This window comes from Actinoplanes subtropicus (assembly GCF_000721705.1).
GTDB classification, from domain to species: Bacteria; Actinomycetota; Actinomycetes; order Mycobacteriales; family Micromonosporaceae; genus Actinoplanes; species Actinoplanes subtropicus.
Genome location: NZ_JOJL01000065.1, coordinates 1 through 43,251 on the forward strand (window position 1 = coordinate 1; position 43,251 = coordinate 43,251).

General features: G+C 71.8%; 41 protein-coding genes and 2 pseudogenes. 27 read left to right on the forward strand and 16 right to left on the reverse strand.

What is annotated here, in order from left to right; genetic code table 11:
* Positions 1–173: 173 nt before the first annotated feature.
* The 5 genes and pseudogenes from IH26_RS0150175 to IH26_RS0150195 all read left to right on the forward strand — a co-directional run bounded on the left by IH26_RS0150175 (position 174) and on the right by IH26_RS0150195 (position 3,862).
* Entirely contained in the window at positions 174–392 is a 219-nt protein-coding gene (locus tag IH26_RS0150175) for a hypothetical protein (RefSeq protein WP_030443413.1), read from the forward strand.
* A gap of 22 nt (positions 393–414) precedes the next feature.
* Positions 415–1,671, forward strand: coding sequence for a M48 family metallopeptidase (locus IH26_RS0150180; protein ID WP_030443414.1), 1,257 nt, complete (start codon positions 415–417; stop codon positions 1,669–1,671).
* 76 nt (positions 1,672–1,747) lie between these two features.
* Positions 1,748–2,875: a glycosyltransferase family 4 protein gene (locus IH26_RS0150185; protein WP_030443415.1), complete on the forward strand. Its 1,128-nt coding sequence runs from the start codon at positions 1,748–1,750 to the stop codon at positions 2,873–2,875.
* A gap of 373 nt (positions 2,876–3,248) precedes the next feature.
* Positions 3,249–3,509 (forward strand): annotated as a pseudogene (locus IH26_RS59135) (ABC transporter ATP-binding protein); the annotation flags it as partial.
* A 41-nt stretch (positions 3,510–3,550) separates the two neighbouring features.
* A complete protein-coding gene (locus IH26_RS0150195; RefSeq protein WP_030443417.1) occupies positions 3,551–3,862 on the forward strand; it encodes a hypothetical protein in 312 nt (103 codons plus the stop codon).
* Positions 3,863–4,010: 148 nt separating this feature from the next.
* On the opposite strand, the gene IH26_RS0150200 is transcribed toward IH26_RS0150195, so the two are convergent.
* Positions 4,011–5,240 carry an MFS transporter gene (locus IH26_RS0150200; RefSeq protein WP_030443418.1) on the reverse strand — a complete coding sequence of 410 codons (1,230 nt, stop codon included), beginning with the start codon at positions 5,238–5,240 and terminating at the stop codon, positions 4,011–4,013.
* Between the two features lie 66 nt (positions 5,241–5,306).
* Here IH26_RS0150200 and IH26_RS0150205 point away from each other — a divergent pair, with 66 nt between their 5' ends.
* Entirely contained in the window at positions 5,307–5,816 is a 510-nt protein-coding gene (locus IH26_RS0150205) for a MarR family winged helix-turn-helix transcriptional regulator (RefSeq protein ID WP_030443419.1), read from the forward strand.
* Positions 5,817–5,818: 2 nt separating this feature from the next.
* On the opposite strand, the gene IH26_RS0150210 is transcribed toward IH26_RS0150205, so the two are convergent.
* Entirely contained in the window at positions 5,819–6,487 is a 669-nt protein-coding gene (locus IH26_RS0150210; protein ID WP_020512124.1) for a response regulator transcription factor, read from the reverse strand.
* Between the two features lie 7 nt (positions 6,488–6,494).
* Positions 6,495–8,183: a sensor histidine kinase gene (locus tag IH26_RS0150215; protein ID WP_051809991.1), complete on the reverse strand. Its 1,689-nt coding sequence runs from the start codon at positions 8,181–8,183 to the stop codon at positions 6,495–6,497.
* An 81-nt stretch (positions 8,184–8,264) separates the two neighbouring features.
* On the opposite strand from IH26_RS0150215, the gene IH26_RS0150220 reads away from it, so the two are divergent.
* The 6 genes from IH26_RS0150220 to IH26_RS0150245 all read left to right on the forward strand — a co-directional run bounded on the left by IH26_RS0150220 (position 8,265) and on the right by IH26_RS0150245 (position 14,366).
* Positions 8,265–8,717 (forward strand): SRPBCC family protein, encoded by a 453-nt coding sequence (locus IH26_RS0150220; protein ID WP_030443421.1) that lies wholly within the window; start codon positions 8,265–8,267, stop codon positions 8,715–8,717.
* A gap of 14 nt (positions 8,718–8,731) precedes the next feature.
* Positions 8,732–10,489: a hypothetical protein gene (locus tag IH26_RS56875; RefSeq protein WP_030443422.1), complete on the forward strand. Its 1,758-nt coding sequence runs from the start codon at positions 8,732–8,734 to the stop codon at positions 10,487–10,489.
* 28 nt (positions 10,490–10,517) lie between these two features.
* Positions 10,518–11,468, forward strand: a complete 951-nt coding sequence (locus tag IH26_RS0150230; protein ID WP_030443423.1) for an ROK family glucokinase — start codon at positions 10,518–10,520, stop codon at positions 11,466–11,468.
* A gap of 51 nt (positions 11,469–11,519) precedes the next feature.
* Complete coding sequence (locus tag IH26_RS0150235; RefSeq protein ID WP_030443424.1) at positions 11,520–12,167, forward strand: endonuclease/exonuclease/phosphatase family protein; 648 nt, start codon at positions 11,520–11,522, stop codon at positions 12,165–12,167.
* A gap of 85 nt (positions 12,168–12,252) precedes the next feature.
* On the forward strand, positions 12,253–13,608 hold the full coding sequence (locus IH26_RS0150240; RefSeq protein WP_030443425.1) for a flavin-containing monooxygenase: 1,356 nt from the start codon (positions 12,253–12,255) through the stop codon (positions 13,606–13,608).
* The gene (locus IH26_RS0150245) at positions 13,605–14,366 is read left to right on the forward strand and encodes an alpha/beta hydrolase (RefSeq protein WP_030443426.1); all 762 of its coding nucleotides are present in this window, start codon (positions 13,605–13,607) and stop codon (positions 14,364–14,366) included. Before IH26_RS0150240 ends, IH26_RS0150245 begins: the two co-directional genes overlap by 4 nt.
* Positions 14,367–14,373: 7 nt before the next feature.
* Here IH26_RS0150245 and IH26_RS0150250 read toward each other — a convergent pair whose 3' ends face one another.
* Positions 14,374–15,819 carry an alpha,alpha-trehalose-phosphate synthase (UDP-forming) gene (locus tag IH26_RS0150250; protein WP_051809993.1) on the reverse strand — a complete coding sequence of 482 codons (1,446 nt, stop codon included), beginning with the start codon at positions 15,817–15,819 and terminating at the stop codon, positions 14,374–14,376.
* A gap of 76 nt (positions 15,820–15,895) precedes the next feature.
* Positions 15,896–16,678 carry a hypothetical protein gene (locus tag IH26_RS0150255; RefSeq protein ID WP_030443428.1) on the reverse strand — a complete coding sequence of 261 codons (783 nt, stop codon included), beginning with the start codon at positions 16,676–16,678 and terminating at the stop codon, positions 15,896–15,898.
* 119 nt (positions 16,679–16,797) lie between these two features.
* Here IH26_RS0150255 and IH26_RS0150260 point away from each other — a divergent pair, with 119 nt between their 5' ends.
* Positions 16,798–17,517 carry a lysophospholipid acyltransferase family protein gene (locus tag IH26_RS0150260; RefSeq protein ID WP_030443429.1) on the forward strand — a complete coding sequence of 240 codons (720 nt, stop codon included), beginning with the start codon at positions 16,798–16,800 and terminating at the stop codon, positions 17,515–17,517.
* Positions 17,518–17,618: 101 nt separating this feature from the next.
* On the opposite strand, the pseudogene IH26_RS59140 reads toward IH26_RS0150260, so the two are convergent.
* Together IH26_RS59140 and IH26_RS0150270 are read right to left on the reverse strand one after the other, a co-directional pair.
* Positions 17,619–18,114 (reverse strand): annotated as a pseudogene (locus IH26_RS59140) (3'-5' exoribonuclease domain-containing protein).
* A gap of 24 nt (positions 18,115–18,138) precedes the next feature.
* A complete protein-coding gene (locus IH26_RS0150270; protein ID WP_030443430.1) occupies positions 18,139–18,993 on the reverse strand; it encodes a phosphotransferase enzyme family protein in 855 nt (284 codons plus the stop codon).
* Positions 18,994–19,248: 255 nt separating this feature from the next.
* Here IH26_RS0150270 and IH26_RS0150275 point away from each other — a divergent pair, with 255 nt between their 5' ends.
* From IH26_RS0150275 to proC, 3 genes are all read left to right on the forward strand, one after another.
* A complete protein-coding gene (locus tag IH26_RS0150275) occupies positions 19,249–19,929 on the forward strand; it encodes a Crp/Fnr family transcriptional regulator (protein ID WP_425394476.1) in 681 nt (226 codons plus the stop codon).
* A 412-nt stretch (positions 19,930–20,341) separates the two neighbouring features.
* The gene (locus IH26_RS0150280) at positions 20,342–21,370 is read left to right on the forward strand and encodes a 6-phosphofructokinase (RefSeq protein ID WP_030443432.1); all 1,029 of its coding nucleotides are present in this window, start codon (positions 20,342–20,344) and stop codon (positions 21,368–21,370) included.
* A 160-nt stretch (positions 21,371–21,530) separates the two neighbouring features.
* Complete coding sequence (gene proC / locus IH26_RS0150285) at positions 21,531–22,352, forward strand: pyrroline-5-carboxylate reductase (RefSeq protein ID WP_030443433.1); 822 nt, start codon at positions 21,531–21,533, stop codon at positions 22,350–22,352.
* A gap of 10 nt (positions 22,353–22,362) precedes the next feature.
* Here proC and IH26_RS0150290 read toward each other — a convergent pair whose 3' ends face one another.
* Positions 22,363–23,097, reverse strand: coding sequence for an AraC family transcriptional regulator (locus IH26_RS0150290; RefSeq protein WP_030443434.1), 735 nt, complete (start codon positions 23,095–23,097; stop codon positions 22,363–22,365).
* Between the two features lie 54 nt (positions 23,098–23,151).
* Between IH26_RS0150290 and IH26_RS0150295 the strand changes: the two genes are divergently transcribed.
* Complete coding sequence (locus IH26_RS0150295; protein WP_030443435.1) at positions 23,152–24,108, forward strand: zinc-binding dehydrogenase; 957 nt, start codon at positions 23,152–23,154, stop codon at positions 24,106–24,108.
* Here IH26_RS0150295 and IH26_RS0150300 read toward each other — a convergent pair.
* The gene (locus IH26_RS0150300; RefSeq protein ID WP_030443436.1) at positions 24,095–24,772 is read right to left on the reverse strand and encodes a DUF429 domain-containing protein; all 678 of its coding nucleotides are present in this window, start codon (positions 24,770–24,772) and stop codon (positions 24,095–24,097) included. The genes IH26_RS0150295 and IH26_RS0150300 overlap by 14 nt on opposite strands.
* Before the next feature lie 180 nt (positions 24,773–24,952).
* On the opposite strand from IH26_RS0150300, the gene IH26_RS0150305 reads away from it, so the two are divergent.
* The 3 genes from IH26_RS0150305 to IH26_RS0150315 all read left to right on the forward strand — a co-directional run bounded on the left by IH26_RS0150305 (position 24,953) and on the right by IH26_RS0150315 (position 28,951).
* Positions 24,953–26,416 (forward strand): glycosyl hydrolase family 18 protein, encoded by a 1,464-nt coding sequence (locus IH26_RS0150305; protein ID WP_030443437.1) that lies wholly within the window; start codon positions 24,953–24,955, stop codon positions 26,414–26,416.
* A gap of 80 nt (positions 26,417–26,496) precedes the next feature.
* Positions 26,497–27,903 (forward strand): class II 3-deoxy-7-phosphoheptulonate synthase, encoded by a 1,407-nt coding sequence (locus IH26_RS0150310; RefSeq protein WP_030443438.1) that lies wholly within the window; start codon positions 26,497–26,499, stop codon positions 27,901–27,903.
* Positions 27,896–28,951 carry a threonine aldolase family protein gene (locus IH26_RS0150315; RefSeq protein WP_084599836.1) on the forward strand — a complete coding sequence of 352 codons (1,056 nt, stop codon included), beginning with the start codon at positions 27,896–27,898 and terminating at the stop codon, positions 28,949–28,951. The genes IH26_RS0150310 and IH26_RS0150315 overlap by 8 nt, the downstream gene beginning before the upstream one ends.
* On the opposite strand, the gene IH26_RS0150320 is transcribed toward IH26_RS0150315, so the two are convergent.
* Positions 28,939–30,519 (reverse strand): methyl-accepting chemotaxis protein, encoded by a 1,581-nt coding sequence (locus IH26_RS0150320; RefSeq protein WP_030443440.1) that lies wholly within the window; start codon positions 30,517–30,519, stop codon positions 28,939–28,941. The two genes, IH26_RS0150315 and IH26_RS0150320, sit on opposite strands and share 13 nt — an antisense overlap.
* Before the next feature lie 131 nt (positions 30,520–30,650).
* Between IH26_RS0150320 and IH26_RS0150325 the strand changes: the two genes are divergently transcribed.
* Positions 30,651–31,649, forward strand: a complete 999-nt coding sequence (locus tag IH26_RS0150325; protein WP_030443441.1) for a sialidase family protein — start codon at positions 30,651–30,653, stop codon at positions 31,647–31,649.
* Positions 31,650–31,666: 17 nt separating this feature from the next.
* Here IH26_RS0150325 and IH26_RS0150330 read toward each other — a convergent pair whose 3' ends face one another.
* Positions 31,667–33,496 (reverse strand): ATP-binding protein, encoded by a 1,830-nt coding sequence (locus tag IH26_RS0150330; protein WP_245666049.1) that lies wholly within the window; start codon positions 33,494–33,496, stop codon positions 31,667–31,669.
* Between the two features lie 23 nt (positions 33,497–33,519).
* Positions 33,520–34,224 carry a CTP synthase C-terminal region-related (seleno)protein gene (locus tag IH26_RS0150335; RefSeq protein WP_030443443.1) on the reverse strand — a complete coding sequence of 235 codons (705 nt, stop codon included), beginning with the start codon at positions 34,222–34,224 and terminating at the stop codon, positions 33,520–33,522.
* 72 nt (positions 34,225–34,296) lie between these two features.
* Here IH26_RS0150335 and IH26_RS0150340 point away from each other — a divergent pair, with 72 nt between their 5' ends.
* Positions 34,297–35,178 (forward strand): LysR family transcriptional regulator, encoded by an 882-nt coding sequence (locus IH26_RS0150340; protein ID WP_030443444.1) that lies wholly within the window; start codon positions 34,297–34,299, stop codon positions 35,176–35,178.
* Positions 35,179–35,289: 111 nt separating this feature from the next.
* On the opposite strand, the gene IH26_RS0150345 is transcribed toward IH26_RS0150340, so the two are convergent.
* From IH26_RS0150345 to IH26_RS60840, 3 genes are all read right to left on the reverse strand, one after another.
* Positions 35,290–36,147, reverse strand: a complete 858-nt coding sequence (locus tag IH26_RS0150345) for a deoxyribonuclease IV (RefSeq protein ID WP_030443445.1) — start codon at positions 36,145–36,147, stop codon at positions 35,290–35,292.
* Positions 36,138–38,066, reverse strand: a complete 1,929-nt coding sequence (gene pknB / locus IH26_RS0150350) for a Stk1 family PASTA domain-containing Ser/Thr kinase (RefSeq protein ID WP_030443446.1) — start codon at positions 38,064–38,066, stop codon at positions 36,138–36,140. The genes IH26_RS0150345 and pknB overlap by 10 nt, the downstream gene beginning before the upstream one ends.
* Before the next feature lie 113 nt (positions 38,067–38,179).
* Entirely contained in the window at positions 38,180–38,827 is a 648-nt protein-coding gene (locus tag IH26_RS60840) for a hypothetical protein (protein ID WP_157437840.1), read from the reverse strand.
* Between the two features lie 84 nt (positions 38,828–38,911).
* On the opposite strand from IH26_RS60840, the gene IH26_RS0150360 reads away from it, so the two are divergent.
* The 3 genes from IH26_RS0150360 to IH26_RS0150370 are packed head-to-tail and all read left to right on the forward strand — an operon-like array spanning position 38,912 to position 39,901.
* The gene (locus tag IH26_RS0150360) at positions 38,912–39,262 is read left to right on the forward strand and encodes an Rv2175c family DNA-binding protein (RefSeq protein WP_030443448.1); all 351 of its coding nucleotides are present in this window, start codon (positions 38,912–38,914) and stop codon (positions 39,260–39,262) included.
* Positions 39,262–39,588: a lycopene cyclase domain-containing protein gene (locus IH26_RS0150365; protein WP_030443449.1), complete on the forward strand. Its 327-nt coding sequence runs from the start codon at positions 39,262–39,264 to the stop codon at positions 39,586–39,588. Before IH26_RS0150360 ends, IH26_RS0150365 begins: the two co-directional genes overlap by 1 nt.
* Positions 39,589–39,601: 13 nt before the next feature.
* On the forward strand, positions 39,602–39,901 hold the full coding sequence (locus IH26_RS0150370) for a lycopene cyclase domain-containing protein (RefSeq protein WP_030443450.1): 300 nt from the start codon (positions 39,602–39,604) through the stop codon (positions 39,899–39,901).
* 65 nt (positions 39,902–39,966) lie between these two features.
* Here IH26_RS0150370 and IH26_RS0150375 read toward each other — a convergent pair whose 3' ends face one another.
* Entirely contained in the window at positions 39,967–41,025 is a 1,059-nt protein-coding gene (locus IH26_RS0150375; protein WP_030443451.1) for a polyprenyl synthetase family protein, read from the reverse strand.
* Positions 41,026–41,141: 116 nt separating this feature from the next.
* On the opposite strand from IH26_RS0150375, the gene metF reads away from it, so the two are divergent.
* Positions 41,142–42,065, forward strand: coding sequence for a methylenetetrahydrofolate reductase [NAD(P)H] (gene metF, locus IH26_RS0150380; RefSeq protein ID WP_030443452.1), 924 nt, complete (start codon positions 41,142–41,144; stop codon positions 42,063–42,065).
* Positions 42,066–42,074: 9 nt separating this feature from the next.
* Positions 42,075–42,761: a CDP-alcohol phosphatidyltransferase family protein gene (locus IH26_RS0150385; protein WP_030443453.1), complete on the forward strand. Its 687-nt coding sequence runs from the start codon at positions 42,075–42,077 to the stop codon at positions 42,759–42,761.
* Positions 42,762–43,251: the final 490 nt, after the last annotated feature.

The window sequence follows — 43,251 nt, forward strand, 5'->3', positions numbered from 1 at the left end:
ATGCCATCATCGCTCTGGCCATGCTCAGCCTCGGCGGTCACCGACCCGAACTACCCGACCGATGACCGACAACCCACCCACACATCGATCACAAGAGCCGTTTTTGTCGTACCCCTCGCCTAGCGTGACGGTCACCGATGGTGGTCGGAGGGCCACCCGGGTGAGGAGGAGTGATGATCGTCGACTGCGGTCGCTGCGCCGGGCAGTCCGACGCGTGCCGGGGTTGCCTGGTCAGCGCGCTGCTGGACACCCCCGACGGGATAGCCGACCTGACCCCCGGGGAGCTGCGGGCCATCGAGACGTTCGAGCTGGCGGGCTTCGACGTGGAGATTCTGGAGACGCCCGAGCCGCCGGTCGTGGTGCCCATGTTCCCGCGCCGTCACGTGGCGTGATCTCTCTAAAATGTGGTGGATGATGACGTCGCGGGCCTGGGCCGTCGGCACCCTCGTTGTGTTGGTCGTGGTGCTCGCCGTCTTCGCCGCCCTGGCTATTCCGTGGCATCGCCCGCCCGCGCCCCGGGCCGACCAGGTGGCCGCGCTCGGCTCGCTGCCGGCCGACAAGGTCGCCCGCGCCCGGCAGTTCCACGCGGCGCTGCGCCCGGGGTCGTATGGGTCGATGGCGATCGGCCTGGTCGTCGCCCTGCTGCTCGGGCTCACCCCGCTCGGCGCCTGGATCGTCACCCAGGCCGGCCGCCCGTTCGGCGGCAACTGGGGCGCCCAGGCGCTGCTCGGCGGCCTCGCCGTGGTGCTGGTGGCCGAGGTGATCACGCTGCCGTTCGCCGCCTGGCGGCACGTCATCGTGGTCCGCTACGGCATCTCCACCCAGTCCTGGGGCGCCTGGACGGTCGACCTGCTCAAGTCGTGGGCGGTCGGCGCGGTGATCGGCGGGGTGGCGCTGCTCGGCTTCTACGCGATCACCCACTTCGCGCCGCGGTGGTGGTGGGCGTTCGGGGCGGTCGGCGCGGCCGGGCTCGTGGTGCTGCTCTCGTTCGTGCTGCCGGTGCTGGTCGAGCCGGTGTTCAACAAGTTCACCCCGATGCCGGCGGGTCCGCTGCGCAGCGAGCTGATCGCGCTCGCCGACCGGGACGGGGTGCCCGTGCGCGACGTGCTGGTGGCCGACGCGTCCCGGCGGACCAGGGCGGTCAACGCGTACGTGTCCGGGCTGGGCCCGACCCGGCGCATCGTCGTCTACGACACCATGCTCACCGAGGCCACGCCGGATGAGGTCGTCTCGGTGGTGGCGCACGAGTTGGGCCACGCCAAGGACAACGACGTGCTGATCGGCACGGTGCTCGGCGCGCTCGGCACGGCGCTCGCGGTGATCGGGCTGTTCCTGCTCGGCTCCTGGTCGAGCCTGCTGAGGCTGGCGAATGTCGAGTCCATCGGCTCGCCGCGGGCCATCGGCCTGATGCTGGCCGTGGTCACGCTGGTCGGGCTGGTGGCGGGGCCGGCCCAGGCGTATGTGTCCCGTCGCATCGAGGCGCGGGCCGATGCGCACGCGCTGAGGCTGACCGGCGACCCGGCCACCTTCGAGGCGATGCAGCGCCGCCTCGGCACGGTCAACCTGTCCGACCCCGACCCGCCGGCCTGGGAGTACGCGATCTCCGCCTCGCACCCGTCCACGGTGGAGCGGATGGCCGCCGCCCGCGCCTACGCCCGGGGCGAGCGCTGATGCGCCGCGCCGGTGCCGCCGTCTCGGGGCGAGCGCTGGTGCGCCGCGCCCGCGTCCACGCCGGGGGTGCGCGCTGATGCGGCGCACGCTGCTGGTCACCAACGACTTTCCGCCGCGGCCGGGCGGCATCCAGCAGTTCGTGCACAACCTCGCCGTGCGGCAGCCGGCCGGGTCGCTCGTGGTCTACGCGTCGACCTGGAAGGGCGCCGGGAAGTTCGACGCCGAGCAGCCGTTCGAGGTGGTGCGCGAGCCGACCGGGGTGCTGCTGCCCACGCCCGCGGTGGCCCGGCGGGCCGCGGCGCTGGCCCGGGAGCACGGCTGCGACCGGGTCTGGTTCGGCGCGGCCGCCCCGCTCGGGCTGCTCGCCGACGGGCTGCGGCGCAACGCCGGGGTGACCCGCGCGGTCGCCCTCACCCACGGGCACGAGATCGGCTGGGCCGCCCTGCCCGGCGCCCGGCAGCTGCTGCGGCGCATCGCCCGGGGCAACGACGTGGTGACGTACCTGGGGGAGTACCAGCGCACCCGGCTCGACCGCGCGCTGCACGGGCTCACCGACCTGGAACGGCTCGCGCCCGGCGTCGACGTGGAGGCGTTCCACCCCGGCGTGGACGGCTCGGCGGTCCGCGCGAAGTACGGCCTCACCGACCGGCCGGTGGTCGTCTGCGTGTCCCGGCTGGTGCCGCGCAAGGGGCAGGACATGCTGATCCGGGCGCTGCCCGCGGTCCGGCGCCGGGTGCCCGACGCCGCGTTGCTGCTGGTGAGCGGCGGGCCGTACCGGCCGAAGCTGGAACGCCTGGCCCGCGAGCAGGGCGTCGAGTCCGATGTGGTCTTCACCGGGTCGGTGCCGTGGGCCGAGCTGCCGGCGCACTATGCGGCCGGCGACGTCTATGCGATGCCGTGCCGCACCCGGGCGGCCGGGCTCGACGTGGAGGGGCTGGGCATCGTCTACCTGGAGGCGTCGGCCATCGGGCTGCCGGTCGTCGGCGGCGACTCGGGCGGCGCGCCCGACGCGGTGCGCGAGGGCGAGACCGGCTTCGTGGTCGGCGGCCGCGACGTCGAGGCGCTGGCCGCCCGGCTGACCGAGCTGCTCGCCGACCCGGCCAAGGCGAAAGCGATGGGCGCCGCCGGCCGGGCCTGGGTCGAACGGGAGTGGCGCTGGGAGAAACAGTCGGCCCGGTTGAGCCGCCTGCTCGGGGACGAGTGACGGAACCTGACTGACGCGCTCGGCGGGGCGGCGTAGGAAGGGCGGAGAGACCCCCGAAACGGAGCCTCCGATGCCGGAGCGTCCCCAGCCCCCGAGGAAGCCGGTCCCCAAGAAGCCCGTCCCCAAGAAGATGGCCAGCAAGACTTCGAAGAGGGCGAGCTGGGCGTGGCGGAGATCCGGTACGGGCCGGACGGCCCTCCCGTACTGGTTGACCAGCACCGAGGAAGCGGCCAACACCTCGTTCGGGACGATGGTGCGCCGGCTGCCCAAACTGCTCGGCGAGGCGTGGCTGCTCGCCTGGCGGGCCGACCCGTTCACCACCGCGAGCGTCGCCGTGCTGCAGATCGCCGGGGGCGCCGCGAGCGCGCTCGGCCTGCTGATCTGCGACGAACCGACGGCGAACCTCGACGCCCGGGCCGAGCACGACGTCTACCAGCGGCTGCGGGAACTGGTGGCCGGCCGTACGGTCGTACTGATCACCCATCGGATGGCGAGCGTGCGCGACGCCGACCGGATCTACGTGCTGGACCACGGCGCGATCGTCGAGGAGGGCGACCACGCGTCGCTGATGGCGGCCGGCGGGATCTATGCCCAGCTGTTCACCCTGCAGGCCAGCGCATATCAATCGGCGTGAGTCCGGCCGGCCCGGCAACTTTCCCGTGGCAGAGTCGCCTCATGGACCCGCTGGGTGTGGCCGTCATCGTCGCCGTTCTGCTCGTCGCCACGACGATCGGGTTGTGGCGGCACCGCACGGACGGCATCACCCACGACGAGTGCGTCGCCCGCCGCTGCGTCGCCCGCCGCTGCGTCGCCCGCCGCTGCGTCGCCCGCCGCTGCGTCGCCCGCCGCTGCGTCGCCCGCCGCTGCGCCGCCCGCCGCTGCGCCGCCCGCCGCTGCGCCGCCCGCCCCTGCGCCCGCCGCCGACTCCGGCGCTGCGCCGCCCGCCGTGCCTGCAGCCGCCGCCGACTCCGGTCCCGCGCTGCCTGAGGGCAGCGGCTTGGCTGGGGGCCTCACCCTGGCCGCTGGCCCCGCGCTCGACGCCGGCTCCCCGCCGGCTGCGGGCCTTTCACCGGATAAATCGGATATGTCGTCTGGCGGGGCGGGTGAAGGTGAGGAGCCGGCCGGGCCGTTCCCGTCAGACGGCCGCGGACTCGAGTAGCTCCGGCGGGGTGTGCGCCGGAGCAGTGGCCGCCGCCCGGGTCAGGTTGCGTACGCTCGGGATCAGCAACTGCGACAAGGCCGACGCCAGCAGGATCGCGGCGCACACGGTCAGGACCGGGCTCACCCCGAACCGGCCGGACAGCGGGCCGGCCAGCGCGTTGCCGATCGGCATGGCGATGAACGAGGTCAGCGTGTCCCAGGAGGCGACCCGGCCGAGGGCGGCCCGCGGCACCCGATCCTGGATGGCCGTCTCCCACGCGACGTCGAAGAAGATCAGCCCGGCCCAGCCGACGACCGCGCCCGCCAGCACCGCTATGAGGGTGGCCGGCCACACGTACGCCAAAGCCCAGATCGGCATCAGCATCAGCGTGAGCCAACCCGCCCGCAGCAACCGGCGGGGTTTGTAGCGCAACGCGACCGCCGCGCCGATCACCCCGCCCAGGCCCTCGGCGGCGGCGATGAAGCCGGCCGCGGAGGCGCCACCCAGCCGCCGCACGGCGATGACCTGCACCAGCACCAGGATCACGCCGTTCGCGATGTGGTAGACGGCGGCGCCGAACAGGCCGCCGACCAGCCAGTCGCGGCTGCTGATCTCGCGCCAGCCGGCCCGCAGTTCGTGCCACATCGGCGAGCGCGGGCCGCGGCTGGCCTCGGCGCGCAGCAGCAGGCAGGCGGCCATCGAGGCGAGGAAGCTGGCCGCGTTCACCGCGAAGCCGGCCGGGGCGCCGAACGCGGCGACCGCCAGGCCGCCGAGCGCGGGGCCGGCCACCGAACTGCCGGTCTGCAGCATGCTCAGCGCGGCGTTCGCCGACTGCAGGCGGTCGGCGGGCACCAGCAGCGGGCGCAGCGCGGTCATCGCCGGGTTGAAGAAGCTGCCGGCCCCGGAGGAGATCGCGGCCAGCGCGCAGAGCAGCGGCAGGTGGTAGCCGCCGCCGGCGAACATCACCGCCATCCCGGCCGCGGCGAGCAGGCGGACCAGGTCGGAGACGGCCATGACGCGCCGCGGCTGGAGGCGGTCGGCCCAGACGCCGCCGAACAGCGAGCAGACGAGCAGCGCCGCGACCGAGCAGGCCATCACGATGCCGAGGTCGCCGGCGCCGCCGCCGGCCCGGACGACCGCGACGGCAAGGGCGACGTTCTGGAAGCCGTTGCCGATCCAGGACAGCGTCTGGCCGCCGGCGAGCAGGCGGAAGTCGGAGATCATGCGACGTAGAATAGTTAGAGGTCGAACTATTAGCAACCTGAATATCGGGCGTGGAACAATGGCGGCATGACGGAGGAGCGGGACGCGGTGGACACGCACGTGGCGCGGTGGGCGGCGTTCTGGAAGGACGACCCGCGGTTCGCGCCGGAGATCGAGGGCGCGCTGGTCCGGATGTACGACATCCAGAAGTGGGCACGCCGGGCCGACGCGGCCGCCTTCGCCGGCAACGAGGACTTCACCTTGGAGGACTACAAGACGCTGCACGCGCTGATGGTGCAGCCGTACCCGACCGAGGCGACCCCGGCTCAGCTCGCCGACGCCGCCCACGTGACCCGGGCGGCGATGACCAGCCGCCTCGACCGGCTGGTCGCGGCCGGCCTGGTGACCCGCGAGGTCGACCCGACCGACCGGCGGCGGGTGCTGGTGCGGCCCACGGCCAAGGGTCGGGAGGCCTGGGACAAGCACATCTTCGAGGGCATGGAGCGCGACCGGCAGCTGCTGAGCGCCCTCACCCACGACGAGTTGGTGCAGCTCAATGGACTGCTACGAAAGGTCGTACGCTCCCTGGAAAGCTAGGGCTAGAACTTGGGGGCGTCCGGCGCCTCGAGCAGGCCCAGTCGCAGGGCGGTCATCAGCGCCTGCGCCCGGTTGGCCGCGCCCAGCTTCTCGTACAGCTTCGAGATGTGGGTCTTGGCGGTGGACTCCGAGACGAACAGCTGCTTGGCGATCCCGGCGACGCTCATGCCGTCGGCCAGCAGGCGCAGCACCTGGCCCTCGCGCGGGGAGAGCTGCGGGCCCGAGGGGGCGAGCCGGCGCTTCATCGCCTCGGCGAGGTCGGCCGCGGTGAACGCGCTGGGCGCCGAGGCGGCGTGCCGGGCGGCGGCGACGACCTCGTCGGCGGGCGCGGTCTTGGGCACGAAGGCGCTCGCCCCGGCCTCGAGGGCGCCGAACAGCTGGTCGTCGCCCGCGTACATGGTGAGGACCACGATGCCCATGTTGGCGTTGTTCTTCCGCAGCGCCTTGGTGGCCTCGAGGCCGCTGCCGTCGGGCAGCCGCAGATCCATGATCACAACGTCGGGCTGGAGGGCGCCCGCCTGGCGCACCGCCTCGGCCGCCGTGGCCGCCTCACCGACGACCTCGAACTGCCGGTCGCGCTCGAATGCGTGTCGCAGCCCCTTACGAATCAGGTCGTGATCGTCGACAAGGAGAACCTTGGTGCGCGTGGTCGGCGCAGGACTGGTCGACATGCCTGGGTTACTCCCCTTCTGGAGCGGAAACGCTATCCCGCACGCTATCGCGCTTCCCCGGCGATCCGAGCACTACGGCTACGGTTGTCCCGCTGGGGTGTCGCGGCGTGATTTTCAGTCGGCCCCGGATCCGTTCCGCACGCTCGGCCATGATGGTCAAGCCGTAACGACCGTCCGGGCGGTCGTCGGCGAAGCCCTTGCCGTCGTCGGAGACCTCGATCTCCGCGTACGGCGGGTCCACGGTGCAGGTAACCCACAGATTAGAGGCTCCGGCGTGCTTGCGCGCGTTCGTGATCGCCTCCTGCGCGATGCGCAGAAGTTCGGCCTCGGTGGCGGCGGGCAGCCGGGCGGTGGACTCGTCGAAGGTGAAGTGCACCCGCAGGCCCGCCGAGGTGCCCAGGGTGCGCGCGTACTCGGCGATCGCGGCGGCCAGGCCGCCGTTGCGGTCCACCTCGGAGCGCAGCTCGAACAGGCTCAGCCGCAGCTCGGTGATGACCCGGGTGACCTCGTTGCGCAGGGTGCGCAGCTCCTCGGCCGTCTCCTCGGCGCCCTCGGGCAGGGTGGCCTGCGCGTTGTCGATGCCGTAGCCGACCATCACCAGCTCCTGCGCGACGCCGTCGTGGATCTCGCGGGCCAGGCGCTGACGCTCCTCATTGGTGGCCAGCGAGCGCACGTCGTCGAAGAGCAGGGCGGCCTCGAGCCGGATGGCGGCCGGCTCGGTCACCCCGGTGACATCGAAAACCACAGATGAAGGGTACGCGTTGGCCACATCCGCCTCGAGGATCACGAGCCCGATCGTCCGTACGCCCGCGACCAGCGGTACGACCAGCGACGAGACCTCGCCCCGGCGGCTCGACCGGCCCTGCGAGCGGTTGGCCACCTGCGGTTGCTGGGTGGCCCAGGCGTCGGCGATCGCCGAGTCGGAGTCGAGCGTCGTCTCCCAGTCGACCCGGTCGGCGCCGGTCTGGGCGAGCACCACCAGCCGCCCGCCGCCGCTGGTCGACAGCACGGCGGCGCGATCGGCGACGGCGACGATGCGCAGCTCCTCGAGCAGGTGCTCGGAGATGCCGCCCGGGTCCAGAGTGGCCCCCGGCAGCGAACGGGCGACGCTGCGCAGCTGGGTGAGCAGGCGGGTGGCCTCCGCGTACGGCTGCGGGGTGGGCTCGGGCGGCTGCATGAGCTGGCGCATGGCGTCGGCCGCGAAGGTGACGATCGCGCCGAGCACCAGCCACTGGCCGCAGGCGGCCAGGAAGCCGGGCTGGGTGATCGGGCTGACCTCGCCGATCAGCACGCCGCCGGCCACCATCGCGACGGCGGCGATGCCGAGCAGCGCGGCACCCTCGGTCGAGCGCCGGCGCAGCGCGGCCGACAGGAGCGGCACCACCAGATAGGGCAGCACCGCCCAGGCGCCGAAGCCGGCCGGCAGCGTGCCGGTGTGACCGGCGGCGGCGGCGACCGAGCCGGCTGCCAGCCCGACGATCGCGACCTCGGCGAACCGGCCCAGCGGTGCGAGCACCCGATGCTCCGGCGCTCCGAACGCGGGCAGCGCGGCGACCAGCAGCAGGGCGATCCAGCGCAGCTGCGCGGGATCCCGGGTGACGATCAGGGTGAGGGCCGCGATCAGCACCAGCATGATGACGCGCGCGGTCACCGCGAGCGGCTGGACGCGCGTGGAGACACTGGCAAGCACCGGCACCTGACGGATGGTAGTCGCCGCTGCAAGACGGGGCTCGGCCCGGTCATCGGGAATGTCGTACGGACGCGGTAGCCTCCGTGCATGGCGGATACCTCGACGCAGTCGATCCAGGTTCATGCGCCCGTCGACCGCGTGGCGGCGGTCATCTGCGATTTCCCGCGCTACCCCGAGTGGGTCGACGCGCTGAAGCAGATCGAGGTCCTCGAGGAGTACGAGGACGGCTACGCCGCGCGTGTCCGATTCCTGATCGACGCCGCCGTGATGGCCGACGATTACACCCTCGAGTATGCGTATGCCGACGACCTGACCCGCATCGAGTGGCATCTGGTCGAGCCGTCCAAGACGCAGAAGTCCCAGGAGGGCTCCTACGATCTGGCCGACAACGGCGACGGCACCACCACGGTGACGTACACGCTCGAGGTCGAGCTCTCCATCGGCATGCTCGGCATGTTCCGCCGCAAGGCCGAAAAGATCATCATGGATACGGCGTTGAAGCAGCTCAAGCGCCGGGTCGAGAGCCTTCTGGCGAGCTAGGCGGGGTGGGTTCGATGCCGGGTACGGCGCGGGACGAGGCGGAACGGCTGGTCGCCGCCGTGCTGGCGGTGGCCGACACGGCGGGGTTGGGCGGCCTCGCCCAATCGGTGCGCGACGCGGTCATCCGTGTCGCCGGCGGCGACCACCAGCCCTCGACCACGTCCGAGCCCAATCCCGCCGCCGCCGAGCCCCAGCCCGCCGCCGCCGAGCCCGTCGCTGCGCAGCCCGCGCCCGCCGCTGCGGAGCGCGAGCCCGCCGCCGAGCCCGCCGCAGCCGAGCCCGCCGCAGCCGAGCCCGCCGCAGCCGAGCCCGCCGCAGCCGAGCCCAAGCCCGCCGCCGAGCCTGTCGCTGCGCAGCCCAATCCCGCCGCCGAGCCTGTCGCCGCCGAGCCCCAGCCCGCCGCCGCGCAGCCCAATCCCGCCGGCGCGCAGCCCAATCCCGCCGCCGAGCCTGTCGCTGCGCAGCCCAATCCCGCCGCCGCGCAGCCCAATCCCGCCGGCGCGTGGCCCAAGCCCGCCGCCGCGGAGCGCGACCCTGCCGCCGCGGAGTCGAGGCCGGCCGCGGGGAGTGCGCACAAGCCGGGTGGCCGGTGGGCGACCGGAAGTGCGGAGTGCTGCGTGTGCCCGGTGTGTCAGGCGATCGCGGCGGCGCGCAATCCGAGCCCCGCGACGATGGTGCGGATGGCGAGCAGCGCGGGCGATCTCGCCACCGGGCTCGCGGGGGTCATGCGCGGGCTTTCCGGCCTGGCCGGCGACCGGTCGAAGCGGAGGGCCTCGCCCGCCCGTCGCCCGGCACCGACGCCGTCGCCCGACGAGGCCTGGTCGACCGCGACGCGCCGGGCGGACACATCCGGCGAGTCCCCGGCAAAACCGGAGAACCGCTCGGACGACCCCTGGGCGGCAGCGTCCGCGGCCGACGCGGCAGCGCCCGAGGTGGATCGCCCGGTTGACTCGCGGGCCCCAGCGGCGGCCGAGACGGATCGCCCGGCTGACCCGTCGACCGCAGCGGCGGCCGAGGCGGGCCGCCCGGCTGACTCGCGGACCGCGGCGGCGGCCGAGGCGGGCCGCCCGGCTGACCCGTGGACCGCGGCGGCGGCCGAGGCGGAGCGCTCGGCTGACCCGTGGGCGGCAGCGTCCGCGGCTGACGCGGCGACGGCCGAGGAGGAGCGGGCGGCCGCGCGACGGGCGGCGGCCGAGCGGGCGCGTGCCGCGGCGGACGCGGCGGCCCGGCGCGTCGCGGAGGCAGCGGCGGCGGCCCAGGCGGCGAAGGCACGCGCCGCAGCGCGGGCCGGGGACGCGCCCGGGGGCTCCGAGACCAGCGGCAGGGGCGCCGAGACCAGTGGCAGGGGCGCCGAGACCGCTGGCGCGGGCGCCGAGACGGGTGGCGCGGGCGCCGAGACCAGCGGTGCGGGCGCCGAGACCGCTGGCGCGGGCGCCCAGACCGACGGTGGGGGCGCTAAGACCGACGGTGGGGGCGCTAAGACCGACGGTGGGGGCGCTGAGACCGGTGGCAGGGGTGCCCAGACCGTCCGTGGGGGTGCTCAGACCGACGGCGTGGGCGGCGAGACCGGCGGTGGGCGGTCCAGCCGTACCCCTCGAAGGTTTGATGTCTGGGCCGCGGCCACCGCGGAAGCGGGTGTTGCCGACCTGGCGCGGCCCGCGGCGGTGGATCATGATGGCCTGGATCATGATGGCGCTGAGAATGATGGCGTCGAGAATGATGGTCCGAGCGACGCGGAGCGCGACGATGCGACCGGCGACGGCACGGTGTGAGCTGAGCAGGTAAGCAGAAGGAGACAGCGTGACGCTGACCATCGGAGTCGACGTCGGCGGCACCAAGGTGGCCGGTGGGGTGGTGGACGAGCACGGCACCGTGCTGGCGTCGAACCGCCGCGACACACCCGCCGAGGACCCGGCCGGCACCCGCGACACCATCGTCGAGGTGGCCGCCGAGCTGGCCCGGGAGTTCCCGCAGGCCACCGCGATCGGCATCGGCGCGGCCGCGTGGATCGACGCGCCCGGCGCCACCGTCCTCTTCGCGCCCAACCTGGCCTGGCGGGACGAGCCGCTGCGCGACTACGTCGCCAAGGCGGTCGGCCTGCCCACCGTGCTGGAGAACGACGCCAACGTCGCCGCCTGGGCCGAGTTCCGGTTCGGGGTTGCCCGGCACGCCGACGACTCGATGGTCCTGATCACCGTGGGCACCGGCATCGGCGGCGGCATCGTGCTCAACGGCAAGCTCTGGCGCGGCGCGAACGGCATCGCCGGCGAGCTCGGCCACCTCCAGTCGGTGCCCGACGGGCACCCCTGCGGCTGCGGCCGGCTCGGCTGCCTCGAGCAGTACGCGAGCGGCAACGCCCTGGTCCGGTTCGCCCGGGCCGGCGCGCGGCAGGAACCCGAGCGCGCTGCCCACCTGCTCGAGCTGGCCGGCGGCGACCCGCTGGCGATCTCCGGCCGGCAGATCACCGAGGCGGCGCGGGACGGCGACGGCGTGGCCCGGGACGCGTTCGCGCAGATCGGCTACTGGCTCGGCGTCGCCATGGCCGACCTCGCGCAGGCCCTCGACCCGCAGATCCTGGTGGTCGGCGGCGGCGTGGTCGACGCGGGCGAGCTGCTGATGACGCCGACCCGGACGACGTACCGGGATCAGCTCAAGCAACGTGGCCGGTTCCCGGTCGCCGATGTGGTGGCCGCCGAGACCGGCAGCGCGGCCGGTGTGGTCGGCGCGGCCGACCTGGCCCGGCGGATCTGAGTAAAGCCAGGCGAGAGAGGGACAACGGTGTCCGGGGTGCCGCTGCGGGTGATGAGCTACAACGTCCACGGCCTGGCCGACGACCGAGCGGCCCTGGTCGAGCTGGTCCGCGAGCTCGCCCCGGACGTGCTGGTCGTGCAGGAGGCGCCGCGCCGGTTCCGCTGGCGGCACAAGTGCGCGGCGCTCGCCGACGACGCCGGCCTGGTGGTGGCCGCCGGCGGGCTGCCGGCGCTGGGCAATCTGGTGCTGGTGAGCCTGCGGGTCAAGGTGCACGAGACGTGGTGCCTGCGGTTCCCGCTGACCCCGGGCCGGCATCTGCGCGGCGCCGCGTTCGTGCGTGGCTCGGTGCGCGGCGGCCGGTTCACCGTCTCGGGGTCGCACCTGGCCACCGACCCGGCCGAGCGACCCGCCCAGGCGGCGCTCTGGAAGGACGCGCTGGAGGCGATCGAGGGCCCGGTGATCGCGGCCGGCGACCTGAACGAGGGGCCTGGCGGCGGCGCGTGGCGGACGGTCGAGGACGGGCTGGTCTCGTCGGCGGCCGGGCGGTTCACCTATCCGGCGACGCTGCCCGCGCGGCTCATCGACGGCCTGTTCGTGACCCCGGACATCACCATCGAGAAGTACGAGGTGGTGGAGAGCGATCTGGCCCGCCGAGCCAGTGATCATCTTCCTGTCGTGGCGGATCTGACTCTTCCGTGAAGATCGGCCTTTGGTCTGGTCACGGGTGGCGGGTGGGGCGGTCGGATGGCTTCCGCATAGCGCCAGGTTCTGGCAGGATCCCCGCGTGCACGACACTCCGGACATCGCCGACCGTCGGGACGCGGTGTGCGTCATCGGCGCCGGCGCCAGCGGTCTCGCCGCGATCAAGAACTTGCGCGAGCACGGCTTCGCCGTCGACTGCTACGAGCGCGAGACCTCGGTCGGCGGCGCGTGGAACTGGCGGCACGACCGCAGCCCGGTGTATGCGGCCACCCACCTGATCTCGTCCCGCCCGCTGGCCGAGTTCCCGGACTTCCCGATGCCGGACAGCTGGCCCGACTACCCGCACCACAGCCAACTGCTGTCCTATCTGGAGCGGTACGCGAAGCACTTCGGGCTGGCCGACGCCATTTGGTTCGGCACCGAGGTGGTGTCCTGCGTCCCGGTCGGCGACGGCCGGTGGGACGTGACCACCCAGTCGACCGGCGGCGGCTCGTCCCGCGTGCAGCGCTACGCCGCCGTGGTCGCCGCGAACGGGCACAACTGGGCGCCGGCCAAGCCCGAGATCCCGGGCGCGGATACTCCGGGAGCTCTGCGCGGCACGGTCATCCACTCGGCGCAGTACAAGGACCCGGCCCAGCTGCGCAACCGCAAGGTGCTGGTGATCGGCGGCGGCAACACCGGCTGCGATCTCGCGGTCGAGGCCGCCCAGCAGGCCACCACCGTCTGGCACTCGACCCGGCGTGGCTACTGGTACGCCCCCAAGTACGTCCTCGGCCGCCCGGCCGACCAGGTCAACGAGCGGCTGCGCCAATGGCGGCTGCCGTTGCGCCTCCGGCAGTGGCTGTACCGGCGCACGCTGGCCCTGACCACCGGGGACCTGACCCGGTTCGGGATGCCGGCGCCCGATCACCGGCCGTACGAAAGCCATCCGGTCGTGAATTCGCAGCTGCCGTACTACCTGGGCCACGGCCGGATCAAGCCGGTGCCGGACGTGACCCGCTACGCCGACGGCAAGGTCGAGCTGGCCGACGGCCGTCGCATCGACCCCGACCTGGTGATCACCGCGACCGGGTACCTGCCGCGCTTCGAGTTCCTCGACCCCGACCTGCTCGACTCCGATCCGGACGGCCGCCCCGACCTGCACCTGCACGCCTTCGCCCGCAAGCACCCGACGCTCGCCGTGGTCGGCCTGCTGCAGCCGGACTCCGGGCTGCTGCCGCTCGCCCACTGGCAGAGCGTGGCGGTGGCCCGCTGGCTGCGGCTGCGCCGGGAGGATCCGGTACGCGCCGCCGCGGTGCAGCAGAAGGAGTCGGCCCGTCCGGTCCGCAGCTGGGCGCGCCGCCACGTGCCGGGCCGCCGGCACTGGTTCGAGGTCGATCACGTCGACTACCTCAAGGCCGTGGACGGTCTGCTGCACGAGATGGAGCCGGCCAAGTGAGCGATCGGCTGCTGCGTTTCGACGACTGGACCTCGCCGGTGCCGCCGGTGGAGCGCGAGGTCGTGTCCCGCCTGGTCGAGGGCGAGGGCGACCAGCCGCCGTTGCTGTTCGTCTGCGGGCCGCGCCATGGCGCCTGGGCGTTCGCCGAGCGATGGCTGGGGCACGCGGCACAGCGCGGTTTTCCGGCGTACGCGCTGACCCCGCGCGACCGAGGCGACTTGCGCGCCCACGTCCACGACGTCGTCCAGGTGGCCGCCTCGCTGCCGAAGCAGGCGGTGCTGATCGGCCACGGCGAGGGCGCGACCGTGGTGGCGCGGGCCCTCGGCCGTTATCCGGCCCGGGCCGCCGTGCTGGCCGCGCCGGCGCCGAGCCGTTGGGCTTCTTTCAAGACCAATCCGGTGGGTACGCTGCCCGCGCTCTTCGCCGGAAAGTGGCGGTTCAACCGCCGTCAGCTGTTCAGCACCGCGCTCCCGGCCGACGAGGCGGACGCCTACCTCGAACGCATGTCGTTCGCGCCTCGCCTGACAAATCCGAAAAGTCGGGCAACGCCGGTGGGTAATCCGCCGCTGCTCGTCGTCGGATCGCCCGACGATCGGATCGTGCCGCGCAAGTCGCTCGATGAGACCGCCGCGCGTTACGGCGGCGCGCCGCTGCTCTTCCCCGGCATGGGCCACGACCTGATGCTGGACGCCGGCTGGGCCGAGCCGATCGACGCGGTCCTCGACTGGCTGACCAAGGAGCTCTCCGCGACGCGATGAGGTCGCCCTATCGGTGGCGATCGCTGTACGCGGCGACCCGCTGGCGAGGCAGCGTCCGGGCCAGCCGGCCGGTGTGGTCGAGGGCGGTCAGGTACGCCCGGGCCCAGGCGTGGATGTCGTGGTAGGTGATGTGCGCGCGCATCGCCGACATCCGCCGGGCCAGATCCGCCGGCTTGGCGTCCAGCGCCCGCAGCAGCGTCTCCTTGAGCCCGTCCAGGTCGTGCGGGTTGACCAGGAACGCGTCCTCGAGCTCCGCGGCCGCCCCGGCGAACTCGCTGAGCACCAGCGCGCCCGCGTCGTCGCTGCGGGCCGCCACGAACTCCTTCGCCACCAGGTTCATCCCGTCCCGCAGTGGGGTCACCACCATGACGTCCGCGGTCTGGTAGAGCGCGGCCAGGTCGGCCCGGTCGAACGGCTGGTTGAGGTAGTGGATGGCCGGCTCGCCGACCCGGCCGTACTCGCCGTTGATCCGGCCGACCTCGCCCTCGATCCGGTCCTTCAGCCCGCGGTAGCTCTCCACCCGTTCCCGGCTCGGCACTGCCACCTGCACCATCACCGTGTCGCGGACCTTCAGCCGGCCGTCGCGCAGCAGTTCGTTGTACGCGGTGAGCCGGTGCTCGATGCCCTTGGTGTAGTCCAGCCGATCGACCGAGAGCAACACCTTCTTGTGTACGCCGAGGTCGTGCCGCAGCTTGGCGACCTGATTGCGGACGTACGGCCGGGCGGAGAGCGACTCCATCTCGGCCACGTCGATCGACACCGGGAACGCGCCGGTCCGCACCACGCGGCCGTCGACCCGGATGCTGTGCGCGGTGTACTCCGCGTCCAGGAGCTTGACGGCGAGCTGGGCGAGGTTGTGCGCGGCCTGCTCCCGCTGGAAGCCGACCAGGTCGGCGCCGAGCATCCCGCGCAGCAGCTCGACCCGGCGGGGCAGCTGCATGAACAGCTCCGGCGGCGGGAACGGCACGTGCATGAAGAAGCCGATCAGCACATCCGGCCGCAGCTCGCGCAGCAGCTGGGGGACGAGCTGGAGGTGGTAATCCTGCACCCAGACCGCGGCGCCCGGCTCGGCCACCTCGGCGGCGGCCTCGGCGAAGCGATGGTTCACCGCGCGGTACGTCTCCCACCAGCCCCGGTCGAACACCGGCTGCTCGACGGCGTCGTGGTAGAGCGGCCACAGTGTCGAGTTGGCGAAGCCCTCGTAGTAGCCGCGCAGCTCCTCCTCGGTGAGCGCGATCGGGCGCAGCCGCAGGGTGCCGATGTCGGGCAGGATGGGCGCGCCGCCGACGCCGCCGCCCCAGCCGACCCACGTCGCCGGGGTGCCCTCGAGGATCGCGTGCAACGCGCTGGCCAGGCCGCCCGGGCTGCGCCGCCATTCGCAGGCGCCATCGGGAGCGGCATTGTCGTCGAGCGGGAGACGGTTGGCGACCACGACCAACGAGCTCTGGCGCATCACCGAAGGTTACCGGAAGCCACCAGTGCGCTACACCGACAGTGGTCAATTCGACAAGACGGGCACTAAACGATCACTAAACGACCGCTCCGTCGTCGAAATCGTCCTCGTCGTCGTCACCGGACCGTAGCCGCCAGACCAGCATCACCGCGCCGGAGACGATGGCGGCGAAGCCCAGCATGATCACGGCGTTCCGGTCGATCGGGAGCAGCCCGGGGAAGAGGAACAGCACGAAGCCGACCACCACGCCGAGCAGGCCGATCACCGCGTACTTGGAGATGTGCGGCAGCGGCGGGGGAGGCGGCGGGATGAACCTGTCCTCGTCCTCGTCGTCCTCGTCGAGATCCGCGCCGAAGGCGTCGAAGCTCTCCAGCACGGTCGGCTCGGCCGGCTGGTCGGTGCGCCGCCGGTTGTGCTGGACCGGCTCGCTCGGGGCGGGCGGCGGCTCGGGCGCGGCCGGCAGGTCTTCCGAGGCGGGCCAGGGCGTGGCGGTCGGGTCGACCGTGGTGTGGAAGCCGGCCACGATCTTCGCCCACTCGGCCTCGATGTCGGGCTCTCGTGTCGGGTCCGGCGGCGGGGTGGGCGGCTGGCCGCCGGTCTCCTTGAGCAGGTGCGCCCGGGCGGCCTCGAGATAGGTGCGGTCCACATACAGCCGGTCGGTCGGGCGGGCCGGGAGCGTGGTGGCCCGGAGGATCGGATTCAGATCCGCCGTGGGCTGGAGATACGCCGCGATGCCGACCGCCTGCAGCACGTCGAGCAGGTGCTCGCCGACGCGCGGATCCACGTCGCCGGCCACGGCGAAGTCGGCCGCGTCCAGCCCGTTGTCCCGCCTGCCGCGGCGGGCGCCACCCGCTGTCACCCTGCACACTCCCTCGCCGACCGTGCCTTGAATGGTGACACGCCGAGCACCGGTTGCGGGAGTGCGTTGTGGCGCGCCGTCCCCCTTCGTACGCTTCCTGATGCGACGAAAGGAACCCCTTGTTCTACTGGCTGCTGAAATACGTTTTCCTTGGCCCGCTGCTCCGGTTGATCTTCCGTCCGGACGTGCGCGGCCTGGAAAACGTGCCGGAGGACGGTTCGGTGATCCTGGCCTGCAACCACCTTTCCTTCTCCGACTCGATCTTCACACCCCTGATGGTCCGGCGGAGGGTGACGTTCGTCGCCAAAGCGGAGTACTTCACCGGCAAGGGGATCAAGGGCCGGCTGATGCGGCAGTTCTTCCTCGCGACCGGGACGATCCCGGTGGACCGTTCGGGCGGGAAGGCCGCCCAGGCGGCGCTGGACACCCTGCTGCGCGTCCTGCGCGAGGGCGGCATCGCGGGCATCTACCCGGAGGGCACCCGCTCGCCGGACGGCCGGCTCTACCGCGGCAAGACCGGCGTGGCCCGGCTGGCGCTGGAGAGCGGCGCCAAGGTGGTGCCGGTCGCGCTGCTCAACACCGACGAGATCCAGCCCACTGGCACGCTCATCCCCAAAATCAAGCGCGTACGGATGCGGTTCGGGCCGGCACTGGACTTCTCGCGATACCACAGCTCGCGCGGTGACCGCTTCGTCGAACGAGCGATCACCGACGAGATCATGTACGAGCTGATGGTGCTCTCCGGCCGCCCGTACGTGGACGTCTACGCCAGCAAACTGAAAACCACGGTGGAAGCTCCCGGCGCGAAGGTTCCGCTTCCTTCCCCCGTACGAGACTGACAACCGTCCCCGGCAAGGCGCCTCTTGCCGCCGTGGGTCACCCTCCGCGAGCGCCCGTCCTCGATCTTGAAGCCGTTCCGTTCGCGGCAAACGGAAAGTCCTCACGGTCGAGCGCCTCGGCCGGAAGAGTGTGGATGTGCCGTGCACGGTGAACGCCACCGCCTCAAGATCGGGCGCAGGCGGGCGCGCGGGGAGTGCCGGCGGGCATGGGAGAAGCGGGCAGGCGCGACAGCGATAGCGGGGGATCTCGCGGGGCAGCGCCGGCATCGCGCCCCACAGTTGGGCGAGCGCGACGTGGTCGTAGGCCGCGAACCAGGCCCACAGCTCCATCTGCTCGTCCCGGCCGCGGATCGGCTCCATCAGGAACGCGTACAGGTCGTCGCGGATGCGCTCGCGGGAGCGCCACGCCCGGTCCGAGGGGGACGGGAGTTTGTCGAGCACGTTGCGGCGTACCCAGGGAATCGCCTTGGTGTCGTCGAACTCGGTGCTGACCGCGTAGAACTCGCGGCCGAACTCGTCGACGACGCCGATCGAGACCAGGTCGACCACGCGGCCGTCCTCGATGAACTCGCAGTCGTAGAAGTATCGGTATGCCATCTCGCCCACCATCTTGTCGGACGGTCATCCCGCCGCCGACTCCAGGGCCTGTTTCGCCCGGTCGAGGGCCTCGGCGTCGCCGCGCTGGGCGGCCCGGTCGGCGCGGACCGCCCAGCGCAGCCGGAGCAGCACGGGCAGCGCGGCCTCCAACTCGTCGCGGCGCACCGGGCCGGCCGCCAGGTAGCCGTCGATCAGCTCGGTGGCGCGGCACGGGCCGCCGACGTAGAGCACCGCCGCGGCCACGTCGTAGACCAGCGGGCCGACCCCGCTGGCGCCGCAGTCGAGCAGCCCCGCCCGGCCGGTGCCGGGGTCGACGACAAAGCTGCTGGGCGCCGGGTCGCCGTGCAGCACCCCGTAGGTGAGCCGGTCGGTAACGGTGAGGCGGGTGGTCGCGCCGAGCGCGTCGGCCACCGCCGAGCGGAGCCAGGGGTCCGCGGTCAGATGCGCCGCGTGCGGGTCGAGGGGCTGCCACGGGCGCAGGCCGGGATGGTGGAAATGCTGCAGGGCCCGGTGTACGGCGCCCAGCCGGTCCCCCCACCACTGCTGGTCGATCGGGTCCCGCCCGTCCAGCCGCCGGCCGGGCACCCGGCGCAGCAGGGCCAGTGCCCCGGACGGGGTGGGCGCGGTGAGGCCACCGCCGAGGGTGCGGACCGGCTCGCCGACCGCGATGTCCCGGATCCGCAGGCGCTCGGCAGCCAGCAGGCCGGCCTCGACGGGTTGCCGGGCCCCCGGCTCGGCCAGGCGGCACACGTACCGCTGCTCCCCCGCGGTGATCTCCCAGCCCTGGGAGAGCAGCTCGGCCGGCAGGGCGGTGATCTCGCCGGGCGCCAGATGCCACTGGTCCCGCAGGGTGGATCGAACAAGGTCGTCATCCGGCACGGCGGGATTATCTCCGCAGGACGGGAAAATCCGACGGACAGCGTGGGCGACAATCACGCCTTGCTATCGAGAGGTTTACAGATAGCGACGCGCACGGAATGATCGTACGAGGCCTCGACGGCTTGTCTGCGCGGAAATGGCGCAGGTGGGCTGCTACGTGCTATTAGTGATCGTTCGCGTCGAGGGGCCGACGCCGGCCGGGGTACGTCGACGCGGTCCCCGCCTGGGGGAGGGATTGACGCCGTGGACCATCGCATGCCGGATTCCGGTGACGCGTTGACCGGCGTGGAGATGTTCGCTGGCCTCGAGCCGGATGTCCGGCAGCGGGTCATCGCCACCGCGGTTCCACGCACGTATCGCAAGGGCCAGATAATCTTCGTCGAGCACGATCCCGGCGAGTCATTGATCATCCTGAAGCGCGGCGCCGTCGCGATCTTCCGTACCGCGCCCACGGGGGAGCGCGCGGTGCTGACGGTCGTGCGCCCGCCGGACGTGCTGGGCGAGGTGTCCCTTCTGGACGCCGCGACCCGCAGCGCGTCGGCCGAGGCGATCGAGGATTGCCAGGCACTCACGCTGTCCCGGGCCGCCTTCATGGACCTGGTGCATTCGAACCCGCGCATCCTGGACGCGGTGATGCGCTCGGTCGGCGCGCTGATCCGCCGGCTCACCGAGCAGAACACCGACCACGTGTTCCTCGACCTGCCCGGCCGGGTGGCCAAGACGCTGGTCCGGCTGGCCGGCGAGAGCCAGGCTCCGATGATCACGATAGAGCTCAACCAGAGTCAGCTCGCCGAGATGGCGGGCGGCTCCCGGCAGAGCGTGAACCAGGCGATCGGCTCGTTCGCGAGCCGCGGCTGGCTGCGCACCGAGGGCCGCCGCATCGTGGTCACCGACCTGCCGGCCCTACGCCGCCGAGCCGGCATGGCGGCGGCCTAGCCAGGCGTCCCTCTTCCGCTTCCTTCGACCGTACGAGCGTCAGACCGGCCCCCGGCGCGCCAGGGCCGCTGACTGCAACACCCGCCCCGACTCCGGCCGCCGGGCGGGCCCGACCCAAGACCACCGTCGCGCCCGCCCGCCGCCCGCTCGCTGGGCGGCTCACTCTCCCGAGTGCTCGTATGGTGCGAAGTCTGGGCCCCGGCGGGTGGGTACGTGTCTAGGCTGGGTGGGGGCGCTTTCGTCGCTGGGTGGGGGCGCTTTCGCCGAGGTCGGGTGAAGCCGCAACGCCGGGGGCCGCTAGAGTTCGCTTGCGGCCCGCCCCGGGCCGGCAGCGCTGCCGAGTGAGAACGCTCCCTGGGGCTCGACGGGCTATCGACTTCTCGCAACCCGATTCAGGGAGGACGAGCAAAACATGCGTATCGGCGTGCTCACCGGCGGCGGCGACTGCCCCGGTCTCAACGCGGTGATCCGGGCGGTGGTCCGCAAGGGCGTCGCCGCGTACGGTCACGAGTTCGTCGGATTCCGCGACGGCTGGAAGGGTCCGCTGGAGGGCCTGACGAAGCCGCTCGGTATCGCGGAGGTCCGCGGCATCCTGCCGCGCGGCGGCACCATTCTCGGCTCCTCGCGCACCAACCCGTTCAAGATCGACGGCGGCGTCGACCGGATCAAGGCCAACCTGGCCGAGCAGGGCGTCGACGCGCTCGTCGCGATCGGCGGCGAGGACACGCTCGGCGTCGCGACCAAGCTCAACGACCTCGGCGTCAACGTCGTCGGCGTGCCCAAGACGATCGACAACGACCTGAACGCGACCGACTTCACCTTCGGTTTCGACACCGCGGTGAACATCGCGATGGAGGCGATCGACCGGCTGCACACCACCGCCGAGTCGCACCACCGCACCCTGGTCGTCGAGGTCATGGGCCGGCACGCCGGCTGGATCGCGCTGCACGCCGGCCTGGCCGGTGGCGCCAACGTGATCCTGCTGCCCGAGCGCAACTTCGACGTGGAGCAGGTCGCCACCTACGTGACCAAGCGCTTCCAGGTGGAGTATGCGCCGATCGTCGTGGTCGCCGAGGGCGCGCAGCCGCTCGAGGGCCAGATGCAGCTGGTCAACCAGGAGCTCGACTCGTTCGGCCACGTCCGCCTCGGCGGCATCGGCCAGTGGCTGGCCGAGCAGCTGGAGGAGAAGACCGGCAAGGAGGCCCGCACGGTCGTCCTCGGTCACATCCAGCGCGGAGGCACCCCGACCGCGTTCGACCGGGTGCTCGCGACCCGCTTCGGCCTGCAGGCGATCGACGCCGTTCACGAGGGCGACTTCGGTAAGATGATGGCGCTGCGGGGCACCGACATCGTCCGCGTGCCGCTGATCGAGGGCACGGGCGAGCTGAAGACGGTCCCGCTCTCCCGTTACGAAGAGGCCGAGGTCTTCTTCGGCAGCTGAGCTGGCTGGCGTCGCCTCCGGCGCCGCGGGCGATCGCCCCTTCGGGGCTGATGAGGAGCCAGCCGATTTCCGTCGCCGCAAACCCCGCGGCGGCGAAAATCGCCTGTCTCCTCATCAGCGGGGCGATCGGGGGCGGGTTTCCGTTGTATGAGAGGGCGAAATGACAGAGCACAGTGTTGCCGTGATCGGCGCGGGGAAGCTCGGCGAGCTCGTCCTCTCCGGACTGCTGCGCTCCGGCTGGCCGGCCCAGCAGCTGCTGGCCACCACCCGGCGCCCCGAGCGGGCGGCCGAGCTGGCCGAGCGCTACGGCATCCGTCCCGTACTCAACCTGACCGCGGTCACCCAGGCCGACGTGCTGCTGATCGCGGTGAAGCCGCAGGACGCGGCGAAGCTGCTGGACGACTTCGGGATGAAGGTCCCGCCGGACAAGCTGGTGGTGTCGCTCTGTGCCGGGCTGCCGACGGGCTTCTTCGCCGATCGGCTGCCCGGCGGTATCCCGGTGGTGCGGGTCATGACCAACACCCCGGCGCTGGTCGACCAGGCGATGACCGTGCTCTCCCCGGGGCCGTACGCGACCGAGGAGCATCTGGCTCTCACCGAGGAGATCTTCAAGCCGCTCGGCAAGACCCTGCGCGTCCCCGAGTCGCAGCAGGACGCGGTGACCGCCCTCTCCGGCTCCGGCCCGGCGTACTTCTATCTGCTGGTCGAGGCGATGATCGACGCCGGCATCCTGCTCGGGTTGCCGCGCCAGGTCGCGCACGAGCTGATCGTGCAGACCGCGATCGGCTCGGCGGTCATGCTGCGCGAGACCGGGGAACACCCGGTGAAGCTGCGCGAGGCGGTGACCTCCCCGGCGGGCACGACCATCTCGGCGATCCGCGAGCTGGAAAATCACGGCGTACGCGCGGCGCTGCTGGCCGCCCTGGAAGCCGCCCGCGATCGCGCCTCCGAGATCGCCGTCCAGATGGCCGCGAAAGCCTAGGGCCTAAGAGTCAGGCCCGGTGGCGGCCGGGGGTGGTGCCGACGACCGCGGTGAAGGCGGCGATGAAGCCGCTCGGGTTGGCCCAGCCGCAGGCGTGTGCGACGCGCGTGACGTCGTGCCCCTCGGCCAGCAGCACCAGCGCGTGGTAGATGCGTAGCTGGGTGCGCCACTCGTAGAAGGTCATCCCGAGCTCGTCGTGGCACAGCCGGCTGAGCGTACGGGCGCCCGCCCCGCTCCGGCGCCCGAGCTCGGCCAGCGTGGACTTGTCGGCCGGGTCGTCGTACAGCACCCGGGCGACGGCCCGCAGTCGGTCGTCCCGGGGCTCGGGCAGATGCAGCGGCTGCTCGGGGGATTCCCGCAATTCGTCGACGAGGACGCGGCGGAGCCGGTCCCGGGCCGCGCGGCCGAAGTCCCGGGAGCTCGCGAGCGCCAGCAGGGCCTCGCGGGCGAGCCCGGAGGCCGCGAAGACCGCGGGACGGTCCGGCACGAGCCGGGCGAGCGAGGCCGGCAGGAAGACGATCCGCATGTCCGTGTCGCCGTGTGCGCGGTGGCGGTGCGTCCAGCCGGCCGGCGTCCAGGCGATCCGGTTGGCCGGGACGATCGAGGTGCCGCGGTCGGTGTGCACGGTCAGGACGCCGCGGGCCGCGTACACCAGGTGACCGCGCGGATGGGAATCGGCCTCGCTCTCCGCGCCCGACCGCCAGAGATGCATGCCCGCGCTGGGGAAGAGGCGTGATACGGGCATGACTTGGCATTCTATCGGTGGACCGCCAAGCCGCCGGGCGGCGACAGTTCGGGCATGACGACGATGCGAGCGGCGGTTTGCGTACAGGCGGGCGGCCCGGAGGTCCTGGAGATCCGAGAGGTGCCGGTGCTGGCGGTCCGGCCCGGCTGGAGCCTGGTCCGGGTGATGGCGGCCGGCCTGAACCGGTCCGAGCTGCGCACCCGGCAGGGGCATTCGCCGGGCGTGACGTTCCCGCGGGTGCTGGGCATCGAGTGCGTGGGCGTGCTGGCGGCCTCGACCGATCCGGCGCTGCCCGAGGGCACGACGGTGGCCGCGGTGATGGGCGAGATGGGCCGGCGGTTCGACGGTGGCTACGCCGAGTACGCGCTGCTGCCGAACGCTCTGCTGATGCCGCTCCGCACGTCGTTGCCGTGGGACACGCTGGCCGCGTTGCCGGAGAGCTACCTGACCGCGCGAGGATCACTGGACGCGTTGGGGATCGTACGGGGGAATCGGCTTTTGATCCGGGGTGGAAGCTCGTCGGTCGGGATGGCGGCCGCGTCGATCGCCGCCGCGCAGGGGGTCGAGGTGGTGGCCACGACCCGCCGGCCGGACAAGGCGCCCGGGCTCAGCCAGGCCGGCGCCGGGCGGGTGCTGATCGACGACGGCGGGCCGTTGGCGGCGGACGGCTTCGACGGCGTGCTGGATCTGGTCGGGGCGCGCACGGCGGTCGACTCGCTGCGGCTGGTCCGCCGCGGCGGCACGGTCTGCGTGTCCGGCTCGCTCAGCGGCTGGCTGATCGAGAACTTCGAGCCGATCGCGATGATCCCCTCCGGCACCCGGCTCACGTCCTTCCACAGTGACGACGCCGCGGGCGCCGCCGCCACCCTGCAGCGGATCGTCGGCGAGGTCGAGGCCGGCGCCTACCGGCCGAACGTCGACCGCGTCTTCGGCCTGGCGGAGATCGTGGCGGCCCACCGGTACATGGAGGACGATGCGGCCACCGGGAAGGTCGTGGTCAGTACCAGATAGCGATCTTCGAGCCGTTGCACACCTCGGGCGGCGACGGGTGGCTCAGCGCGGCGCCGGTCGCCATCCGGTGCGCCGACCAGGCGACCGCGGCCGCGTCCAGGATGTCGTCCGGCGGGGCCTGACCGGCCGGGCCGATCTGGTCGGGCAGCACGATGCCGTTGCGGGCCAGCAGGTCGCGGCGGCGGGTCTGGCCGGCCCACGTCTTCTTGGCGTGCTGCAGCGGCTCGCCGGCCATCGCCCGGAACGACACCTCGGGATGCGCCTCGAAGAGCAGGCCGGGGTGCCGCTCCCAGATCGCGTTGGCCTCCAGCAGCTTGGGCCGCAGCGCCCAGGACTGGCGGCTGAGGCCGGCGCCGGTGAGCTCGCGGCAGACCCGGTTGGCCGCGGCGAAATCCGCCTCCTGCCAGACCGCGCGCGGCGGCACCCGGAAGATGCTGCCGCGGCGCGGGCCGAGCTGGTCGGCGGCGAGCGTGTCGGCCGCCCGCCAGCGGTCCGGAAGCATGCCGAGCGGGATGTCGACGCCGATCACCGCGGCGCCCGAGCTGCTCGTGACGATCTCGTACAGCGAGGCGGCGAGCACCGCCCGGCCGAAGGCGCCGTCGCGCAGCTCCACCCCGACCCAGCCGAGTGCGTACGCGTCGACGCCGATGACGTGGACGCTCATCGGCCGCTGCCGAGGTCGAAGTTGGTCATGACGGCAGACTACGCGCTGTGTCCAACCGTGTGCACCCCGTACCCGTCGCCGGAATTGCACGTCGACATCTTGACGGTGATGAATGGATGTGACTACCGTCTCTTCTACAAGCTTTTTGGAAACTTTCCTAACTGTTCATGAGGAGGCGAAGTGCAGAAATCCCTCCGCCGGGCTCTCTGGGCCGGTGTCTTCGTGGTGGCCTCCACCGCGATGGTGCCGATCTCCCAGGCGTCAGCCGCGGCTGCCTGTGCCCCCGCTTGGTCCTCCACCGCCGTGTACGTCAAGGACAACGTCGCTTCGCAGAGCGGTCACAACTACACCGCCAAGTGGTGGACTCAGAACGAGTCGCCGGCCACGCACAGCGGACAGTGGGACGTCTGGATCGACAACGGTGCCTGCGGCGGCGGCCCGACGACACCCCCCACCACGCCGCCGACCACGACCCCCACCACGCCGCCGACGACGCCCCCGACCACGTCGCCGACCACCGGCGGGCCCAGCGGCAAGAACGTCGTCGGCTACTTCGCCGAGTGGGGCGTCTACGCCCGCCAGTACTTCGTGAAGAACATCGTCACGTCCGGCTCGGCGGCCAAGATGACCCACATCCTGTACGCGTTCGGCAACACCTCGAACGGGCAGTGCTCGATCGGAGACTCGTACGCCGACTACGACATGGCGTACACCACCGCGAACAGCGTGGACGGCGTCGCCGACACCTGGGACGCGGGCGCCCTGCGCGGCAACTTCAACCAGCTGCGCAAGCTCAAGAAGATGTACCCGAACATCAAGGTGATCTGGTCCTTCGGCGGCTGGACCTGGTCCGGCGGCTTCACCCAGGCGGCCGCGAACCCGGCCGCGTTCGCCGACTCCTGCTACAACCTGGTCAAGGACTCCCGCTGGTCGGACGTCTTCGACGGCATCGACATCGACTGGGAGTACCCGAACGCCTGCGGCCTCTCCTGCGACTCGTCCGGTCCGGCCGCGTACAACAACGTGATCTCCGCGCTGCGCAACCGGTTCGGTTCCAGCTTCATCATCACCTCGGCGATCTCGGCCGACGGCACCAACGGCGGCAAGCTCGACGTGGCCGACTACGCGTCCGGCATCCAGAAGCTGAACCTGGTCTTCCCGATGACGTACGACTACTTCGGCGCGTTCAGCCCGCAGGGCCCGACCGCCCCGCACTCGCCGCTCACCTCGTACGCCGGCATCCCGACCGCCGGCTTCTACGCGGACGCGGCGATCCAGAAGCTGAAGAGCAAGGGCGTGCCGGCCAACAAGATCCTGCTCGGCATCGGCTTCTACGGCCGCGGCTGGACCGGGGTCACCCAGTCGGCGCCCGGCGGCACTGCCACCGGCGCGGCGCCCGGCACCTACGAGGCGGGCATCGAGGACTACAAGGTCCTCAAGAACAGCTGCCCGGCCACCGGCACGGTCGGTGGCACCGCGTACGCCTACTGCGGCAACAACTGGTGGGGGTACGACACCCCGTCGACGATCGCCGGGAAGATGACGTACGTGAAGAACCAGGGTCTCGCGGGCGCCTTCTTCTGGGAGTTCTCCGGCGACACCGGCAACGGTGAGCTTGTGTCGGCCATCAAGAACAACCTCTGAGCTGCAACTCTCTCATCTCCTCAGGTGAGAAGCGGGGCACCGGGCGCGAGCCGGGTGCCCCGCTTTCGTAGGCTCTTCTCATGCGCCGTGAGTGGCACCAGTTGAGTTACCCCGGGGTCGGCAACCCGGCCTTCCAGACGTCCCGCCCGTCCACCGACTCCGCCGAGGACGAGGCGCTCGGCCTCGACCGGTGGCGGTCCCTGCCCCGCGTGCAGATGCCGCCGTGGCCGGACATGGACGAGGTCGGCTCGGTCTGCAAGGTTCTCGACAACGTCCCGTCGATCGTCGCGCCGTACGAGGTCGACCAGCTGCGTGCCAAGCTCGCGGAGGTGTGCGAGGGTCGCGCGTTCCTGCTGCAGGGCGGCGACTGCGCGGAGACCTTCGACAACAACACCGAGAGTCACCTGCTCGCCAACGCGCGGACGCTGCTGCAGATGGCCGTCGTGCTGACGTACGGCGCGTCGATGCCGGTGGTCAAGGTGGCCCGGGTCGCCGGGCAGTACACCAAGCCGCGCTCGGCGCCGACCGACTCGCTCGGGCTGCCCGCGTACCGCGGCGATCTGATCAACTCGCTCGAGGCCACCGAGGCCGCGCGGGTGGCCGATCCGCAGCGCATGATCCGGGCGTACGCGAACTCCGCCGCCGCGATGAACATGCTCCGGGCGTACCTGGCCGGCGGCCTCGCCGACCTGCACGGGCTGCACGACTGGAACAAGGACTTCGTCCGCGCGTCGCCGGCCGGTGAGCGGTACGAGGCGATCGCCCGCGAGATCGACCGCGCGCTCGATTTCATCCGCGCCTGCGGCATGACCGACAGCGAGGCCCTGCGGACGGTCAGCCTGTACTGCTCGCACGAGGCGCTGGCGCTGGAGTACGACCGGGCGCTGACCCGGGTGAGCGATGGCCGCGCGTACGGTCTCAGTGGTCATTTTCTCTGGGTGGGTGAGCGGACCCGTCAGCTCGACCACGCGCACATCGACTTCATCAGCCGGCTGGCGAACCCGATCGGGGTCAAGCTCGGCCCCGGCACCAGCCCGGAGACGGCGATCGAGCTGTGCGAGAAGCTCAACCCGGCGAACGTGCCCGGCCGGCTCACCCTGATCAGCCGGATGGGCAACGGCAAGGTGCGCGACGCGCTGCCCCCGATCGTGGAGAAGGTGACCGCGGCCGGCGCCAAGGTCGTCTGGCAGTGCGACCCGATGCACGGCAACACCCACGAGTCGTCCAACGGCTACAAGACCCGGCACTTCGACCGGATCGTCGACGAGGTGCTCGGCTACTTCGAGGTGCACCGAGGCCTGGGCACCCACCCGGGCGGCATCCACATCGAACTCACCGGCGAGGATGTCACCGAGTGCCTCGGCGGCGCGCAGGGCATCGAAGATCTCGACCTTCCCGACCGGTACGAGACGGCCTGCGACCCGCGGCTGAACACCCAGCAGTCGCTGGAGCTGGCGTTCCTGGTGGCGGAGATGCTCCGTGGTTGACCTGCGCTCGTCAAAGCCGGCTGTCGACCTCCGGTCGGACACGGTGACCCGGCCGTCGGCGGGGATGCGGCGGGCCATGGCCGCGGCCGAGGTGGGCGACGACGTGTTCGGCGACGACCCGACCGTGATCGCCCTGGAGCGTCGCGTCGCCGAGCTCTTCGGGCACGAGGCGGCGCTGTTCGCGCCCTCCGGCTCGATGGCCAACCAGATCGCGTTGCAGCTGGTCACGCCGCGGTCCGGCGAGCTTCTGGCTGGGGCGGACGCCCACGTGGTGACCTACGAGCTGGGTGCGGCCGCGGCGCTTGGTGGCATTTCCACGCGTACGTGGCCGGCTGTCGGTTCCTCCCTCGATGTCGGGCAAATCGCCCGGATGATCCGCCCGCCGGGTTATCCGTCGCTGCCTACCCGGGCGATCGCCGTCGAGCAGACCCACAATCTCGGTGGCGGCGGGGTGATCCCGCTGGCGACCCTCCGGGAATTGCGCGAAATTTCCGACAAATCGGGCGTGCTGCTTCACTGCGACGGCGCCCGGATCTGGCACGCGCACGTCGCCGACGGGGTGCCGCTGAGTTCGTATGGCGCACTCTTCGACACGCTCTCGGTCTGCCTGTCGAAGGGGCTCGGCGCGCCGGTCGGCTCGCTCGTGGTGGGCAGCGCGGCGCGGATCGCCGAGGCCCGGGTGATCCGCAAGCGGATGGGCGGCGGCATGCGGCAGGTCGGCATCCTGGCCGCGGCCGGCGATTACGCCCTCACCCACAACATCGCCCGTCTGGCCGACGATCACGCGCGGGCTCTCGAGCTTGCGTCTGCTCTGGCGGAATTTGGCGTGGTAAATCCGGACGACGTACGGACCAACCTGGTCCCGCTCGACCTCAGCGGCACGAAGATCGACGCTCCGACCCTGGCGGCCGAGGCCGCGAAGCGGGACGTCCACCTCGCCGCCATGCTGCCCCACCTGGCCCGGATCGTGTTCCACCTGGACGTCGACGACGACGGCCTCGACCGGGCGACCACCGTGCTGAGTGAGATTCTCGCTCAGAGCCGATAGGCAGCCACCGTCGCCTGCAGTTCGGACGCCGTCCGGGCCAGCTCGCCCGCGGTCTGCTGGGTCTCGGTCGCGCCCGACGTGACGTGCCGGGCCGCGTCGGCGACGCTCGCGATCGTCTCGGCGATGCTCGACGAACCCTCGGCCGCCCGGTCCACGCTGCGGGTGATCTCGCCGGTCGTGGCGGTCTGCTCCTCCACGGCCGCGGCGATCGTCGTGGTGTAGTCGTTGATCGTCGCGATCACCCGGCCGATCTCCCGGATCGCGGTCACCGCCGCGCCGCTCTCCGTCTGGATCGCGCCGACCTGGGCGGTGATCTCGTTCGTGGCCCGCGCGGTCTCCATCGCCAGGTCCTTGACCTCGGAGGCGACCACCGCGAAGCCCTTGCCGGCCTCGCCCGCCCGGGCCGCCTCGATGGTGGCGTTCAGCGCCAGCAGGTTGGTCTGCTCGGCGATCGACGTGATCATCTGGACCACCGCGCCGATCTGGGTGGACGCCTCGCCCAGCCGGGCCACGCTCGTGTCGGTCGACGCGGCGGCGCGGGCGGCGTCGGCGGCGACCACCGCGGCCTCGTTCGCGTTGTTGGCGATCTCCCGGATCGAGACGCCCATCTCGCCCGCGCCGGCCGACACCGCGCGGACCCCCTCGGAGACCCGCTCGGCCGACTCGGAGACGGCGCCGACCTGGGCGGAGGTCTCCTCGGCCGTGGCGGAGAGCTCCGCCGACACGGTCGACAGCTCCTCGGACGCCTCGGCCATCAGGCCGCAGCTGACGTTGATCCGGCCGACCATCCCGGCCATCGACTCGACCGTGCTGTTCAGCGCGACGGCCATCTGCCCGACCTCGTCGGCGCTGTCCACCCGGACCCGGGCGGTCAGGTCGCCCGTGGAGATCCGGTGCAGGGCGTCCACGCAGCGGCGCAGGGACCGGACGATGAGCCGGGCGACGCCGTAGGCCAGCGCCAGGCCGAGCAGCAGGGCCGTGCTGAGCAGCAGGCTGACCAGCAACTTGGTGTGCTGGTAGCGGCTCTCGGCGGTGGTCTCCTGGTCGGCGCCGGCCCGTACCGTGACGGTCGACAGCGAGCCGAGGTCGTTGCGGACCGTGTCCAGGTCCGTGGCCAGGTCGGCGGCCTTGACCCGGCGGCCCGTCGCGATCGCGGGCAGCACCTCGGTGGAGAGCTTCGTGTCGTACGCCTGCCAATCGGTTTCGAATTGGGTGATCGCCGCGGCGGCCTCGGCACTGATCGGGAACCCCCGATAGGCCTTCGCGTAGTCGCCGACCTTGGCCCGGTTGGCGGTGAGGGTGGCCTCGTCGGCGGCGTGCTCGTCCCCGGCCGTGGACAGCTGATAGTCGTCGAGGCTGAGCCAGACCTTGTTGACCGAGGTCTGCAGGTCGTCGATCGCGGCCAGCTCCTGCTCGTGCGAGTAGCCGGTCTTGACCTGCTGGTTCGTGGCGCCGAGGCTGGCCATCGCGTACAGGCCGTCGCCGGCGCCGAAGATCGCCACCAACCCGACCGCGATCATGATTTTCGTGCCGACCCGCCGATCGGTCAGCAGCCGCAGCCCCGCCATCTTGCCCCCGCCCTGTCCGGCTCGCCCGATTCATACGGTACGGCCGGCCGTGCTCACCTCCCGCCCATCTCGACAAACATGATGACGACCGCCGGCGCGGCGGTTTCCGCCGAGCGGGTAACGTCGGATGCGTGCCGGAACCGATCGTGGTGGCGCGGGCCGGGGACGGTCTGGTCGCCCACTTCCCCGACGTCGTGAGTCTCGGCGGCGGCCGCCTGCTGGCCACCTATCGCGAGGGCACCGGCCACCTGGGCCCGCACGGGCGGATCAGCGTGGTGGAGAGTGCGGACGGGGGCGCGACCTGGGGCACGCCCCGGGTGGCGGTCGACGGCGAGTTCGACGACCGCGACCCCAAGCTGGCCCGGCTCGCCGACGGGACGGTCCTGCTCAGCTACTTCGTGATCGACTGGAGCAGCGAGCCCCGGCACACCACGCACGGCACGTTCGTGCGCCGCAGCGAGGACGGCGGCCGCACCTGGGGCGAGCCGGTCGTCGCCGGGATGGGGATGACCGACGGCGGCATCCTGGCCTGGCACGCCTCGCACGGCGCGGCGGTCGAGCTGCCGGGCGGCGACCTGCTGTATCCGGTCTACGGCCACCGGGCCGACGAGAAATGGTGGCAGGCCTCGGTCGTCCGAAGCACCGACGGCGGCCGCAGCTGGTCCGGCGAGACGACGATCGCGGCCGGCGAGGGCATCAACTTCCAGGAGCCGACGCTGACCGTGCTCGGCGACGAGGTGGTGTCGCTGATCCGCACCGACGTCGAGCGCGCGTACCTGTCCCGCTCCTCCGACGGCGGCCACACGTGGAGCGAGCCCCGGCGCACCGACCTGCCGGCCTCGTCGCACCACGCGCTCCCGCTGAGCACCGGCGAGGTCCTGGTCACCTACGGTGACCTGGGCAAGCGCTTCGCCGAGCGGCGGGTGACCGTCGGCCGCCTGGTCCGCGACCCGGTCGGCGACTGGGACGGCTACCCCGACGTCCTGCTCTACGACTCGGGCCACCGCGACCAGGCCAACCCTTCGAGCGCCGAGATCGCGCCGGGCCGCTTCCTCACGCTCGGCTTCGACGTCCCGGCCGCCACCGTCGTCGGTATTTTCCACGGAGAGGGAGACTTCCCGCCCTCGTAATGCGGTTTGGGCTTCCGTCACCCGTTCGGCGGCGAGGCCTGATCCGTAGGTGATGCACGGCGATACTTTGTGTGCTTGCTCGCCGTTGATTTTTCCGTAGCCTCGACCAGGCCCTCCCTGCGGAGCATCGTGAGCCAACGCCGAACGGTTTGATCCGACAAACCGGTTCTAGAGGCGAGTTCGGCGCGAGAGGCTGTCGTCGCGCCCAATGCCTCGAGAATCTCGCCCCGGCGGTCCGCCGGGGTTGTCCGGCGAAGCCGGCCACCAGTGTCGGCGGTTCCGCCTCTCGGCAGTAGGCGATATCTTGCCCATCGGCGGGTCCCGACCTGCTCCACCAGTTCACGTGCAACCAGATCCTGCAGCTCGGCGGTTACTTTGCGAGAGTCGAGCCCGGTCAACTTTCGATAGCTCGCGTTGTCGATGACCGTTCCGTCGTGCATCGCGCCGAGCGCCATGCATTGGCTGTCGGTCAGACCGGCTTCGTCCAGGCCGCCAATCCATCGGACTACGTCGTCGCTGAGTAGGGAGTGATTCGGAAATGTGACGACAAACGACGAGATTCTGTCGTCGAACTTCGGTGCGGTCATGCCTGACCGCCGAAGGGAGACCAGCATGGCGCGGATCCCCGACCCGCGGTTCTCGCAGACCGCTCGATCTTCCCCCGGGATCGGGACGTCTTCGAGAACCCGGAGGAGCGCGGCATTTCTGGAGGACGTCGCTCCTTCCTCGCCGAGATTTTCCAGCGTTACCGGTCCGTACAGGCCGCCTGCGTTTCGTATCACCAGGCGGTCAGGGAACATCTCGACCTGGACCCGTGAGCCCCGCGAAGCCGCAGAGAGATCACGGTGGACGAGTGCATTGGTCACGGCTTCTCTGAGGGCCGTCTCGGGGTATTCCCAGATGTCCTGCCGCCCGGCCCCAGTGGTTATCGATCGGCGTGACATGTTTCGCCTGATGGCTGCTAGGGCGTCGCGAACCATCACTGGAATCGGCCCTTCGATCGCGACGCTGTCGAGGAATCGGACACCCGTTTCATCGTCCGGGCCGCTCGTCGTAGGGTAATGAACGAAAGTCAACATCAGCTGAGGAAAGTGCTCCTGTGGGTAGGCCCCCAACGCCAGGAGTCCGCCGACCGAAACATCGTCGCCGGACCCGTCGGAGCGAGGGATCACAATCCCCGTACGGCGCAGGATCTCCTCTGCGGACAAATCGCGATACGAGTACGGACGGCTGCCACGGAGCCGCAGCATCATCGCCGAGACGAGGTGAGTATCGAGCGCTTCGATTCCCACGCCGGGGACCCGCTCCAGGTCGTCCTTCGGCTGTCCGCGTGCAGACAACATCATCTGCACCTCATAGCTGGACAGTTGTCGGTCGCCGTCGTGAATGCGCGTGTAGGCGCCCTTCGTGAGCCCGGCGCCTTTGTAATAGCAGGGCTTTTGTTCGCGGGGGATCTCCGGGACCTCGGCGACGACGACCTGAACACCTTCGAAGGGATGAATCTGTACGTAGGGCCGGATCGGCGGTTCCATCTCGGTGGAGCAAAGCGAGGCCAAGTCCGCCGCTAGTTTGGCCGGATCGGGCAGAGTTGCTGGTTTGAACCTTTCGGCCTCATCCAGACCTAGAATGACGACTCCGCCACGCGTGTTGGAGAAGGCTGACAGGGTCTCGCGCAGGCTCTTCGGAAGGCCTCCCTGCGCCCGTTTCACCTCTACGTCGGCTACATCGCTGCCCAGCACGCGGAGGTTCTCGACGATCTCCGAAAGTTCCTCCGCGTTCACGGACAACCCCATCCTGCTAACGATCCTGCTTAGCAGGTAGATTAGCAGGATGCGCGGGATCAACATAAGCCGTCCGTCGAGAAATCGCCTCAGCGCGGCTGGAGGCCGGCGGCGGTGACGGCGGCCTGGGCGAAGCCGCGGATCACGGGGTGCACGCCGTCCGGGTGCAGTTCCGGCTGGAAGAGGGTGGCCAGGAAGAACGGGTGGTCGGGAAGTTCGGCGGCGCGGACCTCGCCGGCGTCGTCGTGGCCGGAGAAGACCATGCCGTGGGCGGCTAGCAGGCCGAGGTAGGCGGCGGCGACTCCGTAGCTGCAGTGGTAGCGCTCGATCGTGCGGGTGGTGCCCAGCAGCCGCTCGATGCGGGAGCCGGCGGCCAGGTTGATCGCGCCCTCGTGGCCGGCCAGCGAGCAGGACAGCTCGGTGATCAGCGTGTCGGGGCCTGTGTCGGCCGAGTTCTCGGCGTGCCGCGCGTCGGGGAGGCCGCAGACGTCGCGCGCGAACTCCAGCATCGCGTGCTGGAATCCGCCGCAGGTGCCGAGGAACGGGATGCGCTCGGTGCGGGCGGTGCGGGCCGCGACGATCGCGCCCTGTTCGCTGCGGTACGGGCTGCCGGGCACCAGCCAGATGCCGGCGAACCCGCGCAGCGCCGCCGGGTCGGTCGCGTCGGGGGTCGGGATCCAGTAGGCGTCCAGGTCGATCTGCTCCTGCTCGCGGAGTGCGTCCAGGATGAGAGCGAGGCGCGAGTGCGCGCGGACGGCGGGGGAGCGGTCTCCCACCAGGGCAATCGAAATCATGCGTCCATGCTGCGGCCGGATCCGAGATCACGTCCAACGATGATTCATGGTGGCGGCATTAGCATCGCTGATGTGGATCCGCATCTGCTCCGCACCTTCCTCGCCGTTGCCGAGACCGGTTCGTTCTCGGCGGCCGCGCAGCGCCTGCGGTACACCCAGTCGGCGGTCTCCCAGCAGGTCGCCGCGCTCGAGGCCGATCTGGGCACGCCGCTGTTCAGCCGCCGGCCGGTGGCACTGACGCCGGCGGGGGAGCGGCTCCGAAGGCATGCGGACCTTCTTCTCGTACGCCTGGCGGCCGCCCGCGCCGACGTGACCCGGGCGGTCGCCCCACCCGGCCGGCTGATCCTCGGGCTGACCCCGCTGGCCTGGTCCGACCCGGTGGCCGGCGCGCTGGCGACGATCCGGGCCGAGTCGGCGCTGCTGCACACCCGGGTGCGGGTGGCCGATCGCGACTGGATCGTCGAGGCGGTCGCCACCGGCGAGATCGACCTGGGCCTGGTGGACGGCTTCACCGCCCCGAACGACCCGTTGCGGCTTCCCGAACCGGGTGCCGGCGGCCCGCGCGCGCTCGGCGTCGCGGATAGCGCGGTGGTGGTGGCGGTGCCGCCCACACATCCGCTGGCCCGGCGGTCCGCGGTCGACCTGGCCGATCTCGCCGACGCGTATTGGATCGACGCCCCCGAAGTGGCGCCCTTCGCCCGGCTGCCGGTCGACGGCTTGCGCCCCGGCCTGCGCTACGACGGCGCCGACGCGACCGTGCTGGCGGGTTTGGTGGCCGGTGGGCACGGCCTCGCGGTGCTGCCCGGCCCGCTGGTGGCCGCACATCCCGGGCTGGCCGGCGTCCCGGTGGGCGCGCCCCGGCTCGTGCACCGGGTCGAGTTGCTGCGGCTGTCGGCGGCCGTCGCCGACGAACCGGCCGAGCGACTCGCCGCTCTGCTCGGTGCGGCCGCGTGATCAGCCATGCGGGACAGCCCGGCGGCCGCGCGCGGAGGGTGACCAACGACGGCGCGAGGCGCTGCACCGGGGACTTGTCCCCACCGTACGGTGAAGGGAATTTGATCCTCTTCAGCGCAATGTCTTGAGAAGCGCTATGTCCGCGGCGTGGCCCTCGTGCTCGACGCTCGGGGTCTCGACGATCACGGGGATGCCGGCCGTCGCGGGGTGGGTCATCAGCTCGGCGAAGGCCGCGGTGCCGATGCGACCCTGGCCGATGGTCTCGTGGCGGTCCCGGGTCGAGCCGCACTCGTCCTTGGAGTCGTTGGCGTGGATCAGCATCAGCCTGTCCGGGCCGATGGTGGCGAGCAGCGCGTCCAGCGTCGCGGTCATGCCGCCCGGGGTCGCGAGGTCGTGGCCGGCCGCCCAGGCGTGGCATGTGTCGAAGCAGACGCCCAGCCACGGGTGGTGCTCGGCGGCGGCCAGGTAGGGGCCGAGATCCTGCACCTTCGACGCCAGGCTGCGCCCGCCGCCCGCGCTCGGCTCGACCAGCAGCTTGGGCAGGTCGCGGGCGGCCGCGTCGTCGAGCAGCGGCAGCAACGCCTCGCGCAGCTGGTGCAGGGCCTTGGCCTCGTGCTCGGGGTCGACCGCGCTGCCCGCGTGATAGACCACCGCGCTCGCGCCGATCGCCCTGCCCCGCTCCAGCGAGTGGGCCAGCGTGGCGATCGAGCGTTCCACGGTCAACTCGGTCGGCGAGCCCAAATTCACCAGCAAAGAGGCATGGATGTACGCCGGCAGCCCGCGCTCGCCGATCCCGTCGCGGAACAGCGTGTCCTGCTTCGGGTCGCCCGGCGGCATCGCCCAGCCGCGCGAGTTCGAGACGTACACCTGCAACGTCTCGGAACCCGCCGCGTCCACGTAGGGCAGGGCCGCCTTGGCCAGCCCGCCCGACGTCTTGGTGTGCGACCCGATCCGGCGGTCTAGAAGCACTGGAGGACCACCTGCGAGTTCGGCTGGACCTGGGTGTTGCCGGGCGGGTTCTGCCCGCGGACGGTCCCGTTGCCGAACCCGATGATCTGCACCTGCAGGCCGAGCTGCTGCAGCGCCTGCTGCGCCTCCTGGCACTGCTGGTTGGACTCGTCCGGGACCGTCACCAGCGGCGGGCCCTTGCTCACGTCGAGGGTGATCTCGGCGTCGTTGGCCACGCCGCTGCCCGCCTTCGGCGTCTGCGCGATGACCGTGTCCTGCGGCTGGTCGCTGTCCTTGTACCGCTCGACCGCGGTGAGGCCGAGGCCCTGCAGCTGGTTGCGGGCGTTGTTGACGTTCGACCCGACCAGGTTGGGCACCTGGATCGGCGCCCGGCCCTTGCTGACCACGACGGTGACCGTGTCGCCCTTCTTGAGCTCGGCGCCCTTGTCGGGAGTCGTGGAGATCACCGAGCCCTCGGGCACGGCGTCGCTGTACTGCCCGGCGCCCTCCTTGTACTGGAGGTTCAGCTGGGCCAGCTGGGTCTTGGCCGAGGCGACCTCGACGCCGGCCAGGTCGGGCACCTCGAAGCGCTCCGGTCCCAGGGACAGCGTGATCGTGATGGTGCCGCCCGAGACGATCCGCTCGTGCGGGGCGGGTTTCTGGCTGACCACGGTGTCCTTGGGGATCGTCTCGCTGTACGTGCCGTCGGCGGTGATCAGCTCGAAGTTGTGCTGCCGGGCGTACAGCACCGCCTGGTCCCTGGTCATGTTGACCATGGTCGGCGCCTCCGTGTACCGCCCGAGCGTCACCCACCAGGTGCTGCCGATCACCACGAGCACCATCACGGCGATCGCGGCGGACAGGAAGATGCGCCGCCGGTCGATCCCGCCGGCCGGGCGCAGCTCGGGGTCGCCCCGGCGGTAGGTCTGCGTGTTGCGGCTCTGCTCGGGCAGGCGCGCCCAGCTTGGCCGGTCGGTCACCGCGGGCACCATGGCGGTCGCGTCGGCGGCGGCGTGCCGGGACGGCGGCAGCTGGCGCAGCAGCGCGGTTTGCACGTTCTGCGCGCCCAGGTCGTCGCGCACCGACTGCACCTCGGCGAGCAGCGCGCCGGCGTCGGTGGGGCGGGCGCCCGGGTCGCGCCGGGTGGCCCGGGCGACGATGTCGTCGAGCGCCTTGGGCACGCCCTTGACGGCCTGCGACGGGGGCGGGACGTCGTTGTCGACGTGCTGCCAGGCCACCGCGACCGGGTCGTCGCCGTCGAACGGGACCTTGCCGGTGAGCATCTCGTAGAGCACGATGCCGGCCGAATAGACATCCGTGCGGGCGTCGGCGTGGCCCTCGGTGACCAGTTCCGGCGCCACATAAGCCACCGTCGCCATCAGCTGGCCGGACTCGTCGACGCTGCTCGCCTCGACCGCGCGGGCCAGGCCGAAATCGGCGACCTTGACAACGGCGTCGACCAGGTTGGCCGCACCGCCGCTGGGGGCGGCGGCGACCAGCACGTTCTCCGGCTTCACGTCGCGGTGCACCAGGCCGGCCCGGTGGGCGGCGGCGATCGCGGCGAGCATCTGCTCGAGGATCGCCAGGGCCTCGACCGGGGTGAGCCGGCGGCGCTCGCTGAGCAGGTCGCGCAGGGTGTTGCCCTGCACGTACTCCATCACCAGGTAGGGCAGGCCCTGGTGGCGACCCTGGTCGTAGACGGCCACCACGTTGGGGTGGGTGAGCCGGGCGATCGTCTTGGCCTCGTCGGTGAACCGGTCCACGAAGTGGACATTCGTCGCCTGCGAAGGATGAATGATCTTCAGGGCGACGGTGCGCTCGAGTCGCTGGTCAACGGCGGTGTAGACGGTCGCCATGCCACCACGAGCCACCCGACCGGTGATCCGGTAGCGGCCGTCAATCGTGGTGCCGATCAACGTGTCGGCGACTGTGGTGTCCATCGGCGTGAAGTGTATGTGTCTTTCGTGTGCGGGCAGACCAGGATGTCATAGCTGAGTCCAAACGGGTACGCCCAGCGGCGATCCGCGGGTGTTCTGCCCAGGCAAAACCCGATTTAGTGGTGCCACCGGCGATGTCGGGATCGGGGCCAATCGCTCGGTTCGGCGGAGGCGGCCGGTGTGGCCGAGGTCTCGCTCGGGGTGGGGTCGGCGCTGTCGCTCGGGGACGGAGACTCGCTGGGTTGGCCCGAGCCGGACGGGGCCGGGGCGGTCGGCGTCGGGACCGGGGGCGGGCTGCAGGCGCATTCCGCCTTTGTCGGATTTATCCTCCGAATCGGACTCACTTCTCGCCGGGCGGTGGTGGGTGAGACGGGTGGCGGCGTGGCGGGGTCGGTCGGCGCCATCGTGGGCAGCGGCGCCACCTCGCTGCCCGGCTTAAGCGGATTTTTCGTCTTTGTCGGGCCACGGCCGATCCCGGAGGTCGACGCGTCGGTCGACTGCGACGGGACCGTGCCCGCCTCCGCCTGGGAGGTGTTCAGGATCGAGCCGAGGCCGTTCACCACCCCGAGGTACGCCCCGGCCGCCCCCACCACGGTCAGCACGCCGAGCGCGGTGACCAGCGCGGCCCGCCGCGGCCCCCGGGCCCTCGACGCCGCGGGGGCGTCCTCGGTCGTCAGGCCGCCGAACGTGTTCATCCCGGTCGAGGTCATGTCGGGGCCGTTCGCCGGCGGCGCGACCGGCCGCCGGCCCATGTCGTACCGCACCGACCGAAGTGCTCCGGACCACTCGGCACGGACTCTCCGCCACAGGCTCATCGCGTTGGTTCTCCGATCTGGCACGCTGTAGGAGTGAGCGATTCCGTTACCGCCGCGCCGTCCGCCTGGGTCAACCTGCCGGACGTGTCCACGAAGCTCGGCGTGTCGATCAGCAAGGTGCACCAGATGATCCGCGACGGGCAGCTGCTCGCGGTCAAGCACGAGGGCGTCCGGCAGGTCCCCGCCGAACTGGTGGCGAACAGCACCGTGCTCAAACACCTCCCGGGCGTGCTGACCTTGCTCCGCGACGCCGGGTATAACGACGAAGAGGCCCTCCGGTGGCTCTACGAGCCCGATTCGGATCTCGACGGCAACGCGGCGCTCGGCCTGGGCGGCCACCGGGCCCGCGAGGTGAAGCGGCGGGCGCAGGCCCTCGGCTTCTGATGCGCCATCTGGCGTACGTGTCGGTGCTGGCCGGCTGCCTGCTCGCCGCGATCTGGCTGGAGCCCGCGCTGCGAGTCCGCGTCTTCCGCCGGTGGCGCCGGCTCCTGCTGACCGTCCTGCCGGTGGCCGCCGTCTTCACGCTGTGGGACCTCGCGGCGATCGCGGCCGGCCACTGGCACTTCGACGAGTCGCAGATGACCGGGGTGGTACTCCCCGGCCGCCTGCCGCTCGACGAGGTGCTGTTCTTCCTGGTGGTCCCGGTCTGCGCGATCCTCGGCTTCGAGGCGGTGCGGAAGGTACTACGCCGCCCGGCCGGCGACGAATGACCGACGGCGGCGCGTGACCTACACGGCGGCGGCAGTCCTCGGCGTGCTGGTGGCGGCGGCGCTCGATCTCTTCGTGCTGCGCGTCCGGCTGCTGGGGCGCGTGGTCTTCTGGGCCACGTACCCTCTGATCCTGTTTTTTCAGCTTTTATCGAACGGCATCCTGACCGGCCGCACCATCGTCATGTACGACCCGGCCGCGATCCTCGGCTGGCGAATCGCCCACGCCCCGGTCGAGGACTTGCTGTTCGGCTTCGCGATGGTCCTGCTGACCCTCGACCTGTGGATCTGGTGGGGCCGCCGCGGCATCACCTGAGCGCCCAAGACTCACGCGGGGTGGAAGCTCAGATCTCGCGCGGAGTGGAAGCGCGGGGCGGCGATTCAGACCGTGCGGCGGGTGGCGGCGTCGGCCAGGGCGTGCAGGACCGTGCGGGCCTCCTCCTCGATCGGGGCGGCCTCCAGCGCCGCAAGCGACGCCGACATCAGCTCGTCGATGCGGTGCTCGGTGGCGGTCAGCGCGCCGCACTCGCGGATCAGGGCACGCAGGCGCTCGACCTGCAGACCCGGATCGCCCAGTGCCGCGTCGAGCTCGGTCTTCTCCGGGTCGTCGAGCAGGCCGAAGGCGGCGGCTATCAGATACGTGCGCTTGCCCTCGCGCAGGTCGTCGCCGGCCGGCTTGCCGGTCTGGGACGGGTCGCCGAAGACGCCCAGGATGTCGTCGCGCAGCTGGAAGGCCTCGCCCAGCGGGAGGCCGAACGCCGAGTACGACGCGGAGACCTCGGGCGGCGCACCGGCGATCGCCGCGCCCAGCAGCAGCGGGCGCTCGACCGTGTACTTCGCGGCCTTGAACCGGGCCACCTTGCCGGCGCGGTCCAGCGACGTGTCCGCGGTCGCTTGGGTCAGCACGTCCAGGTACTGGCCGACGGTGACCTCGGTGCGCATCTCGTCGAAGACCGGGCGTGCCCGGACCAGCTCGGCGGGGCTCAGGCCGGAGTCGTGCAGCAACTCGTCCGACCAGACCAGCGCCAGGTCGCCGAGCAGCACCGCGGCGTTCTCGCCGAAGCCCTCCGGCGTGCCCCGCCAGGACGCCTCGCGGTGCCGGCGCTCGAAGCGGCGGTGCACCGATGGCACGCCGCGACGGGTGTCCGAGGCGTCCATCAGGTCGTCGTGGATCAGGGCGCTGGCCTGCACCAACTCGAGCGCGGAGAGGGCCGCCACGACGGCGTCCGCATCCGTGCCGCCGGCGCCGCGGAACCCCCAGTAGGCGAACGCCGGGCGCAGCCGCTTGCCGCCGCCGAGCACGAAGTCCTCGAGCGCGTCGGAGACCTCCGCCAGCGCCGGATCGATCGTGGTGAGGCGGGTGCGCTGCTCGGCCAGGAACGCGGCGAGCGCCTTGTCGACCCGGGCGCGGAGCCCGGCCAGTTCCACGGGGGGAGTCACCCGACAAACGCTAACGGTCAGACCCCGAACGTCCAGCGGCTGGGTGCCGACCGGCTACCGTTTTGTGCACTTTGTGCGGGCGCACAGAATAGATGCACCGCAGGTACAGTCTTCTCGTGGCACTCGGACTTCCTTCACGTTCCCCCCGCACGCCGGCGATCGGTGAGTTGATCCGGGCTGCCGCGCCCACCTTCTCCTTCGAGTTCTTCCCGCCGAAGACGCCCGAGGGCGAGCAGCTGCTCTGGCGCGCCATCCGCGAGCTCGAGCCGCTGCGGCCCAGCTTCGTCTCCATCACCTATGGCGCGGGCGGCACCACGCGGGACACGACGGTCGCCGTCACCGAGCGGGTGGCCACCGAGACCACGCTGCTGCCGATGGCCCACCTGACCGCGGTCAACCACTCGATCGCCGAGCTGCGCAACGTGATCGGCCGGCTGGCCGGCGCCGGCATCCGCAACGTGCTCGCGGTCCGCGGCGACCCGCCCGGCGACCCGATGGGCGAGTGGGTGCCGCATGCCGAGGGGGTGCTCTACGCGGAAGACCTCGTGCGCCTGGTCAAGGAGTCGGGCGACTTCAGCGTCGGGGTGGCCGCGTTCCCGTACAAACATCCCCGCTCGCCCGACATCGAGAGCGACACCCGGAATTTCGTCCGCAAATGCCGGGCGGGTGCCGATTTCGCCATCACCCAGATGTTCTTCGACGCGGAGGAGTATCTGCGCCTCCGCGACCGGGTGACCGCGACCGGCTGCGCCACCCCGATCGTCCCCGGCGTGATGCCGGTGACCCGGATGGCCACGATCGAGCGGTCCAGCCAGCTGTCCGGGGCGCCGTTCCCGCCGCGCCTGCTCGAGCGCTTCGAGCGGGTGGCCGGCGACGAGGCGGCGGTGCGCGCGCTGGGCATCGAGCTGTGCGCGGAGATGTGCGCCCGCCTGCTCGACGAGGGCGTGCCGGGCATCCACTTCGTCACGCTCAACCGCTCCACGGCGACGCGCGAGGTGTGGCAGTTGCTGTCCCCGTCCGAGATCGCCGCGGCCGCCTGACCCGGCGCGGTGACCTGGGAGGAGTACTGCGCGGCCTGGGCTCGGCTGCACGGCGGCTTCGACCCGGGGGCGGCCTCGCCGGTGGTGCGCGGGTGGGTGCGCGTCGCCTTTCGGGCCGGGTCGTGGCTGGCTTCTCGTCAGGTCTCGCCGTCGGCGGTGACCACGGCGGGGCTGGTGCTGTGCTGGCTCGTGCCGGCGGCGGTGTCGCTCGGCGTCGCCGTGGGCCCCGGTGGCGACGCGGCGGGGGCGCTCGGGCGGGTCGCATCGGTGCTCGGAGCGGTGCTCGTGCTGCTCGCGGCGCTGGCCGACGGGCTCGACGGGGCGGTCGCGGTGGTCAGCGGGCGGACGTCGCGGGTCGGCTACGTCTACGACTCGGTGGCCGACCGGCTCGGCGAGGCGGCCTGGCTGCTGGCGTTCTGGCTGGTGGGGGCGCCGGCTTGGCTCGTGGTCGCGGCCGGCGGGGCGAGTTGGCTGCAGGAGTACGCCCGGGCTCGGGCCGCCGCGGCGGGCATGTCGGAAATAGGAGTTATAACGGTTTCGGAGCGGCCGACTCGGGTGCTGGTCGCCATCTTCGGCCTCCTCGCGGCGGCGATCGCGCCGGTCGCGATCACCGTGGCGGCGGTGGTGTGGCTGGCGCTCGCCGCGGTCGCCCTCGTCCAGTTGGCCGCCGCGATCCGCCGCGAGCTGACCGACTGATCTGCCGACCCCGACCGGCGAGATCTGAGCGTTTCCCTTCCGCACTTTGGCCGTACGCGTCAGCCAGGTCCCCGATGCGGCGGAGAGCCGGCTGCAACACCGACCCCGACCCCGGCCGCCGGGCGGGCCCGGCCCAAGACGAGTACACCATTCCGCTCGAGACCACGCCCCGCGCGCCTCCCTGCTCCGCCCTCGCCGCCACGCCCCACTCCGCCCCCTGCTGCCACATCTGCGGCGCATGCCCTGCTCGCCCTCGCCGCCGCTCCGTCCGCCGCGGCCGCGGTCGCGCCGCCGCCGCCGAAGTTCGCAGGTCAAAGCCTCCCCGCGCCTCCTTGCTCTGCGCACTCATACGCACCGAAAGCGAACGACCGCTCGATTTCGGTGCGTATGAGTGCGCAGAGCAAAGACATCCCATGTGCTTAGGTTGTCAAGCGGCGGCTTGGTTGGGGTGGTGTGACCAGGCGGTGGTCTCGTTGTAGGGGGTGCCGGT

Coding starts and splice junctions, on each gene's coding strand:
- IH26_RS0150175 (WP_030443413.1), top strand. CDS start 174: ATGATCGTCGACTGCGGTCGCTGCGCCGGGCAGTCCGACGCGTGCCGG.
- IH26_RS0150180 (WP_030443414.1), top strand. CDS start 415: ATGACGTCGCGGGCCTGGGCCGTCGGCACCCTCGTTGTGTTGGTCGTG.
- IH26_RS0150185 (WP_030443415.1), top strand. CDS start 1,748: ATGCGGCGCACGCTGCTGGTCACCAACGACTTTCCGCCGCGGCCGGGC.
- IH26_RS0150195 (WP_030443417.1), top strand. CDS start 3,551: ATGGACCCGCTGGGTGTGGCCGTCATCGTCGCCGTTCTGCTCGTCGCC.
- IH26_RS0150200 (WP_030443418.1), bottom strand. CDS start 5,240: ATGATCTCCGACTTCCGCCTGCTCGCCGGCGGCCAGACGCTGTCCTGG.
- IH26_RS0150205 (WP_030443419.1), top strand. CDS start 5,307: ATGACGGAGGAGCGGGACGCGGTGGACACGCACGTGGCGCGGTGGGCG.
- IH26_RS0150210 (WP_020512124.1), bottom strand. CDS start 6,487: ATGTCGACCAGTCCTGCGCCGACCACGCGCACCAAGGTTCTCCTTGTC.
- IH26_RS0150220 (WP_030443421.1), top strand. CDS start 8,265: ATGGCGGATACCTCGACGCAGTCGATCCAGGTTCATGCGCCCGTCGAC.
- IH26_RS56875 (WP_030443422.1), top strand. CDS start 8,732: ATGCCGGGTACGGCGCGGGACGAGGCGGAACGGCTGGTCGCCGCCGTG.
- IH26_RS0150235 (WP_030443424.1), top strand. CDS start 11,520: ATGAGCTACAACGTCCACGGCCTGGCCGACGACCGAGCGGCCCTGGTC.
- IH26_RS0150250 (WP_051809993.1), bottom strand. CDS start 15,819: ATGCGCCAGAGCTCGTTGGTCGTGGTCGCCAACCGTCTCCCGCTCGAC.
- IH26_RS0150275 (WP_425394476.1), top strand. CDS start 19,249: ATGCCGGATTCCGGTGACGCGTTGACCGGCGTGGAGATGTTCGCTGGC.
- IH26_RS0150280 (WP_030443432.1), top strand. CDS start 20,342: ATGCGTATCGGCGTGCTCACCGGCGGCGGCGACTGCCCCGGTCTCAAC.
- proC (WP_030443433.1), top strand. CDS start 21,531: ATGACAGAGCACAGTGTTGCCGTGATCGGCGCGGGGAAGCTCGGCGAG.
- IH26_RS0150290 (WP_030443434.1), bottom strand. CDS start 23,097: ATGCCCGTATCACGCCTCTTCCCCAGCGCGGGCATGCATCTCTGGCGG.
- IH26_RS0150295 (WP_030443435.1), top strand. CDS start 23,152: ATGACGACGATGCGAGCGGCGGTTTGCGTACAGGCGGGCGGCCCGGAG.
- IH26_RS0150300 (WP_030443436.1), bottom strand. CDS start 24,772: ATGAGCGTCCACGTCATCGGCGTCGACGCGTACGCACTCGGCTGGGTC.
- IH26_RS0150310 (WP_030443438.1), top strand. CDS start 26,497: ATGCGCCGTGAGTGGCACCAGTTGAGTTACCCCGGGGTCGGCAACCCG.
- IH26_RS0150320 (WP_030443440.1), bottom strand. CDS start 30,519: ATGGCGGGGCTGCGGCTGCTGACCGATCGGCGGGTCGGCACGAAAATC.
- IH26_RS0150330 (WP_245666049.1), bottom strand. CDS start 33,496: ATGTTGATCCCGCGCATCCTGCTAATCTACCTGCTAAGCAGGATCGTT.
- IH26_RS0150335 (WP_030443443.1), bottom strand. CDS start 34,224: ATGATTTCGATTGCCCTGGTGGGAGACCGCTCCCCCGCCGTCCGCGCG.
- pknB (WP_030443446.1), bottom strand. CDS start 38,066: ATGGACACCACAGTCGCCGACACGTTGATCGGCACCACGATTGACGGC.
- IH26_RS0150365 (WP_030443449.1), top strand. CDS start 39,262: ATGCGCCATCTGGCGTACGTGTCGGTGCTGGCCGGCTGCCTGCTCGCC.